The 56,013-nt window shown below is 68.2% G+C and carries 51 protein-coding genes and 1 tRNA gene; 25 read left to right on the forward strand and 27 right to left on the reverse strand.

Annotated features, from left to right (window positions below):
- Together rpoC and rpoB are read right to left on the reverse strand one after the other, a co-directional pair.
- Window positions 1-2,763: DNA-directed RNA polymerase subunit beta' (rpoC, locus tag B2U11_RS10390; RefSeq protein WP_292071565.1), on the reverse strand; the 2,763-nt coding region annotated here is incomplete at its 3' end.
- Between the two features lie 126 nt (window positions 2,764-2,889).
- Window positions 2,890-7,005, reverse strand: a complete 4,116-nt coding sequence (rpoB, locus tag B2U11_RS10395) for a DNA-directed RNA polymerase subunit beta (RefSeq protein ID WP_292071567.1) — start codon at window positions 7,003-7,005, stop codon at window positions 2,890-2,892.
- A 363-nt stretch (window positions 7,006-7,368) separates the two neighbouring features.
- Between rpoB and B2U11_RS10400 the strand changes: the two genes are divergently transcribed.
- Together B2U11_RS10400 and B2U11_RS10405 are read left to right on the forward strand one after the other, a co-directional pair.
- Window positions 7,369-8,346 (forward strand): NAD(P)H-quinone oxidoreductase, encoded by a 978-nt coding sequence (locus tag B2U11_RS10400; protein ID WP_292071568.1) that lies wholly within the window; start codon window positions 7,369-7,371, stop codon window positions 8,344-8,346.
- A 111-nt stretch (window positions 8,347-8,457) separates the two neighbouring features.
- The gene (locus B2U11_RS10405) at window positions 8,458-8,685 is read left to right on the forward strand and encodes a general stress protein (protein WP_292071643.1); all 228 of its coding nucleotides are present in this window, start codon (window positions 8,458-8,460) and stop codon (window positions 8,683-8,685) included.
- 69 nt (window positions 8,686-8,754) lie between these two features.
- Here B2U11_RS10405 and egtB read toward each other — a convergent pair whose 3' ends face one another.
- The 6 genes from egtB to B2U11_RS10435 form a co-directional block, all read right to left on the reverse strand.
- Entirely contained in the window at window positions 8,755-10,917 is a 2,163-nt protein-coding gene (gene egtB / locus B2U11_RS10410; protein ID WP_292071570.1) for an ergothioneine biosynthesis protein EgtB, read from the reverse strand.
- Window positions 10,918-11,015: 98 nt separating this feature from the next.
- Complete coding sequence (locus tag B2U11_RS10415) at window positions 11,016-12,227, reverse strand: acyl-CoA dehydrogenase family protein (protein WP_292071572.1); 1,212 nt, start codon at window positions 12,225-12,227, stop codon at window positions 11,016-11,018.
- 105 nt (window positions 12,228-12,332) lie between these two features.
- The gene (locus B2U11_RS10420) at window positions 12,333-12,638 is read right to left on the reverse strand and encodes an SCP2 sterol-binding domain-containing protein (protein WP_154726859.1); all 306 of its coding nucleotides are present in this window, start codon (window positions 12,636-12,638) and stop codon (window positions 12,333-12,335) included.
- A gap of 260 nt (window positions 12,639-12,898) precedes the next feature.
- Window positions 12,899-13,192 carry a SemiSWEET family sugar transporter gene (locus B2U11_RS10425; protein WP_292071573.1) on the reverse strand — a complete coding sequence of 98 codons (294 nt, stop codon included), beginning with the start codon at window positions 13,190-13,192 and terminating at the stop codon, window positions 12,899-12,901.
- A gap of 69 nt (window positions 13,193-13,261) precedes the next feature.
- Complete coding sequence (locus B2U11_RS10430; protein WP_292071575.1) at window positions 13,262-14,752, reverse strand: amidase; 1,491 nt, start codon at window positions 14,750-14,752, stop codon at window positions 13,262-13,264.
- Complete coding sequence (locus B2U11_RS10435) at window positions 14,686-16,950, reverse strand: S9 family peptidase (RefSeq protein ID WP_292071577.1); 2,265 nt, start codon at window positions 16,948-16,950, stop codon at window positions 14,686-14,688. The genes B2U11_RS10430 and B2U11_RS10435 overlap by 67 nt, the downstream gene beginning before the upstream one ends.
- A gap of 106 nt (window positions 16,951-17,056) precedes the next feature.
- Between B2U11_RS10435 and B2U11_RS10440 the strand changes: the two genes are divergently transcribed.
- On the forward strand, window positions 17,057-17,872 hold the full coding sequence (locus B2U11_RS10440; RefSeq protein ID WP_292071579.1) for a ferredoxin--NADP reductase: 816 nt from the start codon (window positions 17,057-17,059) through the stop codon (window positions 17,870-17,872).
- 38 nt (window positions 17,873-17,910) lie between these two features.
- Entirely contained in the window at window positions 17,911-18,243 is a 333-nt protein-coding gene (locus B2U11_RS10445; RefSeq protein WP_292071581.1) for a chorismate mutase, read from the forward strand.
- On the opposite strand, the gene B2U11_RS10450 is transcribed toward B2U11_RS10445, so the two are convergent.
- Window positions 18,240-18,593 carry an Hpt domain-containing protein gene (locus B2U11_RS10450; protein ID WP_292071582.1) on the reverse strand — a complete coding sequence of 118 codons (354 nt, stop codon included), beginning with the start codon at window positions 18,591-18,593 and terminating at the stop codon, window positions 18,240-18,242. The genes B2U11_RS10445 and B2U11_RS10450 overlap by 4 nt on opposite strands.
- 182 nt (window positions 18,594-18,775) lie before the next feature.
- Here B2U11_RS10450 and B2U11_RS10455 point away from each other — a divergent pair.
- Window positions 18,776-18,851: transfer RNA gene (locus tag B2U11_RS10455), tRNA-Lys, on the forward strand.
- Between the two features lie 36 nt (window positions 18,852-18,887).
- On the opposite strand, the gene B2U11_RS10460 is transcribed toward B2U11_RS10455, so the two are convergent.
- The 5 genes from B2U11_RS10460 to B2U11_RS10480 all read right to left on the reverse strand — a co-directional run bounded on the left by B2U11_RS10460 (window position 18,888) and on the right by B2U11_RS10480 (window position 24,181).
- Window positions 18,888-19,847 carry an aldo/keto reductase gene (locus B2U11_RS10460; RefSeq protein ID WP_349680722.1) on the reverse strand — a complete coding sequence of 320 codons (960 nt, stop codon included), beginning with the start codon at window positions 19,845-19,847 and terminating at the stop codon, window positions 18,888-18,890.
- Between the two features lie 69 nt (window positions 19,848-19,916).
- Window positions 19,917-20,324, reverse strand: a complete 408-nt coding sequence (locus tag B2U11_RS10465) for a response regulator (RefSeq protein WP_292071584.1) — start codon at window positions 20,322-20,324, stop codon at window positions 19,917-19,919.
- Window positions 20,325-20,392: 68 nt separating this feature from the next.
- Window positions 20,393-22,333: a PAS domain-containing protein gene (locus tag B2U11_RS10470; RefSeq protein ID WP_292071585.1), complete on the reverse strand. Its 1,941-nt coding sequence runs from the start codon at window positions 22,331-22,333 to the stop codon at window positions 20,393-20,395.
- Window positions 22,334-22,403: 70 nt separating this feature from the next.
- Window positions 22,404-23,609 (reverse strand): cell wall hydrolase, encoded by a 1,206-nt coding sequence (locus tag B2U11_RS10475; protein ID WP_292071587.1) that lies wholly within the window; start codon window positions 23,607-23,609, stop codon window positions 22,404-22,406.
- Between the two features lie 92 nt (window positions 23,610-23,701).
- Window positions 23,702-24,181, reverse strand: a complete 480-nt coding sequence (locus tag B2U11_RS10480; RefSeq protein ID WP_292071589.1) for a Dps family protein — start codon at window positions 24,179-24,181, stop codon at window positions 23,702-23,704.
- 129 nt (window positions 24,182-24,310) lie between these two features.
- On the opposite strand from B2U11_RS10480, the gene B2U11_RS10485 reads away from it, so the two are divergent.
- Window positions 24,311-27,994, forward strand: a complete 3,684-nt coding sequence (locus tag B2U11_RS10485; protein WP_292071591.1) for a PAS domain S-box protein — start codon at window positions 24,311-24,313, stop codon at window positions 27,992-27,994.
- A gap of 79 nt (window positions 27,995-28,073) precedes the next feature.
- Here the strand turns inward: B2U11_RS10485 and B2U11_RS10490 are convergent, their stop codons facing one another.
- Together B2U11_RS10490 and B2U11_RS10495 are read right to left on the reverse strand one after the other, a co-directional pair.
- Window positions 28,074-28,430: a DUF6481 family protein gene (locus tag B2U11_RS10490; protein ID WP_292071593.1), complete on the reverse strand. Its 357-nt coding sequence runs from the start codon at window positions 28,428-28,430 to the stop codon at window positions 28,074-28,076.
- Window positions 28,431-28,658: 228 nt separating this feature from the next.
- On the reverse strand, window positions 28,659-28,847 hold the full coding sequence (locus B2U11_RS10495) for a hypothetical protein (protein ID WP_292071594.1): 189 nt from the start codon (window positions 28,845-28,847) through the stop codon (window positions 28,659-28,661).
- A gap of 448 nt (window positions 28,848-29,295) precedes the next feature.
- On the opposite strand from B2U11_RS10495, the gene B2U11_RS10500 reads away from it, so the two are divergent.
- Window positions 29,296-30,459: a cell wall hydrolase gene (locus B2U11_RS10500; RefSeq protein ID WP_292071596.1), complete on the forward strand. Its 1,164-nt coding sequence runs from the start codon at window positions 29,296-29,298 to the stop codon at window positions 30,457-30,459.
- A 62-nt stretch (window positions 30,460-30,521) separates the two neighbouring features.
- Here B2U11_RS10500 and B2U11_RS10505 read toward each other — a convergent pair whose 3' ends face one another.
- Complete coding sequence (locus B2U11_RS10505; RefSeq protein WP_292071598.1) at window positions 30,522-31,271, reverse strand: DUF1365 domain-containing protein; 750 nt, start codon at window positions 31,269-31,271, stop codon at window positions 30,522-30,524.
- Window positions 31,268-32,608 carry an NAD(P)/FAD-dependent oxidoreductase gene (locus tag B2U11_RS10510; RefSeq protein WP_292071600.1) on the reverse strand — a complete coding sequence of 447 codons (1,341 nt, stop codon included), beginning with the start codon at window positions 32,606-32,608 and terminating at the stop codon, window positions 31,268-31,270. Before B2U11_RS10510 ends, B2U11_RS10505 begins: the two co-directional genes overlap by 4 nt.
- Before the next feature lie 130 nt (window positions 32,609-32,738).
- Here B2U11_RS10510 and B2U11_RS10515 point away from each other — a divergent pair, with 130 nt between their 5' ends.
- Genes B2U11_RS10515 through B2U11_RS10535 form a run of 5 tightly spaced genes read left to right on the forward strand, consistent with a single transcriptional unit; the run spans window position 32,739 to window position 36,231 of the window.
- Window positions 32,739-33,308 (forward strand): sigma-70 family RNA polymerase sigma factor, encoded by a 570-nt coding sequence (locus tag B2U11_RS10515; protein WP_292071601.1) that lies wholly within the window; start codon window positions 32,739-32,741, stop codon window positions 33,306-33,308.
- Window positions 33,305-33,946, forward strand: a complete 642-nt coding sequence (locus tag B2U11_RS10520; protein WP_292071603.1) for a ChrR family anti-sigma-E factor — start codon at window positions 33,305-33,307, stop codon at window positions 33,944-33,946. Before B2U11_RS10515 ends, B2U11_RS10520 begins: the two co-directional genes overlap by 4 nt.
- Before the next feature lie 55 nt (window positions 33,947-34,001).
- Entirely contained in the window at window positions 34,002-34,787 is a 786-nt protein-coding gene (locus B2U11_RS10525) for a DUF1295 domain-containing protein (protein ID WP_292071605.1), read from the forward strand.
- An 11-nt stretch (window positions 34,788-34,798) separates the two neighbouring features.
- Window positions 34,799-35,818, forward strand: a complete 1,020-nt coding sequence (locus tag B2U11_RS10530; protein ID WP_292071607.1) for an SAM-dependent methyltransferase — start codon at window positions 34,799-34,801, stop codon at window positions 35,816-35,818.
- 11 nt (window positions 35,819-35,829) lie between these two features.
- A complete protein-coding gene (locus tag B2U11_RS10535) occupies window positions 35,830-36,231 on the forward strand; it encodes a DUF2177 family protein (RefSeq protein WP_349680723.1) in 402 nt (133 codons plus the stop codon).
- Window positions 36,232-36,256: 25 nt separating this feature from the next.
- On the opposite strand, the gene B2U11_RS10540 is transcribed toward B2U11_RS10535, so the two are convergent.
- The 3 genes from B2U11_RS10540 to B2U11_RS10550 form a co-directional block, all read right to left on the reverse strand.
- Complete coding sequence (locus B2U11_RS10540) at window positions 36,257-37,951, reverse strand: cisplatin damage response ATP-dependent DNA ligase (protein ID WP_292071609.1); 1,695 nt, start codon at window positions 37,949-37,951, stop codon at window positions 36,257-36,259.
- Window positions 37,952-38,049: 98 nt separating this feature from the next.
- Window positions 38,050-39,834 (reverse strand): ATP-binding protein, encoded by a 1,785-nt coding sequence (locus B2U11_RS10545; RefSeq protein ID WP_292071612.1) that lies wholly within the window; start codon window positions 39,832-39,834, stop codon window positions 38,050-38,052.
- Window positions 39,835-39,947: 113 nt separating this feature from the next.
- Window positions 39,948-40,253: a BolA family protein gene (locus B2U11_RS10550; protein ID WP_292071614.1), complete on the reverse strand. Its 306-nt coding sequence runs from the start codon at window positions 40,251-40,253 to the stop codon at window positions 39,948-39,950.
- Window positions 40,254-40,298: 45 nt separating this feature from the next.
- Here B2U11_RS10550 and B2U11_RS10555 point away from each other — a divergent pair, with 45 nt between their 5' ends.
- The 3 genes from B2U11_RS10555 to B2U11_RS10565 all read left to right on the forward strand — a co-directional run bounded on the left by B2U11_RS10555 (window position 40,299) and on the right by B2U11_RS10565 (window position 41,632).
- The gene (locus tag B2U11_RS10555) at window positions 40,299-40,967 is read left to right on the forward strand and encodes a J domain-containing protein (RefSeq protein WP_292071616.1); all 669 of its coding nucleotides are present in this window, start codon (window positions 40,299-40,301) and stop codon (window positions 40,965-40,967) included.
- A gap of 132 nt (window positions 40,968-41,099) precedes the next feature.
- Window positions 41,100-41,339: a DUF4170 domain-containing protein gene (locus tag B2U11_RS10560; RefSeq protein ID WP_292071617.1), complete on the forward strand. Its 240-nt coding sequence runs from the start codon at window positions 41,100-41,102 to the stop codon at window positions 41,337-41,339.
- A gap of 92 nt (window positions 41,340-41,431) precedes the next feature.
- Window positions 41,432-41,632: a hypothetical protein gene (locus B2U11_RS10565; protein ID WP_292071619.1), complete on the forward strand. Its 201-nt coding sequence runs from the start codon at window positions 41,432-41,434 to the stop codon at window positions 41,630-41,632.
- Between the two features lie 4 nt (window positions 41,633-41,636).
- Here B2U11_RS10565 and B2U11_RS10570 read toward each other — a convergent pair whose 3' ends face one another.
- Window positions 41,637-42,302, reverse strand: a complete 666-nt coding sequence (locus tag B2U11_RS10570) for a fused DSP-PTPase phosphatase/NAD kinase-like protein (protein ID WP_292071620.1) — start codon at window positions 42,300-42,302, stop codon at window positions 41,637-41,639.
- A gap of 81 nt (window positions 42,303-42,383) precedes the next feature.
- On the opposite strand from B2U11_RS10570, the gene B2U11_RS10575 reads away from it, so the two are divergent.
- Genes B2U11_RS10575 through lpxK form a run of 4 tightly spaced genes read left to right on the forward strand, consistent with a single transcriptional unit; the run spans window position 42,384 to window position 47,221 of the window.
- Window positions 42,384-44,222, forward strand: a complete 1,839-nt coding sequence (locus B2U11_RS10575; protein ID WP_292071622.1) for an ABC transporter ATP-binding protein — start codon at window positions 42,384-42,386, stop codon at window positions 44,220-44,222.
- Complete coding sequence (locus B2U11_RS10580) at window positions 44,219-44,902, forward strand: lysophospholipid acyltransferase family protein (RefSeq protein ID WP_292071623.1); 684 nt, start codon at window positions 44,219-44,221, stop codon at window positions 44,900-44,902. The genes B2U11_RS10575 and B2U11_RS10580 overlap by 4 nt, the downstream gene beginning before the upstream one ends.
- 10 nt (window positions 44,903-44,912) lie before the next feature.
- A complete protein-coding gene (locus tag B2U11_RS10585) occupies window positions 44,913-46,208 on the forward strand; it encodes a 3-deoxy-D-manno-octulosonic acid transferase (RefSeq protein ID WP_292071624.1) in 1,296 nt (431 codons plus the stop codon).
- Window positions 46,205-47,221 carry a tetraacyldisaccharide 4'-kinase gene (gene lpxK / locus B2U11_RS10590; protein ID WP_292071625.1) on the forward strand — a complete coding sequence of 339 codons (1,017 nt, stop codon included), beginning with the start codon at window positions 46,205-46,207 and terminating at the stop codon, window positions 47,219-47,221. Before B2U11_RS10585 ends, lpxK begins: the two co-directional genes overlap by 4 nt.
- Here lpxK and B2U11_RS10595 read toward each other — a convergent pair.
- Entirely contained in the window at window positions 47,206-48,531 is a 1,326-nt protein-coding gene (locus tag B2U11_RS10595) for a metal-dependent hydrolase family protein (RefSeq protein WP_292071627.1), read from the reverse strand. The two genes, lpxK and B2U11_RS10595, sit on opposite strands and share 16 nt — an antisense overlap.
- 206 nt (window positions 48,532-48,737) lie before the next feature.
- On the opposite strand from B2U11_RS10595, the gene B2U11_RS10600 reads away from it, so the two are divergent.
- Window positions 48,738-49,355, forward strand: a complete 618-nt coding sequence (locus tag B2U11_RS10600; RefSeq protein WP_292071629.1) for a murein L,D-transpeptidase catalytic domain family protein — start codon at window positions 48,738-48,740, stop codon at window positions 49,353-49,355.
- On the opposite strand, the gene B2U11_RS10605 is transcribed toward B2U11_RS10600, so the two are convergent.
- The 4 genes from B2U11_RS10605 to B2U11_RS10620 are packed head-to-tail and all read right to left on the reverse strand — an operon-like array spanning window position 49,325 to window position 52,276.
- Window positions 49,325-50,311, reverse strand: a complete 987-nt coding sequence (locus B2U11_RS10605; protein WP_292071631.1) for a rhodanese-related sulfurtransferase — start codon at window positions 50,309-50,311, stop codon at window positions 49,325-49,327. The genes B2U11_RS10600 and B2U11_RS10605 overlap by 31 nt on opposite strands.
- 1 nt (window position 50,312) lies before the next feature.
- Window positions 50,313-51,587 carry a phosphoribosylamine--glycine ligase gene (gene purD / locus B2U11_RS10610; RefSeq protein WP_292071633.1) on the reverse strand — a complete coding sequence of 425 codons (1,275 nt, stop codon included), beginning with the start codon at window positions 51,585-51,587 and terminating at the stop codon, window positions 50,313-50,315.
- A 48-nt stretch (window positions 51,588-51,635) separates the two neighbouring features.
- A complete protein-coding gene (locus B2U11_RS10615; protein ID WP_292071635.1) occupies window positions 51,636-52,094 on the reverse strand; it encodes a PRC-barrel domain-containing protein in 459 nt (152 codons plus the stop codon).
- A 20-nt stretch (window positions 52,095-52,114) separates the two neighbouring features.
- Window positions 52,115-52,276, reverse strand: a complete 162-nt coding sequence (locus B2U11_RS10620) for a hypothetical protein (protein ID WP_292071637.1) — start codon at window positions 52,274-52,276, stop codon at window positions 52,115-52,117.
- Between the two features lie 64 nt (window positions 52,277-52,340).
- Here B2U11_RS10620 and xseA point away from each other — a divergent pair, with 64 nt between their 5' ends.
- The 5 genes from xseA to B2U11_RS10645 form a co-directional block, all read left to right on the forward strand.
- Window positions 52,341-53,822: an exodeoxyribonuclease VII large subunit gene (gene xseA, locus B2U11_RS10625; RefSeq protein WP_292071638.1), complete on the forward strand. Its 1,482-nt coding sequence runs from the start codon at window positions 52,341-52,343 to the stop codon at window positions 53,820-53,822.
- A gap of 79 nt (window positions 53,823-53,901) precedes the next feature.
- On the forward strand, window positions 53,902-54,408 hold the full coding sequence (gene lspA, locus B2U11_RS10630) for a signal peptidase II (protein ID WP_292071639.1): 507 nt from the start codon (window positions 53,902-53,904) through the stop codon (window positions 54,406-54,408).
- A gap of 69 nt (window positions 54,409-54,477) precedes the next feature.
- Entirely contained in the window at window positions 54,478-55,041 is a 564-nt protein-coding gene (locus B2U11_RS10635) for a DUF3035 domain-containing protein (RefSeq protein WP_292071640.1), read from the forward strand.
- Between the two features lie 133 nt (window positions 55,042-55,174).
- The gene (locus B2U11_RS10640; RefSeq protein WP_292071641.1) at window positions 55,175-55,834 is read left to right on the forward strand and encodes a Tat pathway signal sequence domain protein; all 660 of its coding nucleotides are present in this window, start codon (window positions 55,175-55,177) and stop codon (window positions 55,832-55,834) included.
- A gap of 1 nt (window position 55,835) precedes the next feature.
- On the forward strand, window positions 55,836-56,013 hold a 178-nt coding region (locus B2U11_RS10645), incomplete at its 3' end, for a hypothetical protein (protein ID WP_292071649.1).

Here is a 56,013-nt window from a genome sequence, read left to right on the forward strand (position 1 = left end):
CTCACCGATCGACTGGGCGGCGATGACGCCCACGGCTTCACCGATGTTGACGTTGGTGCCGCGCGCCAGGTCACGGCCGTAGCAGTGGCCGCAGATGCCGGCTTCGGCCTCGCAGGTCAGGGCCGAACGCACCTTCACCGACTGAACGCCGGCGGCCTCGATCGCTTCCACGACCTCTTCCACCAGATAGGTGTCGGCGGGGAACAGCACGGTCTCCGTGCCCGGCTCCTTGATGTCCTCGGCCGCGTAACGACCCAGGATGCGGGCGCCCAGGGACACCAGCACGTCGCCGCCTTCCATGACGGCGCGCAGGGTGATGCCGCGCGTCGAGCCGCAGTCGTCCTCGGTGACGATGGAGTCCTGCGCCACGTCCACCAGACGACGGGTCAGGTAACCCGAGTTGGCGGTCTTCAGCGCGGTGTCGGCCAGACCCTTCCGGGCGCCGTGGGTCGAGTTGAAGTACTCGAGGACGGTCAGGCCTTCCTTGAAGTTCGAGGTGATCGGCGTCTCGATGATCTCGCCCGACGGCTTGGCCATCAGGCCGCGCATCCCGCCCAGCTGCTTCATCTGCGCCTGCGAACCGCGGGCGCCCGAGTTGGCCATCATGAAGACCGAGTTGATGTCGGGGTTCTCGCCCTCGATCAGCACGCGCGGCTGCGCGATCTCGCCCATCATGGCGTCGGCGATCCGGTCCGTGGCCTTGGCCCAGGCGTCGACGACCTTGTTGTACTTCTCGCCGCGCGTGATCAGGCCGTCGGCGTACTGTTGCTCGTACTCCTCGACCTGGGCGCGGGTCTCGTTGACCAATTCGACCTTCTTGGCCGGGATGACGATGTCGTCCTTGCCGAACGAGATGCCGGCCTTGGCGGCTTCGCGGAAGCCCAGGCCCATCATCTGGTCGGCGAAGATGACCGTCGCCTTCTGACCGCAGTGGCGATAGACCACGTCGATCAGGTTGCCGATTTCCTTCTTGGTCAGGTTCTTCTCGAGCAGGCGATAGCCGACGTTCGGGTTCTGCGGCAGCAGGGCGGCCAGCTTCATCCGACCCGGGGTCGTGTCGATCACCTTGGTGACCAGTTCGCCCTCGGCGTTCATCTCGGTCCAGCGGGCCTTGATGCGGGTGTGCAGGGTGACGACCTTGGCGTCCAGCGCCGCGTCGATCTCGCCGATGTTGGCGAACAGCTTGCCCTCGCCCGGCTCGCCATCCTTGACCAACGAGAGATAATACAGACCCAGGACGATGTCCTGCGACGGCACGATGATCGGCTTGCCGTTGGCGGGTGACAGGATGTTGTTCGTCGACATCATCAGGACGCGCGCCTCCAGCTGGGCCTCGAGGCTCAGCGGGACGTGAACGGCCATCTGGTCGCCGTCGAAGTCGGCGTTGAAGGCGGTGCAGACCAGCGGGTGCAGGCGGATGGCCTTGCCCTCGATCAGCTTGGGCTCGAACGCCTGGATGCCCAGGCGGTGGAGCGTCGGCGCGCGGTTCAGCAGAACCGGGTGCTCGCGGATCACCTCGTCCAGGATGTCCCAGACGGCCGGCTGCTCGCGCTCCACCATGCGCTTGGACTGCTTGACGGTGCCCGACAGGCCCTTGGCGTCCAGACGCGCGTAGATGAACGGCTTGAACAGCTCCAGCGCCATCTTCTTGGGCAGGCCGCACTCGTGCAGCTTCAGTTCCGGACCCACGGTGATGACCGAGCGGCCCGAATAGTCGACGCGCTTGCCCAGCAGGTTCTGGCGGAAGCGGCCCTGCTTGCCCTTCAGCATGTCGGCCAGCGACTTCAGCGGACGCTTGTTGGCGCCCGTGATGACGCGACCGCGACGGCCGTTGTCGAACAGCGCATCGACGGACTCCTGCAACATCCGCTTTTCGTTGCGGATGATGATGTCCGGCGCCCGCAGCTCCATCAGGCGCTTCAGGCGGTTGTTGCGGTTGATGACGCGGCGATACAGGTCGTTCAGGTCCGACGTCGCGAAGCGGCCGCCGTCCAGCGGCACCAGCGGGCGCAGCTCCGGCGGGATGACCGGCACGATGGTCAGGATCATCCACTCGGGCTTGTTGCCCGATTCCAGGAAGGCCTCGATCAGCTTCAGGCGCTTGGACGCCTTCTTGGCCTTCATTTCCGACGGATTGTCGGCCAGTTCAGCGCGGTGCTTCTCGGCCTCGGCGTGCAGGTCGATGCCCATCAGCAGGTTGCGCACGGCCTCGGCGCCGATCTCGGCGGTGAAGCCGTCGTCGCCGAACTCTTCCTGATAGCGATAGAACTCGTCTTCCGTCAGCAGCTGGTTCTGCTTCAGCGGCGTCAGGCCCGGCTCGGTGACGATGTAGTTCTCGAAGTACAGGACGCGCTCGACGTCCTTCAGCGCCATGTCCAGCATCAGGGCGATGCGGCTGGGCAGCGACTTCAGGAACCAGATGTGGGCGACCGGCGCGGCCAGTTCGATGTGGCCCATCCGCTCGCGACGGACGCGGGCCAGGGTGACCTCCACGCCGCACTTCTCGCAGATAATGCCCTTGTACTTCATGCGCTTGTATTTGCCGCACAGGCATTCGTAATCCTTGGTCGGGCCAAAGATACGGGCGCAGAACAGGCCGTCACGCTCGGGCTTGAACGTGCGGTAGTTGATGGTTTCCGGCTTCTTGATCTCGCCGAACGACCACGACCGGATCTTCTCCGGCGAGGCCAGGGCGATCTTGATCTGGTCGAAGGTCGGGGTGACCGGGACCGGGTTGAAGATGTTCAGGACTTCCTGGTTCATCTTGAGTTCCTTGCTGCGGTCAGGGACCGCGAAAAATCTTCGTCGATGGAGAGCGGGGTCGTGATTCGTGAGCCGTGAATCGTGACGGGCGCGCCCACTCACGATTCACGGGTCACCATTCACGTCTCAGCTGTTCTCCAGCTCCACGTTCAGACCCAGCGAACGCATTTCCTTGATGAGCACGTTGAAGCTCTCGGGAATGCCGGCCTCGAAGCTGTCGTCGCCGCGGACGATGGCCTCGTAGACCTTGGTCCGGCCGGCCACGTCGTCGGACTTCACCGTCAGCATCTCCTGCAGGGTGTAGGCGGCGCCGTAAGCTTCCAGAGCCCAGACCTCCATTTCCCCGAAGCGCTGACCGCCGAACTGCGCCTTGCCGCCCAGCGGCTGCTGGGTGACCAGCGAGTACGGGCCGATGGAGCGGGCGTGGATCTTGTCGTCGACCAGGTGGTGCAGCTTCAGCATGTAGATGTAGCCGACCGTAACCGGGCGCTTGAACTGCTCGCCGGTCTGACCGTCGTACAGGATCGACTGGGCCGACTTGTTCAGCCCCGCCTCTTCCAGCAGACGCTCGATGTCGCCGATGTGCGCGCCGTCGAAGACCGGGGTCGCAAAGGGCACGCCCTTGGACAGGTTCTTCGCCAGTTCGACCAGCTCTTCCTCATCATCCGGCAGCGGAGTGTCCTTGCCGTAGATTTCGGTCAGCCGCTCGACCAGGGCCTGCTTCTGACCGCCGTGCTGCCAGGCTTCCAGCAGACCGGAGATCTGCTTGCCCAGGCCCGCGGCGGCCCATCCCAGGTGGGTCTCGAAGATCTGACCGATGTTCATGCGCGACGGCACGCCCAGCGGGTTCAGAACGATGTCGACGTGCGTGCCGTCTTCCAGGTGCGGCATGTCCTCGATCGGCAGGATCTTGGAGATGACGCCCTTGTTGCCGTGACGGCCGGCCATCTTGTCGCCCGGCTGCAGCTTGCGCTTCACCGCCACGAAGACCTTGACCATCTTCATCACGCCCGGGGGCAGTTCGTCGCCGCGCTGCAGCTTCTCGACCTTGTCCTCGAAGCGACGGTCCAGCTGCTTGCGGGCGTCTTCGAACTGGCGCTTCATCGCCTCCAGCTCGCCCATCGCCTTTTCGTCGTCGAGCGCGATCTGCCACCACAGGCCACGGCTGACCTCGGCCAGCTTCTCGTCGGTCAGTTCGCCACGGCCGATGCCCTTGGGGCCCGACACGGCGTTCTTGCCGACCAGCAGCGGCTTGAGACGGCCATAGACGTTGCGCTCCAGGATCTTGAGCTCGTCGTCGCGGTCCTTGCCCAGGCGTTCGATCTCGGCGCGCTCGATGGCCAGGGCGCGTTCGTCCTTGTCCACGCCGTGGCGATTGAACACGCGCACGTCGACGATGGTGCCGGCGACGCCGGGCGGCAGGCGCAGCGAGGTGTCGCGCACGTCCGAGGCCTTTTCGCCGAAGATGGCGCGCAGCAGCTTCTCTTCCGGGGTCATCGGGCTCTCGCCCTTCGGCGTCACCTTGCCGACCAGGATGTCGCCGGGCTGAACCTCGGCGCCGATGGCCACGATGCCCGCTTCGTCGAGGTTGCGCAGGGCTTCCTCGCCGACGTTGGGGATGTCACGGGTGATTTCTTCCGGCCCCAGCTTGGTGTCGCGGGCCGCCACTTCGAACTCTTCCAGGTGGATCGAGGTGAAGACGTCGTCGCGCACGATGCGCTCGGAGATCAGGATCGAGTCCTCGAAGTTGTAGCCGTTCCAGGGCATGAAGGCGACCAGGGCGTTGCGGCCCAGGGCCAGTTCGCCCAGGTCCGTCGACGGGCCGTCGGCGATGACGTCGCCGGCCTTCACCGCATCGCCCACGCGCACGATCGGGCGCTGGTTGATGCAGGTCGACTGGTTGGATCGCTGGAACTTCGACAGGCGGTAGATGTCGACGCCCGAGCGGGCGGCGTCCACGTCGCCGGTGGCGCGCACGACGATCCGGGTGCCGTCGATCTGTTCGACGACGCCGTCACGACGGGCGACCACGACAGCGCCGGAGTCCACGGCCACGACCGCTTCCATGCCGGTGCCGACCAGCGGCGCGTCCGACTGCACCAGCGGCACGGCCTGACGTTGCATGTTGGCGCCCATCAGCGCGCGGTTGGCGTCGTCGTTTTCCAGGAACGGGATCAGGGCGGCGGCGACCGAAACGACCTGCTTCGGCGACACGTCCATCATGTCCACGGCGTCCTTGTTCAGGAGCTGGGATTCACCGTTGATCCGGCCGGGGACCAGGTCCTCGACGATCTGGCCGTCCTTCAGTTCGATGTTGGCCTGGGCGATCGTGTACTTCGACTCTTCCATGGCCGAGATGTAGACCACCTCGCCCTGGGCCTGGCCGTCCTTCACGCGACGGTACGGGCTCTCGATGAAGCCATACTTGTTCACGCGGGCATGGGTGGCCAGCGAGTTGATCAGGCCGATGTTCGGGCCTTCCGGCGTTTCGATCGGGCAGATCCGGCCGTAGTGGGTCGGGTGCACGTCGCGGACTTCGAAGCCGGCGCGCTCGCGCGTCAGACCGCCCGGGCCAAGCGCCGACAGACGACGCTTGTGGGTGATTTCCGACAGCGGGTTCGTCTGGTCCATGAACTGCGACAGCTGCGACGAACCGAAGAACTCGCGAACCGCGGCGGCGGCCGGCTTGGCGTTGATCAGGTCGTGCGGCATGACCGTGTCGATATCGACCGAGGACATGCGCTCCTTGATGGCGCGCTCCATCCGCAGCAGGCCGACGCGGTACTGGTTTTCCAGCAGTTCGCCGACCGAACGGACGCGGCGGTTGCCCAGGTTGTCGATGTCGTCGATCTCGCCGCGGCCGTCCTTCAGGCCGACCAGGATCTGCAGCACCTTCAGTACGTCTTCCTTGCGCAGGACGCGGATCTCGTCGGAGACCTCCGGGCTTTCCAGACGCATGTTCATCTTGACCCGGCCGACGGCCGACAGGTCGTACCGCTCGCTATCGAAGAACAGCGAGTTGAACATGGCTTCGGCGGCTTCCGGCGTCGGCGGCTCGCCCGGACGCATCACGCGATAGACGTCGAACAGCGCGTCCTCGCGGTTGTCGTTCTTGTCGACGCGCAGGGTGTTGCGCATGTAGGCGCCGACCGTGACGTGGTCGATGTCCAGCACTTCAATGGTGGTGAAGCCGTTTTGCTCCAGCACCTCGATCGTCGGGGCGTCCAGTTCGTCGCCCGCCTCGGCGAAGATCTCGCCAGTCTCCATGTTGACCGCGTCATTGGCCAGATACTTGGTGACCAGGGCGTCGGCGGCCAGCGACAGCGACTTGACCGTATCGCCCAGCTTCTTGGCGGCGCGCGCGCTGATCTTCTGGCCGGCCTGGGCGACCACCTCGCCGGTGTCGGCGTCGATCAGGTCGAACTCGGGCTTCACCCCGCGCCAGCGCTCCGGCTTGTAGGGCGTGACCCAGCCTTCGCCGCGCTTCTCGTAGGGGACGGTCTCGTAGAAGGTCTTGAGGATTTCCTCGCCGTCCATGCCCAGACCCATCAGGAAGGTCGAGGCCGGCAGCTTGCGGCGACGGTCGATGCGGACATAGACGATGTCCTTGGCGTCGAACTCGAAGTCCAGCCAGGAACCGCGATACGGGATCACCCGTGCGGCGAACAGCAGCTTGCCCGACGAGTGCGTCTTGCCCTTGTCGTGGTCGAAGAAGACGCCCGGCGAACGGTGCATCTGGGACACGATCACCCGCTCGGTCCCGTTGACGATGAAGGTGCCCTTGTCCGTCATGAGCGGGATGTCGCCCATGTAGACGTCCTGCTCCTTGATGTCCTTGACCGAACGCGCCTGCGTTTCCTCGTCGGTCTCGAACACGATCAGGCGCAGCTTGACCTTCAGCGGCGCGGCATAGGTCATGTCGCGCTGGATGCATTCCTCGACGTCGTATTTGGGCTCCTCGAACTCGTAGGAGACGTACTCCAGGATCGCGCGCTCGTTGAAGTCCTTGATCGGGAAGACCGACTTGAAGACCGCCTCGATGCCCTGCTCCTTGCGCTCGCCCGGACGGACCTCGCGCTGCAGGAACTGTTCGTAGGACGCGCGCTGGACCTCGATCAGGTTCGGCATCTGGATCGCTTCGGGGATACGCCCGAAGGACTTGCGGATGCGCTTCTTGCCGGTGAACGAAGTGGCGGTGGCGACCTGACCGTTGATGGCGAGATCGTGGGCGACGTCAGTCATTCAGTTTTTCCCAATCCGCGCGGTCCGGGGAAAACCACGCGTCAAATGCGGCAGCCACGGCCCGCCTTTCGGCGTCCGCGACCAGTGTTTTCGGCGTCTGCCCTCGGCCCGCGAACGGGCCGGACGCCTGAAATCATGGGGCTCCCTTGGGAAGGAGCCGCGCCTTCGCTCCGGTCGGAGGGCGACGGACCGGGCCTCGGCGCTTTACGCGCAGACTCATGCGGAGTGTTGCGGAACGCGGACATATACGCGCTTCCGCGGCGAAATAAAGACCCCCCGCGCCGCGTTAAGCGTCTTTTGCGAATTTGTCCCGGCGCGGTCCAGCGGGCAGAACCGTTCGCGACCGTCTCAAGGAGCCCGATCATGGACCAGACCCGCATGAACGCCATCGTCGTCGACGGCGGCAAGGGACCGCCCGAGACGCTGCGATGGGTCGAGACGGACCGTCCCGTTCCCGCCGACGGCCAGTTGCTGGTCCGGGTCCGCGCGGCGGGGGTCAACCGCCCCGACCTGCTTCAGCGGCGCGGCTTTTATCCGCCGCCGCCCGGCGCGCCCGACACCCTGGGCCTGGAGATCGCGGGCGAGGCGGTCAACGACGCCGGGCGCTGGCGCGCGGGCGACCGGGTCACGGCCCTGCTGGGCGGCGGCGGCTACGCCCAGTACGCCGTGGTCGATCCGCGCCACGCCCTGCCCCTTCCCGCCGGCCTGTCGTTCGAAGCCGCCGCCGCCCTGCCCGAGACGGTCTTCACGGTCTTCGCCAACCTATTCGAGCACGGTCGGCTGGTCGCCGGCGAGACGCTGCTGGTTCACGGCGCCAACTCCGGCATCGGCGTCACGGCGATCCAGATGGGCAAGGCGGCCGGCGCCCGCGTGATCGGCACCTGCCGAGGCGCGGCGCGGGCCCAGGCCCTGACGGCGCTCGGCGCGGATCGCATCGTGGACGTCCAGGCCGAGGACTTCGGGGCGGTCGTCGAGGACATGGGCGGCGCCGACGTGATCCTGGACATGATCGGCGGGGCCTATCTGGAGCGGAACCTTCGCGCGCTGAAACTGGACGGTCGCATCGTCTATATCGCCGCCCTCGACGGCGGGACGCTGGAAGTCCCGGTCATGGCCCTGATGCGCAAGCGGGCGACCCTGACCGGTTCGACCCTCAGGAACCGCCCCGCCGACGAGAAGGCGCGGTTGGCCCAACGCATCGAGGCGACCGTCTGGCCCTGGATAGAGACGGGCCGCTTCCGCCCCGTCATCGACGTCGTCCTGCCCCTGTCCCAGGCGGCCGAGGCGCACCGGCGTCTAGAAGCCGGCGCCCACCTGGGCAAGATCATCCTGAAAGACTGAACAACCTTCACTCAGACGACGGAAGTAAAAACCTGGGTTCCATTCGGAACCGGCCGGGATTCCCAACGGTTGATCCTCCACAAGCGCAACAGCAGCGGGAAAGGACAACCGATGGAAGGTCAACCGACGCGAGGCTCGGGCGTTTCGAAGCGAGGCTTCGCTTCGATGGACCCGGAACGTCAGCGTGAGATAGCGCGAAAGGGCGGCGCAAGCGTCCCCAGCGAGAAACGCAGCTTCTCTCAGGATCGCAGCCTGGCGGCGCAGGCGGGACGCAAGGGCGGTGAAGCCTCCCACGGCTCGCGCAAGGAACCGGCGACGCCGCAGCGTCCTCAAGAATAGGCGGCTGCAAGCCGGTAAAAGAAAGGGCGGCGCTTCCGGCGCCGCCCTTTTTGCTGCCGATGCGGCGGCTCAGTTCGACAGCAACGCCAGGGCGACGCTGGGCTCGGCGGAGGCGTCGAAACGCACCAGGCGCCAACCCGCCTTCGCGGCCATGTCTTCGACCGCCTCGCGCGTGAACTTGCGCGAGCTCTCGGTGTGGATGGTCTCGCCTTGCTGGAAACGGAACGCGCGGCCTTCGACGGTCGCCCTGGTCGACGCCTGGGCCTCAAGGTGCATCTCGATCCGCGACTGTTCCGCGTTCCACACCGCAAGGTGGGCGAAGGCGTCCAGGTCGAAATCGGCGCCCAGCTCGGCGTTGGCTCGGACCAGGACGTTGCGGTTGAAAGCTGCGGTCACGCCCTGGCTGTCGTCATAGGCCCGCACCAGCGTGGCCGGATCCTTCACCAGGTCGACGCCGAGGACGAACAGCGCCCCCTCCCCCAGCATCCGACGCGCCGCGCCCAGAAAGCGCACCGCCTCGTCGGACGAAAGATTGCCGATCGTGGAGCCCGGGAAGAAGCCGATGCGGCGCCCGCGCGGCAGATCGTCCGGCAGGGGCGCCAGGTTCTCGAAATCCCCCAGCAGCGGCCGCACCTCCAGAGCAGGATAGGCCTGGCGCAGGCGTTCGGACGCCTCGAACAGGGCGCTCTCGCTGATGTCCAGCGGCACATAGGCGCCCAGGTCCGGGGCGGCGTCCAGCAGGATGCGGGTCTTCTCGCTGGCGCCAGAGCCGAACTCGACCAGCACCGCGCCCGGGCCGAACGCCGTCGCCAGATCGCCGGCACGCTCGCGCAGCAGGGCCGTCTCCTGCCTGGTCGGATAGTATTCGGGCAGATCGGTGATGGCCTCGAACAGGCGCGAGCCCTCGGCGTCGTAGAACCACTTGGGCGGCAAGGCCTTCTGCGGGCGCGACAATCCCTCGATCAGGTCGTCGCGGAACGCCCGCGTCGTCTCGTCCTCGACATCGGTCTTGCGCCCTGCGGGCGCGTCCTCGGCCAGTCTCACGCCCATGAAGGCCCACCTCTGAAAAGGATAGAAGAAGTTGCGATAGGTCGGCCTGTCGTGACCCTCGGGCGTGGCGAAGGCGCCGCCCCGCAGCACCATCTGGTTGGCCATGAACTTGCCGTTGTACTCAGCGGCCGTCCCCTCCGTTGGCGCGAAGCCGGGATATGGCCCATAGGCGCTGGCCGTCCATTGCCAGACCTCGCCCGAGAGGTTCGAAAATACGTCCGGCGCGCTGGTCGCGGCGTGCTCCCATTCGAACTCGCTGGGCAATCGCTTGCCGGCCCAGCGGGCGTAGGCGTCGGCTTCGTAGAAGCTGACATGACGGACCGGCGCGGAAGGGTCGACAGGCCGACGACCGGTCAGGCTCATGACGGTCCAGCCGTCGTCGTCTCGTCGCCAGTACAGCGGCGCGGTCCAGTTTTCGGACGTGACGGTCGCCCAGCCGTCTGACAGCCACAGTTCGGACCGGCGATACCCGCCGTCTTCGATGAAGGCGATCCAGTCGCCGTTCGTGACCAGGTCGTGCGCCAGGATAAAGGGCTCTAGCCAGACGCGATGCGCCGGCCCCTCGTTGTCGAAGGCGAACCCCCGACCGTCGTGGCCTGCCTGGATCAGACCGCCTTCAAAACGGGTTGCGCCGCCCCGCGCCGGCTCGATTGGCCAGCGACGCGGCTCCTGCGCGTAAGCCGCCGGGTCCAGCGGCGAGCGCGACATCAGGTTCAGCAGGTCCATCAGGAACAGCTCCTGATGCTGCTGGTCGTGATGCAGCCCCAACTCCAGCAGATAGCGTTCGCGCCCGCCGGTCGGCGCCTCCGCAATCCAGCCGGCCATCCGCCGGTCGATCTCGCGGCGATAGGCCAGAACCTCGTCCAGCGACGGGCGTGTCATCAGGCCGCGTTCGGGCCGCGCCACCCGCTCGCCCAGCGCCTCGTAATAGCTGTTGAACAGCTGTTGGAAGCGATCGTCGACCGGTTCGTAATCCGGGTCGGCGGGGGCCAGGATCATGGCCTCGAAAAACCAGCTGGTATGCGCCAGGTGCCACTTGCCGGGACTGCAATCGGCCATCGACTGCGCCGACAAGTCCTCCGCCGACAGCCGTTCAGCCAAGGCCGGCATGGCGGCGCGGACCGCTCGGAACCGCGCCAGGTCCGCTGTCGCCCGCGCGTCGGGCTGAAAGCGTGCGTTCATGGTGCGGGGTTCCCTGCGGCGTCGCGTCCAAAAGGCGAACGCCAGGCCAAGGCTCAGGTTCCCCTCCCGACTTGAGGTGGGAATGCGGACGCTTGTCGTCAACGCACGGATTTGCCTCCATGTTTGGCGTACTCCAACCGGGCGATGGTGCGGTTATGCACCTCGTCGGGACCATCGGCGATCCGCAGCGTGCGAACCCCGGCGTACAGTTCGGCCAGCGGCGTGTCGCCCGACACGCCCGCCCCGCCGAACGCCTGAATGGCGTCGTCGATGACCTGCAGCGCCATCCTCGGCGCCGCGACCTTGATCTGGGCGATCTCTGAGCGGGCGTTCTTGGCGCCGGCGACGTCCATCATCCAGGCCGCCTTCAGCACAAGCAGGCGGCACATCTCGATATTGGTGCGGGCGTCGGCGACGCGCTGCTCCCACACCGAATGTTCCGAAAGGGTCTTGCGGAAGGCCGTGCGGCTCAGCAACCGCTCGACCATCAGGTCCAGCGCCCGTTCCGCCGCCCCGATCACGCGCATGCAGTGATGGATGCGGCCGGGTCCCAGGCGCCCTTGCGCGATCTCGAATCCCCTGCCCTCGCCCGCGATCAGATTCTCGGCCGGCACGCGGACGTTCTCCAGCACCACCTCGGCATGACCGATCGGCTTTTCGTCATAGCCAAACACCGACAGCATCCGCTCGACGCGGAAGCCGGGCGTGTCGACGGGCACGATGATCTGCGACTGCTGGGCGTGGGTCGCGGCGTCCGGGTCGGTCTTGCCCATGACGATCGTCATGGCGACGTTCGGATGGCCCATGTTGGTCGACCACCATTTGCGGCCGTTGATGACAAAGTGGTCGCCGTCGCGCTCGATCCGGGTCTGGATGTTGGTGGCGTCGGACGAGGCGACCTCCGGCTCGGTCATCAGGAAGGCGGAGCGGATTTCGCCGGCCATCAGCGGCTTCAGCCAGCGCGCCTGCTGCTCGGCGTTCCCGTAGAGGTGCAACACCTCCATGTTGCCTGTGTCGGGGGCGTTGCAGTTGAACACCTCGGCCGACCACAGATGCCGGCCCATCAGTTCGGCCAGCGGAGCGTATTCCAGATTGGTCAGCCCGGCCCCGTGGTCGCCCGGCAGGAACATGTTCCACAGGCCCGCCTCGCGCGCCTTGGCCTTCATTTCCTCCATGACCGGGGGTTGGCGTTCCGCGTCCTCGCGCACCTGGGCGAAATAGTCGGCTTCGCGAGGAATGACCTGTTCGTCCAGAAAGCGGCGGACGCGGTCCTGCCATTCGCGGGCGCGGTCAGAAGGTTGGAAATCCATGGTCGTATCCTCTTTTCCCGTTTGCGCCTCTGTCGGACGCTGAAACGACAACGGCGCGATCCCGTCAGGGACCGCGCCGTCAAGATCGTGACGTTCAGCGCGTCATCAGCGCTTCAGCAGCGGAGCCAGCTTCTGGGCGATCATCATGTCGCCGGCGATCTTCAGCTTGCCCTGCATGAAGGCCATCATCGGGTCCAGCTTGCCTTCCGACAGAGCCATGAAGTCATCCCACTTCATCGACACCGTGGCGTCGGCGGGCTTGTCCTCGTTGGTGACGGTGTTCGGCACGGACGCGCCGTCGATGAAGATCTTGCCCTCGTCGCCGAGGTCGAGCTTCACGGTCTTGCCGAGGCCGGAGTTGTCGCCGACGGCGCCGCGGATGTGTTCAGTGACTTGAGCGAGATCAGGCATGGGGGGCGTCTCCCTTGAGAACGGTTGAGGAGACGGCGTAACCCGCATCGGCCGGGGCGCCAAGATCACGTCGGGTAAAGCTGGCGTCACTTGGGCCGGGCGTTGGACCAGGCCGCGCCACCGCCCAGAGCGCACATGAACACGGCGAAGGCGGCGACGACCAGAATGACGACGGGAATGGCGGATGCGGGCATGGGGTCTCTCCTTTGACCGTATGCTGGACCCCGCGCGAATCCGCCGCCTTGATCCGCATCAAATCGTCACGCCCCGTTTTCCCTCGCGTCCGGATCGCCGTCGCGGAAGCGCCACTTCATCGCCAGCACCCAGGCCGCCATCACCAGGGCGCAGCTGTTCGCCGCCGTCACCGGCCACGCCTGGGTCATCACGCCGTAGACCACCCACAGGGCGAAACAGGTCACGGTCAGCGAATAGGTCTTCAGGCTGACCGAGGAGGCGTCGCGCTCCTTCCAGATCTTGATCGCCTGGGGCGCGAAACTGGTCACCGAACAGACGGCGGCCGCCGAACCGAAGATGTTGGCGATGACGTCGCTCATGGAGCCTCCGTGCGGCGGCGCCCCGGCGGCCCGCCCGCACCTCAAGTCTGCGCCGGCCCTGCCGGTTCCTCAGTGCGAAACCGCACCCGGCGGGCGGCGTGCGTGGGTCGCCTGCTCGAAGGCGTAGCCCAGCGACAGGATGCGCGCGTCCTCCCATTTTCCGCCGATGAAGCTCAGGCCCACGGGCATGCCCCGGTCGAAACCCATCGGCACGGTCAGATGCGGATAACCGGCGACCGCCGCCAACTGACTGGCCGAGCCCTGCATGTCGTCCTGGTCCTCGCGATCGTTGGTCCAAGCGCGCGAGGTCGTGGGCGCGATCAGGGCGACCAGATCGTGCCCACGCATCAGCCGGTCGATCCCGTCCGCCCCCGCCAGCCGCAGCGAAACGGCGCGCGCCTCGACATAGGCCGGGTCGTCCAGCCCGGACGTCGCCTGCGCGCGCTCGAACAGGTCCTGGCCGAACAGCACGGTCTCGCGCGGCTCGGCGGCGTTGAAGGCGATGACGTCGGCCAGGGTCCGGGTCTTCACCTGCGCCGGGTCGGTCGAAGCCAGATAGACGTTCAGATCGTGCTTCAGCTCGTAGAGCAGCACCTTGATTTCGGCCGCGCCCAGGGCCCGCCCGTCGGGCCCCTCGGGCAGGTCGACCAGGATTGCGCCCGCGTCGCGCAGGGCCTGCAGGTTTCGCTCGAACACGGCCTGGGTCTCGGCGGAATAGCCCGTCAGGAAACGCATCACCCCGATGCGCGCGCCGCGCAGCGACCCGACGTCCAGCGCGGCGGCGTAATCGACCTTGCGCGCATCGGCTTCGGCCGTCGCCGGATCGGCCGGGTCGGCCCCCGCGATCGCCGTCAGCACCCGTGCGGCGTCACGCACGGTCGTGGCCATGGGGCCGGCGGTGTCCTGCGAATGGCTGATGGGCACGATGTGGGTTCGCGACACCAGTCCTACGGTCGGCTTGAAGCCGACCACGCCGTTGACCGAGGCCGGGCAGGTGATCGAGCCGTCGGTCTCCGTCCCGATGGCGACCGGGACGAGGCCCAGCGCCACCGCCGCCCCGCTGCCGGAGGATGAGCCGCACGGCGTCCGCGCCGGGTCGTACGGGTTCAGCGTCTGCCCGCCCACCGCGCTCCAGCCGCTGATGGAACGCGACGAACGGATATTGGCCCATTCGGACAGATTGGTCTTGCCGACGATGGCCGCGCCGGCGGCTCGCAGACGGGCGACCAGCGGCGCGTCACGACCCGGCGCGTTGTTCGCCAGCGCCAGGGAGCCAGCAGTGGTCGGCATGTCCGCCGTCTCGATATTGTCCTTCAGCAGGATCGGCATGCCCGCCAGCGGGCCGCGCACCGGCGCCGAGACCGCGTCATTCCAGCGGAGGACGGCGTGCGCGGTGTCGGCCGCGCGTCCGGCCTCGACCACCGTCGCCGGCGCCGGATAGCCGCCCTGCCCGACCGCGCAGCCCGACAGGGCCAGCGCGGCCGCAAGCGCGATCAGTCGGTTTCGGAAACCGAGCGCGGCCCGATCGTGCGGTCGAGGAAGTCCAGATAGGTTCGCCATTGCTGCAATTGCCGAGGATCGCCGCGGACGCCGTGCCGCTGGCCGGGATAGAGCATCATCTCGAACGGGACGCTCTTGGCCTGCAGGGCGTCGATGACGCGGGTGGCGTTGGCGAAGATGACGTTGTCGTCGGCCATCCCGTGCAGGATCAGCAGCCGCCCGGTCAGGTCATCCAGGCGCGGCAGGATGTCCGTCTCGGCATAGCCTTCGGGGTTGTCCTGCGGCGTGGACATGTACCGCTCGGTATAGTGGGTGTCGTACAGGCTCCACTCGGTCGGCGCCGCGCCGGCCAGGGCGGCGGCCAGGCCCGCCTCGGGCTGGGTCAGGGTCAGCAGGCTCAGGAAACCGCCGAAGCTCCAGCCCATGACCGCGATCCGGTCCGGGTCGACATAGGGTTGCTGCTTCAGCCATTGGGCCGCCAGGGTCTGGTCCTCGACCGCCGCCAGACCCAGCTGGCGATAGATGCTGGTCTCGAACCGCTGCGACCGGTCGCCCTCGCCCCGGTTGTCCAGCCGGAAGACGACATAGCCCGCGTCGGCCAGCAGCTGGTTCGTCAGCGGCTGCCAGCTCTTCTGCACACCGGCCCCAGTGCCCGGCCCGCCATAGACCTGCATCACGACGGGGTACTTCTTCGACGGATCGAACCCCGGCGGCGTGGTCATGCGCCACACCAGCGTCTCGCCGTGGCTCTGCAGCGTGCCGTATTCCGGCGTCGGCAGGTGCGAGACGTAAGGGTGGAAGGGATGCCCCTCGTCCAGCCGGTTCTCCTCGATCCAGCGGATGCGCTGGCCGTCGATGCTGTACAGGGCCGACTGCGGGGGCGTCTTCGGATCGGAATAGTTGCCGACATAGGCGGTCGCCGGCCCGTTGACCGAGACGTTCCACCAGCCGCCGGCCGGCGTCACCGCCACCGGCTCTATGGTGCGGTTCAGGCTGGCGCAGAACATCTGCTGCTCGATCGGCATCTCCTCGTCGTCGCGCATGGAGGCGGTGAAGAAGACGTCGCCCGTGGTCTCGTCCACGCCGTCCAGATGCTTGACCGGATAGTCGCCGCGCGTGATCGGCCGGACCATCCGACCGTTGCGGTCGTACAGATAAAGGTGCCGCCAGCCCGAGTCCTCGTTCGACCACAGGAAGCGGCCGTCCTTCAGCACCCGGAAATCATTGTTCAGATCGACCCAGGCGTCCGCCTTCTGGCTCAGGATCACGCGTGAGGCGCCGGTAGCCGGATCCACGCTCAGCAGGTCCAGCGTCTTCTGATCGCGCGAATGGCGCTGAACATATACCGTCTTCCCATCGCCGGCCCAGTCGACCCGCGCCAGGTAGATGTCGGTGTTCGCGCCCAGGTCGACCTTCACTCGACGGCCGCTCTGACGATCCTGGACGTACAGTTCGACCAGGGCGTTCGGCCGACCGGCGCGGGGATAGCGCTGCTGCACCACCGTCGCGCCGTCGCCGCTGATCTCGAAGCGCGGCACCACGTCGACGGGGCTTTCGTCCACCCGCGTCAGGGCGATGTAGCGTTCGTCCGGGCTCCACCAATAGCCGGTGTCCCGGTCCATCTCCTCCTGGGCGATGAACTCGGCCGTCGCCCAGGTGACCAGGCCGTCGCCGTCTGTCGTCACCGGCGTCTGCTGGCCGTCGGCCAGATCATAGACGACCAGATCCTGGTCACGGACGTAGGAGACGAAGTTGCCCAGCGGCGAGACCTTGGCGTCGATCTCGTCCGCCTCCGTCTCGGTCAGGCGCCGCACGGAGCCGTCGGCCCGCGTGGCCAGGAAGATATCGCCCTCCAGCGGCGCCAGGATGTAGCGGCCCTGCTTGTCCCAGGAATATTCCACGACGCCGCGCGCGCTGATCCGCATCCGCTCCCGCCGGGCCTTCTCGGCCTCCGACAGCTCCCCGGCGTCGGGGACCAGGGCGCGGGAATCGATCAGCTTGTAGGGCTCGCCCGGCCCGACCGGCGCGGCCCACAGGTCCTGAACGTCGTTGTCGTCCTCGCGTGGACGCAGGAAGGCGACCAGTTGCCCGTCCGGCGACAGGCTGACGCCGCGCGCCACCGGACCGTTCAGCCCGGGGCTGGAAAAGACGCGCTCGGGCGTCAGGATCGAGGGATCGGCGCTTCCTCCCTCCTGGCCCTGGGCATGGGCCGAACCGGCCGACAGGAGGATGGTCGAGGCGAGCAGGAGATTGCGCATGACCGGCAAGCTAGCGGCCGGGCTTACAGCCGTCACGAGGAAATCTCGTCATGCCCGACCCGGCTTTTCCTTCCCTGCGAAGTGTTCTCACACTAGATACCGCGCGATGACCGACGCCGCCCTCTCCCCCGCCCCCGTCAAGGCCAGCCCCTTCCATGACCTGGAGGTGCTGTGGGTTCGCCACTGGACCGACAGCCTGTTCAGCTTCGGCATCCGCAGGCCCGAGGATTTCCGCTTCCGCTCGGGCGAGTTCGTGATGATCGGCCTGCCGGGCGAAGACGGAGGCAAGCCGGTCCTGCGCGCCTATTCCATCGCCAGCCCCTGCTGGGCCGAGGAGCTGGAGTTCTTCTCCATCAAGGTCCAGGACGGCCCCCTGACGTCCCGCCTGCAGAAGATCCAGCCCAGCGACACGGTCCTGATGGGCAAGAAGCCGACCGGCACCCTGGTGCTGGACGCCCTGACCGGCGGCGAGCGGCTGTTCCTTATCGGCACCGGCACCGGCCTGGCGCCCTGGCTCAGCGTGGCGCGCGACCCGGAGACCTATTCCCGCTTCGGCCATGTCTATGTCATCCACACCGTTCGCAACGTGGCCGACCTGGCCTATCGCGACTTCTTCGGCGGCGAGATCCACGACGACCCGCTGGTCGGCGACGAGGCGCGGGCCCAGCTGACCTACTACCCCACCGTCACGCGCGAGGATTTCCAGACCCCCGGCCGGATCACCGACCGGATCAAGTCCGGCGACTTCTTCCGCGACCTGGGTCTGCCGGAAGGGTTCGATCCCGCAAAGGACCGCGCCATGCTGTGCGGCTCCATGGCCATGATCAAGGAAGCCGGCGAACTGCTGGAGACCTACGGCCTGAAGGAAGGCTCCAACGCCGAACCCGCCGACTACGTCCTGGAGCGCGCCTTCGTCGGCTAAGGGTTGAAAAATCCGCTCATCCCGGCGAAAGCCGGGCCATGCACCACCCTGCCCTTGTCGCCGTCGATCCCCGTGTCGATCCCGCCGAATGCCAGTCGATGGCCGAGGTCCGCCAGGGCGTCGACGCCCTGGACCGCGCGCTTGTCGCCCTGATCGCCGAACGCCAGCGCTACATGGACGCCGCCGCCCGCATCAAGCCGGATCGCGACGCCGTCTTCGACCAGGCCCGCATCGACGACGTGGTGGCCAAGGTGCTGGTCTCCGCCCAGGCCCACGACCTGTCGCCCGACATCGCCGAGCCGGTCTGGCGCCTGCTGATCGACCGCTGCATCGCCCACGAATTCGCGACCTACGACCGCACGCGGTCCTAGCGCCTCAGTCCCGCCAGCATCAGTTCGTGCCGATAGGCCGCCACGTCGGCCAGCGCGGCGTCCAGGGCCGTCCTGACGCGATCCAGCGCGGGCGCGGCCAGCGCGGGGTCGGCGGCTTCCGCCTCGGCGCAGACCCGCGCCAGTTCGCCCGCGCCGACGCCCGCCGCCGCACCGCGGATCGTGTGCACCGCGTCGCGCCAGCCCTCGCCCCTTGGGTCCAGCATGGCGGACCACAGGCCGGCCTGTTCCACAAACAGGCCCAACACCTCCTCGGACACCGCCGCATCGCCGCCCGTCATCATTTCCAGCACGGCGAAATCGACCGCGCCGGACAGGTCCCGACGCGCCATCAGCCCGCCCCCGCTCTTTGGTGAATCATCCCCTGCGCCTTACGTCGCGTCGCGTCTCGGGCGCGACCATAGACCGGCGAAGAAAGTTTGCGAAAGCGCTTGCCAAGGTCGAACGGGCTGGGTAGTAGGAGCGCCCTTCGCCAAGGGCGCTCGCGCCCCTGACGAAGCCAAGACGACCGGTCGGGTGATTAGCTCAGTTGGTAGAGCAGCTGACTCTTAATCAGCGGGTCCACAGTTCGAACCTGTGATCACCCACCATCGTCTTTCCTTCTCTTCCTCGCGAATATTGACGCCTCAGTAGGCTGAGGCGTCCGTCAAATCGTCCAGGTCCTCCTTCGACAGCTGCAGCGTCGCCGCCTTCAGGGTGTCGTCCAGTTGCGATGTGGAGGTGGCGCTGACGATGGGCGCCGTCACGCCGGGCTGCGCCAGAAGCCAGGCCAGGGCGACCTGGGCAGGGGTCGCCTCGTTCTTCTGGGCCACCGCATCCAGCACCGCCAGGATCCGCACGCCCCGCTCGTCGAACTTGCCCTTCAGCATGCCCTCTCGCGCGGTTCCCGCGATCTGGTCTGCGTTCTTGTACTTGCCGGTCAGGAAGCCGCTTTCAAGGCTGAAGTAGGTGACGACGCCCAGCCCGCGTTCCACCGCCAGATCCTGCAGCGCGCCTTCGAACGTGTCGCGGCTGTAGAGGTTGTAGTGCGGCTGGATCGACGCATAGGCCGCCAGCCCCTCTCGAGCAGAGATGTCCAGCGCCTCGCGCACCTGCGCGGCGTCGTGGTTGGACACGCCGATGGCGCGCACCTTGCCCGCCTGCACCAGCCGATCCAGCGCGCGCAGCGTCTCTTCCTGCGGGGTCTCGGGGTCGGGCCAATGGGTCTGGTAGAGGTCGATATAGTCGGTCTGCAGCCGTCGCAGCGACGCCTCGACCGCCGTCTCGATCCAGGCGGGAGACAAGTCCTTGCGCCCCTGCCCCATGTCCGAGCCCACTTTGGTGAAGATCCTGACGTCGTCGCGCCGGCCGCGCGCCTTCAGCCACTCGCCGATCACCGTCTCGCTCTCACCGCCCTCATGGCCTTCGACCCAGCGTGAGTAGGCGTCCGCGGTGTCGATCGCGTCGAAGCCGGCCTCGACGAAGGCGTCGAGCAAGGCGAACGAGGTCGGCTGGTCGGCCGTCCATCCGAACACATTGCCGCCGAACACCAGAGGCGAGATTTCAAGGCCGCTGTCGCCCAGGGGGCGTTTGGTCAGGTCCTTCATGACAGGCTCCATTTCGGGGAGCCCTCGACATAGGCGCGTCCGGCGCCGCCGCAACCGCGCGGCGGACGATCAGCCGAACAGCTGGAGCCCCGGCGGCGCGTAGTCCACAGGCTCGCCCTGACGCCGACGCAGGGCGTAGTCCACGGCCGTCTGCACCGCGCGCTCGTCGGTGGGCTTGGACAGCACGCCGATGGTGCCGGCCACGCCCTCTCTCACCATGCCGGGATTTGCGGTCATGAACAGGACGCTGACGCCCATCTCCTGACCCAGGCGCCGACCCAGCTCGATACCGGTCGCGCCGTCAGACAGGTGAATATCCACCAGGGCTAGGTCGATTTCCGTTTCGCGAACCGTATTCAGCGCGGACTTGGCCGTCGCGCAGATGTCGACCACCTCGTACCCCAAATCCTCGAGCACGAAACGAAGCTCCATGGCGACCAGGGCTTCATCTTCAACGATCAGGATGCGCGGGCTCATGCAGGGGGCTTATGTTCGGGAACGCACACAACGCGAGGCGCCGCATTGGGTTTCAACCGCGCCACGAATTACCGCGACTTTTCGGCCGCGCGGCGTCGCGATAGCGCGGTTGCGGGCAAATTTGCAACAATCTTCAGCCCCTCGGAACGCCATTCCCGCGTCAGCCGCCCCCCAAGCTGGCCCTCCACCGACAACGTCGCCAGGGAGGAGCCGAACCCCGACCGCGTCGGCTCGCCCGTGATCTCGGGCCCCCCTCGCTCGGTCCAGGTCAGGAGGAAGCGGTCGCCGTCCTGATGCGTGGTCAGATCGATCGTCCCGTTATCTTGCGAAAGCGCGCCATACTTGGCGGCGTTCGTCGCCAACTCGTGGAACAGCAGGGCCACCGATGTCGCGGCCTGATCGTCGAACACAGCGTCGTCGCCGGAGACGATGACGCGGGGCGCGCCCTTTTCGTCCGCATAGGCGGTGAACAGGTCGTTGAGGAACGAATGCAGCGTCGTCGCTCCGACCGTGATGCGAGAGGTCTCGGTATGCGGCCTGACGAATTCATGCGCCCGCGCCAGGGCGTTGATCCGCGTCCGCAGCGAGGCGGCGAAGGCGCGCGCCTCGGGGTATTGCCGCGCCGACAGGGCGACTAGGGCGCTCACCACGGCAAAGATGTTCTTGATCCGGTGGCTCAGTTCCTGACTGACCAGCTCGCGACCCTGCTCCAGCTTCTTAAGCTCATCGATATCGGTGCAGGTCCCGAACCACCGCAAGATTCGACCATTCTCGTCGAAGATCGGCATGGCCCGGCCCAGGGTCCAGCGATAGACGCCCGAATGGTGCTTGAGGCGGTATTCGATTTCGTACGGATCGCCCGTGGCCAGCGAATGCCGCCAGCGCGACCAGGCGCGCTCCTGGTCTTCGGGGTGGAACATGTCGTTCCAGCCTTCCCCGTCGGTGGAGCCGAACGGCGCCCCGGTGAACTCGTACCAACGGGCGTTGTAGTAGTCATGCAGACCGTCGGGCTTGGTCGACCAGACCATCTGCGGCATGGCGTCGGCCAGGGCGCGGAACTGCGCCTCGCTTTCGCTGAGCCGGGCGGCGATGGCCGCCAGATCGTCGTCCTTCTGACGCCGCGCCGTGATGTCGACCGCCACCCCGGGGAACCTTACCGGCGCGCCATCCCGATCGAAATAGACCTGGCCTCTGGCCAGCATCCACCGCATCAGACCGTCAGAGCCGACGATCCGGTATTCGCTGGCGAAGTCGCCATCTCCCTCCATCGCGGCCGTGAGTTCGGCGTGGACGCGTCCGGCGTCGTCGGCGTGGATGTGGCGCATGAACTCCGCGATCGGCGCGCCTTCCGCCGCCGCGACGGGGTCCACGCCGTACATCGCCGCGAAGCGCTCGTCGGCGGTCACCCGGTCGGCGACGATGTCCCAGTCCCAGGCGCCGATGTAGTTGGAGGCGGCCAACGCGCGCCTAGCGGTGTCCTCGCTCTGGTCGCGCTGCTGCAGGGCCCGGCGCAATTCCAGCTGGCTCATGACCTGGCCCGCCAGCGTGTCCAGCGTCAGGGCCTGGAGTTCGCTCAGGCCTTCTTCGCGGGGCTGCGTGTCCAGCACGGCCAACGCCCCCAGCGGCAGCCCGTCCGGCGTCGTCAGCCGCCGTCCGGCATAGAATCGGATGTGCGGCTCGCCCGTCACCAACGGATTGCAGTCGAATCGGGGATCCCGTTGGGCGTCCGGCACGACCAGACCGTCGTTTTCCGCCATGGCGAGAGCGCAGAACGACGTGCTTAGCGGCGTTTCGGAAACGCCCAGCCCGATCCGAGCCTTGAACCATTGCCGCCTGCCGTCGACCAGACTGATGACGGCCATGGGCGCCTCGCACACCCGCGCCGCCAGCGCGACCAGCTCGTCGAAGGGCTTTTCCGGCTCTGTATCAAGGATGCCGTACGATCGCAGGGCGGCGATGCGGTCGGACTCGTCCCAGGCGGGAGAAACAACGTCTGGGGCGGTCGTCAAGCCGGGGTCTCCAGGATGGGCGTCGCCCACGATAAGGCGGTCAACGCGCCAGACCGATCAAGCGTCGCAACTAGGAGCCGGATCCGTTTGTCGGCTTGCCCACCTCTTCCACGGCCATGGCGGCGGCGCCGGGCACGGGAGCGCTGGCCGCAGCTGCCGATGCCGTGGACTTGGGCTGCTCGAACGCCTGCAGGCGGGCGTTGATCGCGGCGACTTCCTCGTGAGTGGGCAGACGACGCCCGCCCAGGCTGGCCACGCCCACAACCCGCTGCTGGCCGTCGATCTCGACCGTGCGCATGGGCGCCGATCCGCCCTGGGCCTTGTCCGGGTCCGGACCGCCCGTGGCCTCGCCGGCCGAGGCGGCGACGATCCTCGGACGGGCGAAGCGCGCCTCGTCGATCGTCGGCTCATGGCCGTTGTAAACGGCGCGGAAGGCTGCGGGCTCTCCGTAGACGCCCTTCCAGCGATAAAAGATGTGCGCGCCGATCTGGTTGACCTTGGCCACAGTCGGCGCCCACCAGGGGTGGACGTAGTCGGCGTGATAGTGGGTTGCGGTGCCGACGCTCTGCGCCACCTCGCCCGCCAGCGCCTTCTCCGCAACCTTGCGCGCGCGCTCCCACGCCCAGGCCACGGGCGCCTGCGACAGGGAGCCGTCGCAGGTGAAGCTGAACTGACAACCCGTGACGCGCTCGGCGCCTTCGAAAACCACGCCGCAGACGGTGTTTGCGTAGTTGGGATCGCGCACCCGGTTCAGCACCACCTGAGCGACCGCCGCCTGACCGGCGTCGGGTTCCAGGGCGGCCTCGTAATAGACGGCCTGAGTCAGGCAGCGCAGCGCGCGGCGGCGATCGTCGGCGTCGCCCTTGAAAACGAAGGGCCGGGCGGGCCGCAGCGCGCCCGACGCCACGGGAAGCGCCGCATTCATCTGCTGCGCCTCCAATCCCGTCGCGCCTTGCTCCAGACCAGGCTTGCCCGCCAAAGTCAGGGTCTCCCAACCCGGCGTCAGGCCGTAAAGAGCGGGTCCGACGCGCGTCGGGTCGTGTCGCTGGGCCTCAGCCAGTTGCGACGGCGTCAGCCGCGCCATCAGCGCCGCCAGCCCCTTGGCGGTCATGTCCCCGCCGGTGATGCGCGCAACCGCCTCGGCGGTCCGATCCGCATTGGGACGTGGCGCCGACCCCGCGGCCATGGCGACGCCCAGCACTGCGCCGGCGGCGGGCATCGCCGCCGCCGAGCGCCGCAGCGCCGTCCAGATCGCCTTCCAGTCCGGTTTCAGCATGGGTCCTCGCGTCGGCCCTCAGATGAGGACTGCGTCGTGCCATGGCAATGCCCGGACTTATGGGCGGTTTTCGGGCGTTCCGTAAATCGGCGTTATCGACCGCCCAGCGTCGAACGCAGCATCCAGGCGAATTTCTCGTGGGCGCCCAGCCGCTGGGTCAGCAGATCGACCGTCACGTCGTCGCCGTCATCGTCCGCCACTTCCAGCGCCGCGCGCATCGTGGCGATCAGCGTCTCGTGATCGCGCATCAGTTCGCGCAGCATGTCCGGCGCGTCCTTTTCGGGATCGCCGTCGCGGATGCCGGTCAGGTTCGCGAAGGTGCCATAGCCCTGCGGCGCCAGTTCGCCCAGCGCGCGGATACGCTCGGCGATCTCGTCCAGCGCTTCCCACTGGTCGCGGTATTGCTGCTCCAGAAGGTTGTGAAGGGCGAAGAACTCCGGCCCGCGGACGTTCCAATGATAGCCGTGCGTCTTCAGATACACAGCGTAGGCGTCGGCCAGGACACGGGTCAGTTGCTCGGCGACATCGCCTCGGTCGTCCGCGGATAGGCCGGTGTCGATGGTGGCGGTCATGCTTGCTCCATGCGTGCGAATAGGCTTACGCCGGCTGTCCGGCGCTTCGGGGCCTTACGGAACGCGAGGCGGACCGAAGCGTTGCAACAGCGCGCAGGGCGTGTCGACGCGCTTGGGGGATGACAGGGAATGAGCAGAGCGGCTTTCGCCAAGGCCCTCTCCGGCGTCGACGCTCTCCTGATGCGGCTTCCTCGCCAACGACAGAAATCGGCCTTGGGGGCGGTCCTGATCGGTTTGGGTTGCGCCGTCGCCGCCCTGGTCGTGCGCGCTGCGGCGGCCCGCTACTACGCGGAAATCTCGGGTTTCATCATCCTTTTGCCCGCGGTGATCATCGCGGCGGCGGCGGCCGGCCGCGCCGGCGGCTGGACGGCGCTCGCGACCTGCCTCGCGGGCGGATGGGCGGTCGTCATCCTCACCACGCCCGAGGGGCGGGCCATGCCGCCGAACTTGGGCCGCGTGGCCACGACCAACTTCCTTGTCGTGGGGCTGTTCTGCACCGAGATGGGCGCCTGGCTGAGGCGCAGCCTGCACCGGCTGGAGGATTCCCTGGCGGAACTCACGCGCAGCCGCGCCGAACTGCAGGCCCTGGTCGACCAGTCAGCCGCCGGCATCGTCCGGCTGGACCGCGAGGGTCGCATCACCGCGATCAACGCCCGCTACGCCGAGCTTCTCGGGCTTTCGCCGCAAGAGGCGGTCGGGCGGGCCACATTGGACGTGTCGCACCCCGAGGACGCCGAGGACACCCTGGCCTCCCTCAAGGCCATCGCCGATGGCCGCACCGGCGATCAGTTCATCAAGCGTTACGTTCATCCCGACGGCCGGGTGATCTGGGCGCTGGTCAGCGTGCGCGCCTTGCTGGGGCCGGACGGCGCGCCGATGGGATATGTCGCCGGCGGCGTCGACATCACCGCGACGCGCGAGGCCGAGGCGGCGATGCGGGAGAGCGAGGGCCGCTTCCGCATGCTGGCCGACATCGCGCCCGCGCCCATCTGGCTGACCGATGCGCGAGGGGGGATTCAATTCGCCAACGCCGCCCTGGTCGATTTCTGTGGGCCGGACAGCCCCGCCCTGTCCGGCCAGGGCTGGCGCGCCCTCATCCACGCCGAGGACGCCGACCGCGTCCTGGCCGGGCAGATACAGGCCCGTGACGACCGCGCCCCCCATGCCTTCGAGGCCCGTTTCCGTCGCCAGGACGACGCCTGGCGCTGGATGCGCGTCGTGGTCAAGCCGCGCCTGGACGATGCGGGCGGCCTTCTGGGTTACGCCGGAATGGCCTTCGACATCACCGAAAGCCGGCAGGCCCTGGACGCCGCAGCCCGTCAGCAGCGACGCCAGGCCTTCCTTCTGGCCCTGGTCGACCGTCTGCGCGACATGACGGAGCCGCTGGCCATCATGACCGAGGTCGAACGCGCGCTGGGCGATCTTCTGGAGGTCCACCGCGTCGGCTACGGCGAGGTGGACGAAGGCGCCGGCGAGGTCTCCATGACGCGCGATTGGACCGACGGCGTGGTCAGCGCCCGCGGCCGTTTCAGCCTGCAGGACCTCGGCGCTCCGCTGATCGCCGACCTCGCCGCCGGCGAGACCGTCCGTGTCGAGGACGTGCGCGAAGATCCCCGAACGGCGCAGGCGGCGGCGGCTTTCGAGGCCCTGCAGACGCGCGCCCTGATGCGTGCGCCCCTGATCCGCAGCGGCCGGCTGCGCGCCTTCCTGTATGTCCATTCCGCCCAGCCCCGGCGTTGGACGGATGCCGAAGCCGCCCTGTTGGAAGAAGTCGCCGCGCGCACCTGGGCCCAGATCGAACGCGCCCGCGCCGAGGCCGAGACCCGAGAGAGCGAGGCGCGCTTCCGCGCCGTCGCCGACACGGCCCCCGTGCTGATCTGGGTCACAGCCAAGGATCGAAGCCGAACCTTCGTGAACCAGGCCTATGTCGACTTCTATGGCTCGACCTACGAGGCGGCCCGAACCGCCGACTGGCGCGCCAGCCTGCATCCCGACGACCAGCAGCGCATCCTCGAGGAATCCTTGGCTGGAGAAGCGACCGGAGAGCCGTTCTCGATGGAGGCGCGCTATCGCCGCCATGACGGGACCTGGCGCTGGCTCAAGTCCTTCTCCCGCCCCCGGACGAGCGGATCGGAGGTCGTGGGCTTCGTGGGCGTGGCCTTCGACGTCACCGACATGCGCGACGCCCAGGCGCGATTGGAGGAATCCGAAAGCCGGTTCCGCACCGTCGCCGACAGCGCGCCGGTCCTGGTCTGGATGACCGACGACGCCGCCCAGATCGTCTTCGCCAACCGCCTCTATCGCACCTTCTTCGGCGTGCGGTCGGAACGGCAGTTGCGCGACAGCTGGCGGCGCCTGATCCATCCCGACGACGAGACCGTCTTCACCGGCGCCTTCATGCGCGCCTTCGAGGCCCGCGACCGTTTCGAAGCGCTCAGTCGGGTCAACCATCCGACGCTGGGCCAGCGCTGGCTGCGCACGGAGGGCGTGCCGCGCTTCGACGCCGAGGGCGTCTTTCAGGGCTATGTCGGCGCCAGTCTGGACGTCACCGAAGCCAAGCGCGCCGAGGACGATCTCAAGCGCATCAACGAGCTTCTGGAGGACCGCGTCGGCGAAGCCTTGGCCGAAAAGGCGCAAGCCGAGGCGCAACTGCTCCACGCCCAGCGCTTGGAGGCGGTCGGCCGCCTGACCGGCGGCGTCGCCCACGACTTCAACAATCTGCTCACAGTGGTGATCGGCGCTCTCGACATCATCCTGCGCAGCGACGACCCGGCCAAACGCAGAAAGCTGGGCGAAGCGGCCCTGTCGGCCGCGCGGCGCGGCGAAAGCCTGACCCATCAGTTGCTGGCCTTCTCGCGACGCCAGCCCCTTCGACCCGAGGCCGTCGACCTGAACGCCCTCATCCGGGAAGGCGAGCCCCTGATGCGTCGCGCCGTCGGGGAAGCAGTCGACTTCCAGGTCCGGCTGAAGCGTGGCGGCGCGCGGGTCAACGTGGACCCGGCCCAGTTCGAGGCCGCCCTGTTGAACCTGATAGTCAACGCCCGCGACGCCCTGGGCGATGTCACGGGAGATCACGACGACGATGCGCCGCGACGTCCCGCGCGCGTTTCCATCCGCACCCAGTCGTGCGAGATCGGCGCCGACGAAACGCCCGACCTTCCGGCCGGCCGATATGTCTGCGTGATCGTTTCAGACACCGGCGCCGGCATGACGCCCGAGGTCATCGACCGGGTGTTCGAGCCCTTCTTCACCACCAAGGCGGTCGGCAAGGGCACCGGCCTGGGACTGAGCCAGGTTTATGGATTCGCCCGTCAATCGGGGGGCGGCGTCCGGGTCTCCTCGACGGTCGGCCGCGGCACGGAAATCCGCCTCTATCTTCCTCCGCTCGCGAAAGCCGAGGCCCCGGCGCAAGGACTGAAGCGCTCGACGCCCATGTCCGAACCCGCCTTCGCTGGGGGGCGCCGCCTCCTGCTTGTCGAGGACGACGCCAATGTGGCGGCCGTCGCCGTCGATCTGCTCGAGGGCTTCGGGTTCAAGGTGCGTCTGGCCGAAACCGGAGAGGCCGCCCTGGCCGCCCTGGCCGAGACCCCTTTCGATCTCATGCTGACCGACGTGGTCATGCCGGGCGGGATGAGCGGCGTGGATCTGGCGCGACGGGCCGCGCGCGAATGGCCGGACATGCGTATCGCCCTGACCAGCGGTTATGTCGGCGACGACGTGGAGGGCGTTTTGGCCAACGCGCCGTGGCCCTTCCTGCGCAAGCCGTATTCCGCCGACCAGCTCCGCCGCCTGGTCGAAGGCCCCCCGGTCTAGCCATCACGATGGCGGACACGAAAAAGCGCGCCGCGGTAAACCGGGCGCGCCTTTCCTTCGGATATTGCGACGGCTGGCCTTAGCGGCGCGCCTTGCGGGCCGCGTAACGCGCATCGCGCCGGGCCTTCTGCTCTTCCTTGGTCAGTTGCTTGCGGGCCTTGCGGTCGGCCCGCTTCTCGGCGTCGATCGCTTCCTGAGCCTCGCGCTCAGCCGCCATGCGCGCGGCTTCCTTCTCGGCCTTTTCGCGGCGCACCTCGGCCTTGGCCAGTTCATGCTGCTGGCGCAGCGCCTCCTTTTCGGCGGCGCGCTTCTCGGCCAACCGCTCGAATTCGGGATCGGGTGCGGCGGGCTTGGGCTTGAACTTGGCGAGCAGGGCCTTCTTGGCTTCCTGCTGGGCGGTCAGGCGGTCGGTGAATCCGGTCTTGATGTCTCTCATGCGAGCGAGCGCTGTTTCCTTGTGAGCGGCCGCGTCGGCGGCCATCGAGGGTCAGGCGGCGAAAGGCGCACGGCCCGAAGCGGCCGCACAAAGCCTAAACCGGCGGCGAAATCAAGGTCCGAAGCGGTCGATGGCAGGCGTTCGGCGCGGGCCGCCTGAACAAGCCGCGCCATGTGTCGCAGATAGGTCGCGCCTCTCGGGATGCAAGGCGCGACCTTGTAACCAGCGTCAGTTCGGCTTCTGAACGTGGGCGGCGGCTGTGCCGGCGGCGCCGCCGACCGCGGCGCCGACGGGCCCGGCGACGACGGCGCCGGCCACGGCGCCGGTGGCCGCCTTCTGTTCTACGGTGGTCCCGCAGGCCGCGAGAGCGAGAGCGAGGGCGGCGGCGGTCAGGGTCAGGATGGCGGTGCGGGTCATGATGTCCTCCAATGGCTCCGCTTCAAACACCCGTGCGCCGCTCCAGTTCCCGAATCCGCGCGACAAAGCATCACAACATCAGTTTAGGCCGCCCCCTGCGCACAGGCCTCGCTCAACGTAAGCTTATGCCTCCCACCGCTGTCCAGTCGATGAAAGTATTCGAACTTTAACCCAAAGCATATTGCTTCCCATCTCATACCTATTCATCGATCAGCCGCCCAAGATCTCGCCTTATCGGCGCCTCAAACATGAAACTTCAGCGCCTAAACCGTCAGCTTGCGAATCGACCACATTAGGGTCACAAACAGCGCTATATAGGCCCGTCCTCGACGTCCGGGCCCGTGAGCCGAACGTCGTCTGCAGGCTGGAACGCGACCGTCAGAGTCGCCCGGCCGGCGAGACTACCCCCGGGGGCGGCGTTTCCAGCCCTGCTGACTAGGATACTACGTTGTCGCATTCCTCGCAGACGCGCGCCGTTTCGGCTGCCGATCGTGTGGCGAAGATCAAGCCTGTCCACGCGGCCGCCGCTTTCGGCGGTCTGGTGGGACTGGCGATCGGCGCCGCCTATCTGGGCGGCGTTGCGGCGCAGGCGACGACCGTGCGCGCTCAGGCCGAACGTATCCAGGGCGCCACCGCCGCCGGCTTCACCGAGGAAGCCCTTTCCGCCGCCGCCGGCGGCCTGGACGCCAGTGCGCTTGCGATCGCCCGACGTCATGATCCCTACACCAGCGCGGGCTCGGCCCAGCGCGACCGCCAGGCCGAACTCCTGGCCGCCCGCCTGGAGCAGCTCCGGGCCAACCCCGGCGATCCGAACCTTCGTCGCGCCAGCCTGTCCGCTCCCACGCCGGCCCAGCCCTTCCGCATGGATCACGCGCTGGACGCCAGCCGCGACCTCGATTGCCTGACCCAGGCCGTCTATTACGAAGCGCGCGGCGAGGGCCGCGACGGCATGAGCGCGGTGGCCCAGGTGGTCCTGAACCGCGTTCGCCACCCCGCCTTCCCCAAGAGCGTATGCGGCGTGGTCTATCAGGGCGCCGCGCGCCGCACCGGCTGCCAATTCTCCTTCACCTGCTCGGGCGTGATGCGCGGACGCGTCAATCAGGCCGCCTGGAACCGCGCCCGCGACGTCGCCTCGAAGGCGCTTTCGGGCGGCGTGTACGCCGCGGTCGGAAACGCCACTCACTTCCACACCACCGGCGTGTCGCCGGCGTGGCGCGGATCGCTGGTGCGGGTCAGCCAGGTCGGCAGTCATCTGTTCTATCGTTTCGGCGGTCGGTCGGGCTCGCGCGGCGCCTTCACCTACGCCCCCCGCCCCTCGACGGATGCTGATCAACCGCGCCTGATCCAAGCTGCGATCAACCCCGTGGAAGCCGCGCGTCAGGCCGGCGAGGCTGTCGCCTATTCTCTCGTCCTCGCCCAGGAAGGCCGGACCCTGCCCGAGACCGCGCCCACCGCGAACATGAATGCCGCCAAGCCCGCCCCGCAGCGCGGCGCCCAGACGCCCGCTTCGTCTTCGCCGCCCGCCTCCGCACCGCGCGCTCAGTCGACGGCGACCGCGCGCCCGGCCGGCCCCGCTGAATCCGACGCTGCCGCTTCCGCCAACGCCGTCTGATCTCGCGTTCATCGTTGCGCGACTACCGCTTGTCGGGTCGTCGAAATCCGGCTGTTGATCCCTCAAGCCCCATCCGGCGATGGAGCAGGATGCAGGGGGACGCGCTTGAGCCACAGCTTCAGCGCCTCCCAGTGGATCGCCGCCAAGACCTTGAGCGTCAGCAGGGGCATGGCCAAGGCGGCGCGCAGGATCGCGCCGTCCGTCAGGGCGTGGCGACGGCCTGTCATTGAGGCGGCGATCAGGAGACCGTCCTTGTCCGAGCCGTTGATTTTTAGCGCCATGTGGTCGTCCGGCGCACGGCCCTGAAACGCATAACGCATCTCCATGCCCATGAAGGGCGAGACGTGCAGCGCCTTTGTCGCCTGCTGGCGAAACATCCCCTTCCCCGTCACGCCGTCCACGGGCAGGACATAGGCGTGTCTCTCGCCGAATGTGCTTGAAACCTCATAGATCACGGCCGCCAGCCGCCCGTCGGCGGCGTGGCAGTAGTACAGGCTGATCGGATTGAAGACGTAGCCCAGGACGCGCGGCATGGTCAGCAGCCGCACGACGCCACCCTGGACGTCGACGCCTGCCCGTCTCAAGTGAAGCTGCACCTGGTCAAGGAGGGGCGTCGTCGATCCGTCGCCGTGATCCTGATCGTGAAATCCCAGCAGGTTGAAGCGATTGCGCGACAAAAGCCGCAACTTCGCATCGATTTCGTCCAGTTCAGCTAGATCCAGCAACAACCAAAAGACCCGATAGCGAAGCCTGTGCTCGCGGGGACGAAGACGCCTGTGCGTCACCTCGCCGCGATAAAGGGCGGATTTCACGCCACACGCTCCAGCCCCGCAGGGCTGGGGATGATGTTGATGCGTCCGCTCTCGTTGTCGACCGACCATGGACGGCGCACGCTGCCGAGCTGTTCGGCCACCGCCAGACCGGACTGAAGGCCATCCTCATGGAACCCTGCGCCGAAGTGGGCGCCGCAATACCAGACACCGCCCTGCCCCTGCAGCGTCCACAGCGCCTTCTGCGCGCGGATCGCGGCCGGGTCAAAGATCGGGTGCTCGTAGATTTCCGTCCTCAGCAGCGTCTCCGAGCGCGGCGGGCGCGGAGGATTCAGCGTGACGAAAAGGTCGGGGCCAGGCAGCCCCTGCAGCCGGTTCATCCAATAGCTGACGCACAGACCGCCCTCGACGCCGATGTAATTCCATGCGGCCCAAGCGCGTCGACGACGCGGCATCAGGCTGGCGTCCGAGTGCAGGACCGTCAGATTGCGGCTGTAGCGGAAGGCGCCGAGCAGCGCGCGCTCAGCGTCGGTCGGCTGGGCCAACATCGCCAGCGCCTGGTCGGCGTGGGCGCCGATCACGACGTGGTCGAAACGATCCGTGCGCCCTTGACTGTCCAGCACCTCGACCTGGCCATCGACACGCCGGACCTCGATCGCGCCGTTAGCCAACCGGACGCCCTCGCCCAGGTCTTGCACAAGACGGGACACATAGGCGCGGCTGCCGCCCTGGACTGTGCGCCAGACCGGGCGTCCGGTCAGCTTCAGCAGGCCATGATTGCCGCAAAAGCGGATGAAGGATTCGGCCGGATAGTCCATCAGGGTGTGCGCCGGAGACGACCAGATGGCCGCGGCCATGGGCAACAGATGGTCGTCCCGGAAGGCTTCGCTGAAGCCTTCGCGCTTGAGATAGTCGCCGAGCGTCAGATTGGGGTCCGACAGCGTCGCCAACTGCGCCGGAGCGTCCCGATAGAACCGCAGGATTTCCCGCAGCATGGTCCAGAAGCGAGGGCGGAAGGCGTTTCGCCTCTGCGCGAACAGGGCCGGCGCGGCGTATTCGAAGCGACCTTCGTCCAGCGACACCGCGAACGACATGTCGGTCGCACGGCTGGCGACGCCCAAGTGCTCGAACAGAGCCACCAGGTTTGGATAGGTGGCGTCATTGAAGACGATGAAGCCGGTGTCCACGGGCGTGGTCCCGGCCGGCCCCTGGACGTCGACCGTATTGGTGTGACCGCCCAGCCGGTCGGCCTGCTCATAGACCACCACCTTGTGACGACGGGCCAGCAGCCAGGCGCAGGACAGGGCCGATATGCCCGACCCCACGACCGCGATCCGCAACGGCCGGGTCGTGGTTTCGGAACGGTTGGCGATCGGCATGAAGACTCCGGCGTGACTTTAGGCTTCGATACGTCGCGTCGGCGCGTTCGGATGTTGTCATCCGCCGACGTCCACAGCGCGTATAAGGACCATGCATGATACGGTCGCCCTATCGCCGGTACGTCGCCCCATGAGCTCGAATTACGGTGCTCGGGACGAAAACGGCCAACTGATCCAGGCGGTCGCGATCCGCCGCGACCGAGAAGCCTTCGCCCGTCTGTTCGAATACTTCGCCCCCAGGCTGAAGGCCTACCTGATGCACGCCGGCGCCCCGGCCGGCGCAGCCGAGGATTTCGCCCAGGACGCGATGCTGACGGTCTGGAGAAAGGCGGATCTCTTCGATCCCACCCGCGCCAGCGCGGCGACGTGGATCTTCACCATCGCTCGCAATCGTCGACTGGACGTTCTGCGCAAGGAATCCCGCCCCTTGCCCGTCGCCGATCTCAGCCTTCTGCCGGACGAACCGGATCGCCCGGACGACCTGCTGTCGGGCGCCGAAGAGGCCGCCCGCCTGACCGAGGCCATGCGAAGCCTGTCGCCCGACCATGTCGAGGTGCTGCGCCTGGCCTTCTTCCAAGGCGCCGCCCATTCGGAAATCGCCCGTCATCTCGACCTTCCCCTGGGGACCGTGAAATCCCGCATCCGCAAGGCCATGATAAAGCTTCGTATCGCGCTTGAACCGCTGAGGGGGATAGAATGACCCCGATGCGCCATTCCGTTTCCGACGACCGCCTCCTGGCCTATGCGGCCGGAGCGCTGAGCTCGCCAGAGGCCCTGGTGGTCGCCACGCACCTGTGGATGCGTCCGCAGGCCGGCGCCTTCGCGCGCCGGCTCGAGGCCGTGGGCGGGCGCCTGCTGGAAGACATCCCGCCTGAACCCCTCCCCGCCGACGCCCTGGCCCGCGTCATGGCCCGAGCCGAGACCGATGCAGGGGCGGCGGTGCCCGCTTTGCCGCTGAACGACATGCCGCAACTGCCCGAGCCGCTTCGCCGCCATGCGCTCGGTCCCTGGCGATGGATGGGGCCGGGTGTGCGTGTGCGTGACGTGCTGGGCCCGCGCGCCGGCGACTGCCGTGTCATTCTGCTGGACATCCAGCCCGGCCGGGTGATGCCCCGCCATACGCACGGCGGCGTGGAGCTGACTTGCGTGTTGTCCGGCGCTTACGCCACCGACGACGAACGGTTCGACAAGGGCGACCTGGAAGAAGCGGATCAAGAGACCCTGCACCAGCCCCGGGTCGTTTCCGACGAGCCTTGCCTGTGCGTGGCCGCGTTGGACGGACAGATTCTGCTCGACGGCTGGCTGGGCCGCCTGATCCAACCGTTCATCCGCCTCTAGGGGCGCATCCGGGCGACGGCTTCGCTCGTAGAGTTCGTGAACGCTAGGAGGGATCATGCTGGTCATCGTCGTTTGCGCCGCCCTGGCCGTCATCGCCCTGTCGCTCGCTTGGGTGATCGTGCGCTTCGCTGGCGACGGCGGCTGGACCGATGTGGTGTGGACCCTGTCGATCGGCGCGATTGGCGCCTTGGCCGCGCTGTGGCCGGCGGAGGACGCCGTCGTCGCGCGTCAGCTTCTTGTGGCGGTGTTGATCGGGCTGTGGGCGCTACGTCTGGGCGGCTATATCGCGCTGCGCACCGCGCGCTCCGACACGCCGGATCCGCGGTATGAGCGCTTCAAAAAGGAATGGGGGGGCTGGGGCTTCAAGGCCTGGGCTTTCCTGATGATACAGGCCGCGACCGTCGCGGTGCTGACTGTTTCGCTTAGAGCCGCCGCCATCCGTCCCGAAGCTGATCTCGGGTGGCGCGACGCCCTGGCGGGTCTGATCGTTCTGGTCGCGGTTGGAGGGGAGACGCTTGCCGACCGACAGATGGCCGTCTTCCGCCGCGATCCGTCGAACAAGGGCAAGGTGGCCGACACGGGTCTTTGGGCCTGGTCCCGGCACCCGAACTATTTCTTCGAATGGACCGTCTGGCTGGCGTGGCTGGTGATGGCGCTGAGCGTGGACCATCCCTTCGGCTGGCTGTCTCTGATTGCTCCGGCGATGATGTGGTGGCTGCTCAACCACGTCAGCGGCGTGCCGATGCTGGAGGCGCAAATGCTGAAGTCCAGACCCCAGGCCTATCGCGCTTACCAGGACCGCGTATCCCGCTTCTTTCCCCTTCCACCCAAGGCCCGCTGACCGGAGGCGTCATGCCCTTATCCGCCCTGCTGCGCTCCGCCCAGGACGCGCCCGCGCCGGACTTCATCGTCCGCCCAGCCATCGCCGCCATGGTGGCGGGTGCGCGCAAGACGCTTCACGACGCGCCCGGCGCTGACGCCCGCTTCGCCCGGGAGATGGCCGAGCGCGTGATCGCCGAGCATGTGGAGGCCGCCAACGCTCAGCACTATGAGCTGCCGGCCGAGTTCTTCCGCATCTGCCTGGGTCCACGACTGAAATATTCCTGCTGCCTCTACCCCACCGGAACCGAAAGCCTGGCTCAGGCCGAGGAGGCGGCGCTGGCGGAGACCGCGATGCACGCCGGCCTCGCTGACGGCCAGACCGTTCTCGAACTGGGCTGCGGCTGGGGCTCGCTGTCGCTGTGGATGGCCGAGCGCTATCCCGCGTCGACCATCACCGCCGTGTCGAACTCGGCCGGTCAGCGCGCATTCATAGAGGCCCAAGCCCGCGAGCGCGGCCTGTCGAACCTGACCGTTCTCACGCGCGACATGAACGTCTTTGACACCGACCGGCGCTTTGACCGCATCGTCTCGGTCGAAATGTTCGAGCACATGGCGAACTGGCGCGCTTTGTTGACCCGCGCGCGGCGGTGGCTGGCGCCCGAGGGCCGAATGTTCATCCACGTCTTTTCACACCGGACGACCCCGTATCGCTTCGACTCATCGGACCGATCCGACTTCATCGCCCAGCACTTCTTCACCGGCGGCGTAATGCCCAGCCACGGCCTGATGCGGCAATACGCGGACCTGTTCGAGATCGAGCAGGACTGGCGCTGGAGCGGCGTCCATTACCAGCGGACGGCGCTGGATTGGCTCGCCAACATGGACGGCCAGCCCGAGGCTGTGGGGCGCATCATGCGCGACGTCTATGGCGATCAGGCGCAGCTGTGGACACGGCGCTGGCGGCGCTTCTACTTGGCCACCGCCGGCCTGTTCGGCGATAGCGACGGTCGCGAATGGGGCGTCAGCCATTATCGTCTTCGCGCTGTCTGAAGGGGGCTATCATGCGGTATCTGCTGGCTTATCTAGGAAGCGGACTGACCATGGGCGTATTGGACGCCATATGGCTTACGCTGATGGCCCCGCGTCTGTATCAGCCCGCGATCGGCGAACTGATGGCGGCCCGTCCCAACATGCGCGCCGCCATCGCCTTCTATCTGATCTATGTTTTCGGCGTGGTCTTCCTGGCGGTTATGCCGGCGCTGCGCGAGGGGTCCGCCCTACGCGCGGCGATCATGGGCGGTGTTCTGGGCCTTGTCGCCTACGCCACCTACGATCTGACCAACCAGGCCACCCTGCGGATCTGGCCGACCCACATCACCCTGATCGACCTCGCCTGGGGCGTCTTCCTGACGACGACGGCCGCGCTGGGCGGTTACTGGCTGGCGAATCGCTTTTCGTCCTGACGACGCGGATATCCCGCGCGTCGGATCAGTCGCCGGCGACGGCGATGCGCCCGCCGCCGCTTTCGATGGCGTCCAGCAGGTCCATTACGTCATCCAGCGTATTGGCCTCGCGCGCGGGCTTGTCCCAGCGGATTCGACTGATGCGGGGAAACCGCATGGCCACCCCGGACTTGTGCCGGCTGGAGCGTTGCAGGCCTTCGAAAGCGATCTCCAGCACCAGGCCGAAATCGCGCTCGGCCCGAACCGACCGCACAGGTCCAAAGCGATCGACGGTGTGATCGCGCACGAACTTGTCCAACTGCTTCAGTTCCTCGTCCGTGAAGCCGAAATAGGCCTTGCCCACGGGCGTCAGCGCCCCCTCTTCGGTCCAGACCCCGAAGGTGTAGTCGGAATAGAAACTAGACCGCTTGCCGTGGCCGCGCTGGGCGTACATCAGCACGGCGTCGATGACGTGCGGGTCGCGCTTCCACTTGAACCAAGGCCCCTTGGGCCGCCCGGCAAGATAGGGGCTGTCCCAACGCTTCAGCATCAGGCCCTCTGCGGCCGCGCCGACCGGAGGATCGGCCCTCAGACGACCCAGGGCGTCCCAGCTGGCGTAGTCGACCAGCGGCGACAGCCGAAGACGGTCGCCGGGATGGGTCTCCACCAGGGCTTCCAGCCTGACGCGTCGTTCCGTCAGCGGAAGCGCCCGAAGGTCCTCGCCATTCCAGGCCAGCAGATCGTAGGCCAGAACGCCGGCCGGATGAGCGGCCATCAGCTTGGCGTCCACGGTCTTGCGATTGAGCCGCTGCTGCAGATCGCCGAACGGCGCGGGCCGGCCGTCGCGCAGCACCAGAAGCTCGCCGTCGATGGCGCCGTCGAAGTCGAGGCTTTCCATTACATCGGGAAAGGCGCCGGAAATCTCGTCGCCAGTGCGGGAATAGAGCCGCGCGACGCCGCCTTCCCGCACAGCCTGGACCCGGATCCCGTCCCACTTCCATTCGGCGGCGTAGTCTGCGGGTGAAAGCTTCGGAAAATCGACCGCCTCATCGATAGCGACCGCCAGCATCACGGGCCGAAAACGTCCCGGTGCGTCGGGACTGGGGCGCTCGGCACGCCCCTCCAGCCAGGCGAACAGGTCGGCGTAGGGTGGATCGACGGCGTGCCAGACCTCCTCGATGTCCGAAACGTCCACCGCCGTCAGGGCCGTCTGCGCCTCGTCGCCATCGGGGTTGGGCGGTTGCGTGATCGCGGTCGGCCGGATCATGGCCGCCGCCGTCTTGGCCAGCCGCGCAGACAGACCGATGCGGAGCCCGCCGGTGACCAGTTTCAGAAGGGCCCAGCGCCCCTTGGGCTGCAACGCGTCCAGCCAGGCCTCGATCAGCGGCTGGACCTCGCCGCGCTTTGCGCGCATCAGCGCATCGACCACCTCGGCCAGTTCCGGCTCGCGATTGGGGCGATAGTCCGCCGGCGACGGCCAGAGCAGGGCCACCGTCTCGGCCAGGTCGCCGACATAGTCGTAGGACCAGCCGAACAGGACCGGATCGACCCGCCCCTCCACCGCCTTGCGGATCAGGGCCGGCTTGGCCGCCTTGAAACTGAGGTCCCCGGTCAGCGCCGCCAGCGCCCAGCCCCGATCCGGATCCGGGGTGGCCTTCAGATAGTCGCGCACGAGCACCAGCTTGGCGTTGCGCGACGCCGTCAGGGACAGGCGATCCAGAAGCTCGGCGAAAGCGCGCATGGTTATCCGTCAGGGGCGCCGAAAGCGTCGCCGAAGGGACAACGGAAAACGCCGCGCAGGTTTCCCCAGCAGCGCTCTTATTCGCCGGCGCCGCCGTCTCAGGCCGCGACCGACTGCGCCGCCGCCGAAGACAGGCCCGCCACGGCGTCTCGGCCGCCAGGGACGCGGCCGATCAGTTCGGCCAGGGCGGCGAAGTCGATCGGCTTGTTCAGATAGGCGTCGGCGCCGGCCTGAAGGCCCGCTTCGTGATCCTCGGTGCGAGCCGAGGCGGACAGGACCACGACCGGCGTATCGGCGTTGAGGCCGCCGCCCCGGATCATCCGCGTCGCCGTCAGCCCGTCCATCACCGGCATGTTCACATCCATGACGATCAGGTCGAACGGCTGTTCCGCAGCCGCCTTGACAGCCAGTTCGCCGTTTTCAGCCGTCACGGTGACGTGCGCGGCGGAACTCATCCACGCTTCCAGGATCATGCGGTTCACGGGATGGTCCTCGACAACCAGCACCCGCAGCGAGGCGACGCCTTCGATCTCCGCATGGATTTCCTCGGCCGGCGCGGGGCGCGCCCATTCGACCACCTCGGCCTCCACGGCGAAGGTGAAGGCCGAGCCCTGCCCCAGCTTTGAGGTCACGTTGATGTCGCCGCCCATGATGTTGGCCATGCGGCGCGAAATGGTCAGGCCCAGGCCTGTGCCGCCGAAGCGCCGCGTCGAGGAAGCGTCCACCTGGGTGAAAGGCTGGAACAATCGCTCCAGATCGGACGGCGCGATGCCGGCGCCGCTGTCGGTCACGCGAAACTCGAACCGGACCCGCTGGTCGGAAATGCGCTCGCCGTGCACGACATAGCGGATTTCGCCCGCATCGGTGAACTTGACGGCGTTGGACAGCAGGTTCTGCACCACCTGGCAGACGCGCAAGGGATCGCCGCGCACCACCGTCGGCACTTCGCCCTCGAAGGTCGATACGAAGCTCAGCCCCTTGGCCTTGGCCTGGGCCTCGAAGGGGCCGGTGATGCGCTTATGCAGTTCCTCGATGACGACATCGACGACCTCGAACGTCATCTTGCCGGCCTCGATCTTGGTCATGTCGAGGATGTCGTTGAGCAGGCTCAGCAGGTTGTCGCCCGAATTGCGGATGATCGACAGATATTCGCGCTGGGTCGTCTCCAGTCGCGTCGCGCTGAGCAGCTGGGCGGCGCCCAACACGCCGTTCATCGGCGTGCGCAGTTCGTGGGAGATGACGCCCAGGAAGTTGGACTTGGCGTCATTGGCGGCGTTGGCCTTGTCACGGGCGCTTTCCAGCTCCTCGATCAGATGGGCCTGGTGCGCCTGGAAGGCGCGGATGCGCTCCTCGCGCAACATCGTCATGGTGACCAGCACGAACAGGCCCGCGGCCGTGAAGGGCAGGACCAGCAGCAACGACCAGAACTCCGGCTGGCCGACCAGGCTCAGCAGCATGATGGTCGAGGCCGCGCCATAGGGCGAAGAGATGATCACGGCCTGGCGCGGCGAGCTGCGAAGTTGGGTGAAGACCAGCACATAGCCGGAAATCACCAGCGCCACGGCCAGGGGCTGGCCGAACGGCGCCCCGGAGAACCACGCCAGCAAGGGCGCGACGGCCCAGGCGCCGGTGGTGACGGTGGCCACGGTCGGGAAGACGAAGCCCCAGCCGCCGGTGACCCGATCGGCCATGCGTCGCTCGAACGCGCCGCGAACGGCGCCGGCGCCGACGGTGGCGCCAAACCACAGCATGGCCTGCCACCAAGGCACGACGCCCAGCAGGCCCAGCGCCCAGCTGGCGATGATCAGGTAGCGCAGATATTGCGTCTGCAGAATCGCCGTCAGGGCCTGGGCTGCATCGCCCGCGCGTTGATCGGAGGCCATCGGTTTCGCGACGCCGTCGGATTCCACCATGCAGCCGTCCCCCACGTTCTGTTTGGTGACGTGACGCTAAAACGAAGGTTCTAAGACGAAGTGAACGCTGGTCTTTTGCGCAATCACGCGCTGTGCGGCGCTTCCGAGGGCGTCAGGGCCTTGATCGACAAGGCGTGAACGGGTCCGGCCATCTCGTCCTTCAGCAGAGCGTTGACCATCCGCTGGCGCTCCACGCGCGATCGCCCCTCGAAATCCGCCGACACGATCACCAGATTGAAGTGGCTCTCGCCGCCCGGCCTGGCGTCCATGCCGCCTTCATGATGGTGGCCGGCGTGCCGCCAGCTGTCGTCCTCCAGCTCCAGCCGCTGCGGCGACAGGGCCGCCTGCAGCTTTTCCCGGATTTTCGCGGCGACGGGGCCGTCCGACATGATCGTTTCCTTGATGGCGTCCAATTCAGGACTAAACTTCGGGTGATGTCCGCTTCCTTTCAATACAAGCCGCGCTTCACCGACATCCGCGTGAAGCCGCCCAAGCCCGAGGAAGAGGCTGCCCAGGCCGACGTCCTGCACCTGAAGCCGGGGGAAAAACCGTGCCAATGGCCCGACTGCCGCAAGGCCGCGACCGCCAGGGCCCCCAAGTCGCGCGAGCGGTTGAACGACTTCTACGAATTCTGCCAGACCCACGCGGGTGAATACAACAAGGGCTGGAACTTCTACGCCGGGATGAGCGAGGGCGAGATTCGCGCCGCCCAGGAGAACGAGGCCATGACCGGCGGCCGTCCGACCTGGGAGATGAAGGCGGGCAAGTTCAGCCGCGAGGCCGCCGCCTTCGCCGCCAAGATGGGGACCGGCAACACCGCCGGCGCCGGGTCATGGCGCGACAGCTTCGGCCTGTTCGGACGTCGCGGCGAACAGGCGACGGCCGCCCCGGTCGAGGATCGGCGCATCGGCAAGCTGGAGCGGACAGCCCTGGCGGACCTGGACCTGGAGCCCGGCGCCGACAAGGCGGCGGTCAAGGCGCGCTACCACGAGATGCTGAAGCGGTTTCACCCCGACACCAACGGCGGCGATCGTGGCGCGGAGGCCAAGCTGCAGCGGGTCATCAAGGCCTGGAAGACGTTGAAGAAGGCCGGTCTGGGGTGATGCGCAACAAAAAGGCCAGCTTCCACCAACGTCGATGGCGTTCGTTGCGTCGCTCGTCCCATCCTCGGTTGATCCTTTCCGCCTTAACGCCTATGCCGCCGCGCAAACGCTCTCCCCATCAAGGATTTCGTCATGGCTGAAGCCAAAGAGACGCCGCAACTGCTCCACCTCGTCATCGGCGGCGAAATGCGCCATCTGCACGAGCCGGTGTTCCGCGATCTGTCGCAGGTCGAGTTCGTCGGCGCCTACGGCAGCTACGACGAGGCCAAGAAGGCCTGGAAGGCGCGCGCCCAGGCGACGGTCGACAACGCCCACATGCGCTACTTCATCCTGCACGCCCACAAGCTGATCGACCCGCGCGGCGAGGGCTGATGGTCGCGGGGCGGAACGCCCGACCCGCCCTGCGCGCTTCTTCCCTTGCATCCAGCGCTGGCCGACCGCCGGCGGCGATAAGGGCGTTGCACATGAACCTCGACGGCCAACAGATCTTCCAGCTGGTCAGCCTGCTGTGCGTCCTGGCGCTGTTCATGATCAATCTGCGGGGCCAGATCCGCTACCGGCGCTGGTTCAAGCGCTGGGAAGCCGATCGCAAGGCCCGGCGCGACGCCGAGCAGGCGCGCGCCGGCGGAACCGACAACCCGCCGTCATCGGGCCCATGGGGCTGACGCCCTATTCGCGGCGCAGCAGCCGTTCCGTCAGCAGTGTGCCCCACCATCCGGCCTTGAACTCGGCCCGGATCGCCTTCGGATCATAGGCGTCGCTGTCCACCCAATCGATGAAGGACACCCCCTGGGGCTCCACCTCGCGGACGTATTTCTCCAGCGTGAAGTCCAGCACGCCGGTCAGCCCCTCTCGGTGGTGCAGGTATTTCTTCGACAGTTCCCGCATGGCCAGCGAGATCGGCTCTCCCAGATGGAAGTGCCGATACAACACCGCCATCATCCCCGCCCGGTCCGCGCCGGACTTGCAGTGGATAAGCGCCGGGTACTCGATCGTGCGAAACAGCTCGCGCGCGCGGTGAATGCGGTCGCGGCCCGGCGCGTCACGCGAATCCAGCGGCGCGTCGATCAGGGTCAGACCCAGCCGTTCGCAGGCCTCCCGCTCCAGCCAATAATAGCCTTCATCGCGCCGGCCCCGCAGGTTGATGACCGTGCGGACGCCCTTCTTCTTCCAGTGGGCCAACTGGCGGGGCGAAGGCTGGTTCGTGCGCACCAGATCCGGCCCCAGCCAATGCGCGTTGGAGAAGGCGACGCGCAGGAAGGCGTGGTCGGCCCAGAAATAATGCCACCGCGCCTGAAAACGCCCCATGGTGGTGGAAAGATCGAAACGCCCCATATCCGCGCCCATAGCGAACCCCAGCGCCCGCGTCATCACCCGCGGGTTGACTTGGACCGCCAGCCGTCCGACCGAGAGCCGATGACCGTCCCCGCCGCCCCCCAGTCCCTGCCGCTGCGCGCCCTGCTGGGTCGCATCTGGCGCGACTATCTGTCCCGAAACAAGCTGGCGCTCGTCACGGCCATGATCTGCGCGGGCGTGGCCGGCGCCCTTTCGGCGGTGCTGCTGGGTCTGCTGGAGCCGGCGGTCAACGGCCTGTTCGTGCCCGGCGGAGGGCCCGTACGGCTGTTGAACATGGTCAGTCTGAACGACGCTCAGGCGCTGTTATGGATTCCGATCACCATCGTCGCGGTGGCCATGGTTCGGACCTTCGCCTCGGCCGGGCAGTCGGCCCTGATCAACCGACTGGGCCACGGCATCGTCGGCGACATCCAGGTTCGGTTGTTCGCGGCCATGATCCGGGCGGACCTGGCGCGTCTGCGCGCCCAGCATTCGGGCGCCTTCGTCTCGACGGTTCTCTACGACGCCAATCTGGTGCGCGAGGCCTTCACCTCGGGCGTGGTCAACTACACCCAGCACGGCCTGACGCTGATCGCGGTCATCCTCTACATGTTCTGGATCGACTGGAAGCTGGCGATGGTGGTGATGCTGGGCATCCCGGCCGTCGCCCTGATCCTGCGTCGCTTCGGCCGAAAGACGCGCAAGGCCGCCAAGGGAGCGATGGCCGAAAGCGAGGCCCTGTCCACCGCCCTGATGGAGAACCTGGACGGCGTCCGCCTGATCAAGATCGAAAACCGCGAGGCCGCCGAGGAGGCGCGCGTGGCCGAGGTCGTCGCTCGCCGCCAGCGCCACGTCATCAAAGGCGCCAACGCCCGCGCCTTCGCCGGCCCCGCCAGCGACCTGGTGGCCTATTCCGTGGTCGCCGCGGTGATGGCTTACGCCGGTTGGCAGGCCCAGCAGGGCGTGATGGACGTGGGCGAGTTCGCAGCCTTCATCGGCATGTTGCTGGCCGCCGGCCAGTCGCTGCGCCAGGTCACCAACCTGGCCACGGTGATGAGCGAGGGTCTGACGGCGGCGCGGCGGCTGTTCACCGCCTTGGACATCCAGCCCGAGATTCGGGAGGCCAGCCACGCCGCCGCCCTGCCCGCGGGGCCGGTCGAGGTGGTGCTGGACGACGTGTCTTTCGCCTATGCGCCGTCGCGCGAGGGCGTCGCCCCGACGCTGGACCATGTCGCCATCCACATCGCGCCGGGCGAGACCGTGGCGCTGGTCGGCCCGTCAGGCGGCGGCAAGAGCACCATCCTCAGCCTGCTGCCGCGCTTCTACGACGTCACCGGCGGCGCGGTCCGCCTGAACGGCGTGGACATCCGCGACTTGCAACTGCCCGACCTGCGCGACCACATCGCCCTGGTGACGCAGGAGCCCTTCCTGTTCGACGACACCGTCGCCGCCAACATCGCCTACGGCCGCGCGGACGCCTCCCGGGACCAGATCGAGACGGCGGCCCGCGCCGCCGCGGCCCACGACTTCATCATCGGCCTGCCCGACGGCTACGAGACCCGCGCGGGCGAGGCGGGGGTGCGCCTGTCGGGCGGCCAGCGCCAGCGCATCGCCATCGCCCGCGCCTTCCTGAAGGACGCCCCCGTCCTGTTGCTGGACGAGGCCACCAGCGCGCTGGACACCGAGAGCGAGGCCCTGGTGCAGGCGGCGCTGGAGCGGCTGATGCAGGGCCGCGCCACCCTGATGATCGCCCACCGCCTGTCGACGGTCAGAAACGCCGACCGCATCTATGTGCTGGACGCCGGCCGCGTGGTCGAACAGGGCGCCCATGACGACCTGGTGGCGCAGGGCGGGCTCTACGCCCGCCTCGCCCGGCAGCAATCGCTGGACGGCGCCCCGACGGTGGAGACCGTGGCGTGAGGCCTCTGCGCAATCCGGCGGTCCAGTCCGCCCTGGCGTGGATCCTGGCGCAGTGGATGCGGTTCTGTTTCGCCACCATCCGCTGGACGCACGAGAACCAGGCCGCCGCCGAGCAGGTCTGGGGCCAGGGCGGCGGGGTGCTGTGCGTCTTCTGGCATTCGCGCATCGGCCTGTCGCCGTCGTGCTGGCCGCTGGACCGGGCCCAGCCGGCCAAGGCGCTGATCTCGCTTTCCGCCGATGGAGAGTTCATCGCCAAGGCCGTGGCGCGCCAGGGTTTTCCGGCCGTGCGAGGATCGTCGGCCAACAAGGACAAGGCCGACCGCGCCAAGGGCGGGTCGCAGGCCCTGCGCGACGGGTTGAAGCAACTGAAGGTGGGCGCCTTGGCGATCACCCCCGACGGCCCGCGCGGCCCGGCCAATATCATGGCGGAGGGCACCACCCTGCTGGCCAAGCTGTCGGGCGCGCCCGTGCTGCTGATCGGCATGAGTTGCCATCCTGCCATACGCCTGGACAGTTGGGACCGCGCCGTCCTGCCCCTGCCGTTCGGCAAGGGCGCCATAGTCTGGGATCGGGTCGACTATCCGACCGACGCCGAGCCCGCGGCGGTCGTGGCCGACTGGACCGCGCGGCTCAATGCGGTGGAGGCCCGCGCCGACGCCCTGACCGGCTTGGGCGGGTGAGGCCGCCCCGGTGACGCCGCTTCCCCTGCTTTTCTATCGCCTGGCGACCCGGTTGCTGGAGCCGCTGGCCCCGCGCCTGCTGGACGCCCGCGCCGCCCGCGGCAAGGAAGATCCCGTCCGAGTCGATGAACGCCTGGGCGTCGCCGGCATGGCCCGCCCGAACGGCCCGCTGGCCTGGCTGCACGGGGTCAGCGTGGGCGAGACCCTGTCCCTGCTGCCTCTGGTGGCGCGGATTCGCGCGGCGCGCCCGGATGTGACCGTCCTGGTCACTTCGGGCACCGTGACCTCGGCGGGCATCCTGGCGGACCGTCTGCCGCCCGGCGTCATCCACCAGTACGCCCCGGTCGACGGTCCGGGCGTGGTCGCCGCCTTCCTGGATCACTGGCGGCCCGACCTGGCCGTCTTCGTCGAAAGCGAGCTGTGGCCCAACCTGCTGGTGGAGGCGCACCGGCGCGGCGTCGCCCTGGCGCTGGTCAGCGCGCGGCTGACCCAGGCGACCGCCGACCGATGGGCGCGCTTCCCCGCCTCGGCGCGGCGCGTAACCGCCGCCTTCGACCTGATCATGCCCCAGGATGCGGCCTCCGCCGCGCGGCTGGAGGCGATGGGCGCCCGCGTCGACGGCCTGGTCAATCTGAAGCTGGCGGGCGATCCCCTGCCTTTCGACAAGGCCGCCTTCAGCCGCCTCAGCGCCGCGGTGGGCGATCGCCCGGTGATCGTCGCGGCCAGCACCCACGAGGCCGAGGAGGCCGCCATCGTCCGCGCGCTGGACGCCCTGCCCGGCCGCAACTGCCTGATCCTGGCGCCCCGTCATCCCGAGCGCGGTCCCGCGATCGAGGCGGCCCTGCGGCGTGACGGCTATCGCCTGGCCGTCCGCTCGCGCGGAGAACAGCCGGACGGCGAGACCGACCTCTATCTGGCCGACACCCTGAACGAGATGGGCCTGTTCCTGCGCCTGGCCGATGTGGTGGTGATGGGCGGCTCCTTCGCCCCGGCCCTGGGCCTGCCCGCCGTCGGCGGTCACAATCCGCTGGAGCCGGCCCGCTTGGCCAAACCGGCCGTGACCGGGCCGGACGCCTCCAACTGGGCCAGCGTGACCGAGGCGCTGGTTCGCGCCGGCGGCCTGGCGGTCGTCGCCGCGCCCTCCAACCTGCCCGACGTGATCGGCCCGCTCCTGGCCTCGTCGGAGACGGCCAAGGCGATGGGCGAGCGCGCCCGCCGCGCCGCCGCCGAGGCCAACGGCGGGCTGGACCTGCTGTGGAGCCGCCTGTCCGCCCTGCTGCCGCCTGCCGAGGCCAGAGTGCGATGAAGCTGAACACGCCTCGCTGGTGGTATCGCCGCCAGCCCGACCACGCGCGCATCACCCGCAGCTTGCTGCGTCCGCTGGGCTGGATCTGGGCCAGCGTCACCGCCCGCCGGATCGCCCGCGCCGCGCCGGTCGATCCCGGATGCCCGGTGATCTCGGTCGGCAATCTGACGGTCGGCGGATCAGGCAAGACGCCGGTGGCGCGCGAGATCCTGCGCCTGCTGCGGAGCCAGGGCGTGGACGCCCAGGCTCTTTCGCGTGGCTATGGGGGATCGTTGGACGGCCCGGTTCGCGTCGACCCGGCCCTGCATCAGGCCGACCAGGTCGGTGACGAACCGCTGATGCTGGCGCAAGGCGCGCCGGCCTGGATCGCGCGCGACCGCGTCGCCGGCGCCCGCGCCGCCGTGGCGGCGGGCGCTCAGACGCTGGTGCTTGACGACGGGCACCAAAACCCGGCGCTGAAGAAGACAGTCAGCCTGATCGTCGTCGATGGCGAGACGCGCGACGACGAATGGCCCTTCGGCGACGGCGCCGTCTTCCCGGCTGGTCCGATGCGTGAGCCGCTGGGCGCCGGACTGGCTCGGGCCGACGCCGTGGTGATCATGCTGCCGACGGATGTCGACACGGCCGATCCCGAACTGCTTGCCTTGTTCGGCGGCCTGCCGGTCTTCACCGCGCGGCTGACGCCCCAGGGGCCGCCGCCGCCCGGTCCGCAGGTCGGCTTCGCGGGCATCGCCAAGCCGTGGAAGGTGGAACGTTCGCTGACCGCGGCAGGCTGCGACCTGGCCGACTTCGTCCCCTTCCCCGATCACGCCGCCTACCGGCCCGAGCAACTCCGTTTCCTGCAGGACCGCGCGGCGACGTTCAACGCGGGCATGGTGACCACCGAGAAGGACTGGGTCCGGCTGCCAGCCGACTGGCGCGCTAGGGTCGCGGCCTGGCCGGTCGTCGCCCGCTTCGACGACGCCCCGGCCTTCGCCGCCTTCCTGACCGGGCGGCTTCAATCGGCGCGGTAGATCACGCCGCCCTTCATCACGAAGCGCATCCGCTCCAGTTCGGTCACATCCGTCAGCGGATCCCCCGACACCGCCACGATGTCGGCGGGCATGCCGGGCGCGATCTTCCCCGCCTCGCCGGCGATGCGCAGATGCTCGGCGGCGCCGACGGTGGCGGCCTGGACGGCCTCCAGCGGGGTTAAGCCGGCGCGGACCAGGAGCGCGAACTCCTGGGCGTTGTCGCCGTGGGCCGAGACGCCGCTGTCGGTGCCGAAGGCGATCCTGACCCCGCCCTCATGCGCGCGCCGCGCCATGTCCAGCATCTTCGGCCCCGCCTCCAGCGCCTTGGCGGTCTGGGCCGGGGTGAAGAAGTTGTCCGGGCCCGATGCGATGCGGGCGACGAAATCTCCGGCCAGCAGCGTCGGTACAAGCCAGGCGTCATGTTGCTTGAACAGGCGGATCGACTGGTCGTCCAGATAGGTGCCGTGCTCGATGGAATCGCCGCCGGCGCGCAGGAAGGCGTTGATGCCGTCGACCCCGTGGGCGTGGGCCGTCACCTGGCGACCCATGCGGTGCGCGCTCTCGACGATGGCGGCCAGTTCCGGGTCGCTGAACTGCTGCGCCAGGCCAGCCGCGGTGTTGGACAGGACGCCGCCCGTGGCGGTGATCTTGATGATGTCGGCCCCGGCGCGCACCTGGGTGCGGACCGCGCGCATGCAGTCCTCCGGCCCCGAGCAGATGCTCTCGGACGACAGCAGGTGCATGACGTCCTCGCGATAGCCGTTGACGTCGCCGTGACCGCCGTGGATCGATACGGCCGAGCCGGCGGCGATGATGCGCGGTCCCGGCACATCGCCGCGCCGCACCGCCTCACGCAGGGCGAAGATGGCCTCATTGCTCGCGCCCATGTCCGCCACGGTGGTGAAGCCCGCCATAAGCGTGCGCCGGGCGTAGCGGGCGCCGATCATGGCCTGGTCGGCGTCCGACTGCGTCACGTTCTCCAACCGCGTATTCGGATTTTGCTGTCCGGTCAGGTGGACGTGGCTGTCGATCAGGCCGGGCAGGACGAAGGCCCCGCGCAGGTCGACCACACGGCCCTGCGCGGCGTCGCCGACGAAGCCGTCGCGTGTTTCGACGACTTGGTTCCCGCGGATCACGAGAGTTTTATCGCGCTGCACAACGCCGGTTTGCGGATCGGCCAAAAGCCGCCCTACTTGCAGGAACGTCGTCGTCTGATCGCCGGAAATCACTGGCTGCGCCGGGGTTTGGCGGGCAAAGGCGGGCGTCGCCGCCGCCACAATCATCGCCGCAAACAAGCCAAGCCGTTTCATGAATCCCCTCCGAATCAATAGCTTCACCGGGGCCCTGGCGATCTAACGTCCAAGGCTCAGGTTGCCTCCCAAGAAACCTTTTGAAACAAATGCGGCCCAAGAACAAACCGCAACGAGGGCGTCGCATGCGGCTATCGAGACGAGGGCTGATCCTTGGCGGATCGGCGATGCTGGCGGGATGCGCCAGCGCCAGAGCCACCCCGATCGTGACCGCGCAGGCCGCGGCCGTGGTCCCGACCGCAGCGCAGAGCGCAGCGCCGGCTCCGGCCATCCAGACCGCCAACCTGACCCCGCCCCCGCTCGATCCGCGCGGCCGCGTGCGCAAGGACCTGATGGAGCGCGCCATGGCCGCGCTGGACGTCCATCACCGTCGCCTGCCGCTGCGTGACCGCATGTATCTGGTCGACTTCCAGAAGTTCTCGGGCGACGAGCGGCTTTACGAGGTCGATCTGGAAGGCGGTCAGGTGACGGTTCTGCGCACCTGCCACGGCCGAGGCTCGGACCCATCGCACACCGGCTACGCCCAGCGCTTCTCGAACACGCCCGATTCCAACATGTCGTCGGTCGGCGCCTACGCCACCGCCGGCGCCAGCTGGGGATCGCAGCAGGGGCCGAACGTGCTGCTGGACGGGTTGGAGTACACCAACGACAAGGCCCGCGAGCGCGCCATCATCATCCACGGGGCCGACTACGCCGATCCCGACTTCCTGGCGCGCGAAGGCAAGCTGGGCCGCAGCTACGGTTGTTTCTCGGTCGCCCACGCCGATCTGCCGGACCTGCGCGAGCGCATGGGTCAGGGCCGCCTGCTGTTCGCCTGGGCCTGATCGGGTCGCATGGCGGGAGCGCCGAGATGCGTCCCGCCGCGTGACCGCGCGATCTCGACCTGGCGCTGCCGCTCGGCGTAGCCCTGCCTCTGTTCCTGGCCGCGCGTGTCGTGGCACCGGTCGCAGCAGACTCCTTCGACATAGTTCGCGGATGCGCGGCCCGCTGGACTGACCGGCATCCGGCAACCTCGGCACAGGCTGTGGTCTCCTTGCGCCAGGCCGTGCTTCACCGCCACCCGCTCGTCGAAGACGAAACACTCCCCACGCCAAAGGCTGTCGTCCTCGGCCGTCGTCTCCAGATAGCGCAGGATCCCGCCTTCCAGGTGATGCACCTGGTCGACCCCTTCGGCCTTGAGGAAGGCCGTCGCCTTTTCGCAGCGGATGCCGCCGGTGCAGTACATGGCCACCCGATGCGCGCCGCTCTGTTCCAGAAGCGCCCGCCCCTCGCCCCGGAACCAGTCGGGAAAATCGCGAAAGCTGCGCGTGTTGGGCTGGACCGCCCCCTCGAAGGCGCCGACGTCGCCTTCGTAGTCGTTGCGGGTGTCGATCACGAAGGTCGCTGGGTCGGCGATCAGGGCGTTCCAGTCCGCAGGCGAAACATAGGCTCCCGCCTCGCGCGCCGGGTCCAGATCGGGCTGGCCCATGGTCACGATCTCGCGCTTGATCCGGACCTTCAGCCGCAGGAAAGGCGCCGCGTCCGCCCAGGCGTATTTCACGTCCAGATCGGCGAAGCCCGGCAGGGCGCGGATGACGGACAGCACGGCCTCCACGCCCGACGCCGGGCCGGCGATGGTTCCATTCAGCCCCTCATGGGCGACCAGCAGCGTGCCTCTCACCTCTCCCGACTCGCAGGCGGCGAGCAGGCGACCGCGCACCGCCTCCCGGTCCTCGATCGCGGCGAATCGATAGAGGGCGGCGACGCGGAAACCGCCGTCCGGCGAACCGGCGCCCTGCAACTCAGCCCCGCTCCAGCGCGCGCCAGCCGATATCGGTGCGGTTGAAGCCGCCCGGCCAGTCGATCTGGCGGAGGGCGGCATAGGCCCGCTCGCGCGCCTGGGCGATGTCGTCGCCCTCGGCGCAGATGTTCAGCACCCGCCCGCCAGCGGCGCACAACTGGCCGTCGTCGCGCCGCTTCGTCCCGGCGTGGAAAACCTGGACATGCGGACCAAAGTCCTGCTCGGCGCCGCGAATGATCGAGCCCTCCAGCGGGCTGTCGGGATAGCCTTTCGCCGCCATGACGACGCAGATCACGGTCTGAGGCTTGAAGCTCGGCGCCGGCAGCCCCGAGACGTCGCCCCGCGCGCACGCCAGCAGATACGGTACGATGTCGCCGGCGAAGCGCATCATCAGCACCTGACATTCCGGATCGCCAAAGCGGGCGTTGAACTCCACCACCTTGGGTCCGTCCTCGGTCGCCATCAGCCCGGCGTACAGCACGCCCCGATAGGGCGCGCCCTCTTCGGCCATGCGGGCGACGGTCGGCTGGACGATGAGATCATTCGCCTGTCGCACCAGGTCAGGCGTGAAGACCGGAGCCGGCGAATAGGCCCCCATGCCGCCGGTGTTGGGGCCCAGATCGCCGTCGAAGGCGCGCTTGTGGTCCTGGGCGCCGCCGAACAGCACGGCCTGTCGACCGTCGCACAGGGCGAACAGCGAGCCTTCCTCGCCGTCCATGAACTCTTCGATCACAACCCGGGCGCCGGCCGCGCCGAACCGGCCGCCCAGCATCCGCTCGATCTCGGCCTCGGCGTCGGAGCGGTCGGGACTGATCGCCACCCCTTTGCCGGCCGCCAGGCCGTCCGCCTTGATGACATACGGCGGCTTGAAGACATCCAGCGCCGCCTTGGCGTCCTTCACCGTGTCATAGACGCCGTAACCGGCGGTCGGGATCTCGTGCCGTTCCAGGAACGCCTTGGAAAAGGCCTTGGAGGTCTCAAGCTGCGCCGCCTTGGCCGTGGGTCCGAAACAGGGGATGCCCAGCGCCGCCAGGCGGTCGGCCAGGCCGGCGGCCAGAGCGACCTCCGGCCCGACCACGACCAGTTCGGCCTTGATCTCGCGCGCCAGCGCGGCCAGCGCCTCGGCGTCGTCGGCCTTCACCGCGCGCAGCTCGCACAGCTTCTCCATGCCGGGATTGCCCGGGGCGGCGACGAGCCGCGTGGTCAGCGGCGACTGGGCGATCTTCCAGGCCAGGGCGTGTTCGCGCCCGCCCGATCCGACGAGGAGGATGTTCATGCCCCGGACATGACCGGCCCGGATGGGCCGGTCAAGCGTCGGAAACGCTTAACGTGCGGGGGCCTGGGCGGCGCCGGTGGGCGTCATCCCCGGCGTCCAGGCCGGCAGCGCTTGCAACTGGGCCAGCGTCAACTGCGTGGTCAGGTCCTTCTCGCCGTTCCGGTCGACGGAAGACAGGTCGCCGACGGGGACCAACACCTCCAGATCGCCCGGCCCTTCCAGATCGATCACGATGTGGGTCAACCGGCCCTGGGCGTTCAGCACCAGCGTCTCGACGTCACCCAGATCGGTGTTGTCCGCCGACAGCAGATCCGCATCCTCCAGCTGCTCACGCGTCATGCCGAACGCCAAGGCGGCGCTTGTCGTGGCGGCGTCCGCGCGCGTCTCCGAAACGGGTTCGGGCGCGGCGTTGGGAGCGGGCGCCTGCACCACGTCGTCGTCACGGTCGGAACAGGCCGCGGCGCCGACAAGGCACAGGACGGCGGCGAGGGAAATGAGGCGCTTCATGACAGGTTCTTTCTGTAGGTTCAGAGCACGGCCGAAACGACATAGACGACCACCCCCAACAGGATGACGCCGAAGATCAGCAGCCACGGGCTCATGGCTCCGCCCGCGCCGCTTCGGCGTTGAAGACCACGCTCGCGCGGCGAACGGTTCTCCGGGTCTGTGCCTTGCGGGTCGACGGGCATGAAGGGCGAACGGCGAGGCGGCCAAGCCGTTCCCGCGCGGATCGACGCAGGCTAGAGTGCGCGCATGAGCGATGACTCCTATGTGTTCGAAGGGCCGGCCGATTCGCCCGCCCCGCGCGACAACAATCCGCCCCTGTCGATCTCGGATTTGTCCTTCGCCCTCAAGCGCACGCTGGAGGAGCGCTTCGGCCACGTCCGCCTGCGCGGCGAGATATCCAAGGTCAATCGCCACGCCTCGGGCCACGTCTATCTGACGCTCAAGGACGACAAGGCGGCGATCGACGGCGTCGTGTGGAAGGGCGCCGTGCGCGGCCTGGGCGTTCAGCCCGAGACGGGCCTGGAGGTCATCGTCACCGGCAAGATCACCTCCTACCCGGCCCGATCATCCTACCAGATCGTGATCGAGAGCATGGAGGCCGCCGGGGCCGGCGCCCTGCTGGCCCAGCTGGAACGACTGAAGGTCCGGCTGCGCGAGGAAGGCCTGTTCGACCCGGCGCGCAAGAAGCCGCTTCCCGCCTTTCCCCGCACCATCGGCGTCATCACCAGCCCCACCGGCGCGGTCATCCGTGACATTCTGCACCGGATCGCCGAGCGCTGGCCCTGCCGGGTCATCGTCTGGCCCGTTGTGGTTCAGGGCGACGCCGCGTGCGGGCAGGTGTCCAACGCCATCCGCGGCTTCGACGCGATGCGGCCGGGCGGCCCCGTCCCCCGCCCCGATCTGCTGATCGTCGCGCGCGGCGGCGGCTCGGTCGAGGATCTGTGGTGCTTCAACGACGAGGGGCTGGCGCGCACCGTCGCGGCCGCCTCCATCCCCATCATCTCGGCGGTGGGGCACGAGACGGACACCACCCTGATCGACTTCGTGTCGGACCGGCGCGCGCCGACGCCGACGGGGGCGGCGGAACTGGCCACGCCCGTCTTGAACGATCTGCGCTACGCCGTGGCGGACCTGGACCGTCGTCTGGTCCAGACGGGCGGGCGGCTTATCGAGGATCGCCGCACCCGGCTGCGCGCCGTCGCGCGGGGCCTTCCCGCGCGGCCGGAAGACCTGCTGGCCCTGGCCCAGCAACGACTCGACCACGCCGGCAGCCGGCTGGAGTCCGCCCTGACCCACCATGCCGCCGAAAAACGTCACCGGCTGGTCGGCGTCGCCGCGCGCCTCGGGCCGGGACTGCTGGATCGCGTCATCGAGCGCCGGCGCGACCGGCTGATCGCGCTGGAGCCGCGTTTCCACCCCGCCGTCGATCGCCGCCTGGTTCGCGACCGCGACCGCCTGACCGCCCTGTCCCGCGCCCTGACGAGCCTGGACCCGGCCCGCCCCAAGCCCGGCTTCGCCCGTGTCGAGGATGGCGAAGGGCGCTGGGTGACGGCGGCCGCCCAGCTGTCGTCGGGCCAGGCCGTGTCCCTGGTGTTCGGCGACGGCGCCCGCGCGGCCGTGATCGAAGGCGAGCCACCCCCCGCGCTGTCTTCTCCGGCGCCCCGCCCTGCCCCGCCGCGCGCGCCCCGGCCACGCGCCGCACCGCCCGGACAGGGCGATCTGTTCTGATCGACGTCGATTTCGCCCCTCCCCCGTGCGGCCGCTTCCTGCTAAGCGCGCCTCTTCCGTCGCCTGTCGAAAGCGCAGAATGAAGATTTCCCGCCTCGCCCTGGCCGCCTACGGCTTCGCCCTTGCGGTCATCGTCCTGGACCAGCTGACCAAGGCCTGGATCATCAGCGGCGTCTCGCTGCACGAGGTCGGGCAGATCCCGGTCCTGCCGCCGATCCTGAACTTCAGCTGGGTGGAGAACACCGGCGTCAGCTTCGGCCTGTTCGGCGGCGGCGAGGCGCGCTGGGGGCTGACGATCTTCTCGCTCGTCGTCTCGGCCGGTCTGGCCTGGTGGGCGCTGAGGGCCGACCGTCGGCTGCAGGTCACGGCCATCGGCCTGGTCATGGGCGGCGCGCTGGGCAATGTCATCGACCGCGTGCGGTTCGGCTATGTCGTGGACTTCATCGACTTCTCCGGCACCGGCGTGTTTCCCTGGGTTTTCAACATCGCCGACAGCGCCATCACCATCGGCGTCGTGCTGCTGATCATCGACAGCCTGAAGTCCGAACGCGCGGCTCCGGTTGGCGCAGCCCCTGAAAAGTCGTAATCACCCCGTCTTCACTATTGCGAACCGCGCCCGCCGGGCGCCCGCGCAAGCCGAGTCGAGCCTGAATCCATGCGTCATCGCAGCGTCGCCGTCCTGACCCTCGCCGCCTCCGCCCTGGCCCTTTCGGCCTGCGGCAGCATTCGCCAGGGCGTCGGCCTGTCGAAGGTCGTGCCGGACGAGTTCGTCACCGTCTCCACCGCGCCCCTGACCGTGCCGCCCGAATACGGCCTGCGTCCGCCGGCTCCCGGCCAGCCGCGTCCGCAGGAGCTGGCGCCCGAAAGCGCCGCGCGCCAGATCCTGCTGGGTCAGCGTCAGGCCATCACCCGCACCCCCGGCGAACAGGTTCTGGTCGCTCAGGCGGGCGCCGACCAGGCCGACCCGCTGGCCCGCTACGTCATCGACGACGAGTTCGGCGACATCGCCCACAAGGACGAAAGCTGGGCCAATCGCGTGATGTTCTGGCGCAAGGACGACGCTTCGACCCAGGCCGCCACGGTCCGTCAGACCACCGACGGCCAGCAGACCATCGATCCGGCCAGCGAGGCCGCGCGCCTGCAGGCTCTGACCGGCGGTCGCGACGGCATCACCATCACGCCGCGCCGCGAAGGCGGTTTCAAACTGCCGGGTCTGTGATTCCACCCCGGCGGGGCCGTCGCCCCTCCGGTCGTTTGCCGCGCCTCGCTTTAGCCGCTATCAGCGGAGAGCGTTGCACGGTCGGGCGCCGATCGTCGCGCGCCGCCCTGTTCGCTGTCGGAAAAATAAGCTGATGCGTCGCGCCCTTACCGCCCTGGCCGCCTTGTCTGTCGCTGCCGCCGTCCTTCCCGTCGCCGCCCAGGCTCAGACCACCCCGCGCGACCGCCAGTCGGGACAGCAGGCGGAACCGGAGCAGCGTTCCCGGACGCCGCGCATCGCGCCTCTGCGCCGTCGCGCCAACGCCGGTCCGTGCCCCTATGTGAAGGTGCTTTACGACGCCGCCCGCTACGTCGAGCTGGCCGACGACCGGGCGACCATCGCCAATGTCGGCTACACCGGCGAGATCGAGGGCGTCAGCGCCGATTGCGAGTACCGCGAGGCCGACCCGATCCGTCTGGACATGCAGATCCTGTTCGACCTCGGCCGCGGCGCCCAGGCGACCGATGACCGAAAGACCTACCGCTACTGGGTCGCGGTCACCGAACGGAACAGCGCCATCCTGGCCAAGGAATATTTCGACCTCCCGGTCAATTTCGAAGGTCAGCGCGAAACGTCGGTGCGCGAAGAGCGCACCATCGTCATCCCCCGCGCCGACGTCTCCACCAGCGGATCGAACTTCGAGATCCTGGTCGGTTTCGACGTCACGCCTCAGATGGCCGAGTTCAACCGCTCGGGCAGCCGCTTCCGCGTGAACGCCGGCGCGGCCCAGACGCAGACGCCGCCGAGCCAGTAAGATGCCCGACCTGAAGACCGTCCTCGGCGAAGCGGTGGGCGCCGCCTTCGCCGCCGAAGGCGTGGACACGGCCCTGGCGCGCGTCACCCCGTCGGACCGCCCGGATCTGGCCGATTTCCAGTCGAACGGCGCGCTGGCCGCCGCGAAGGCGCTTAAAGCCAATCCGCGCGAACTGGCCG

The sequence above is a fragment of the Brevundimonas sp. UBA7534 genome (genome assembly GCF_002479325.1).
In the GTDB taxonomy this organism is placed as follows: Bacteria; Pseudomonadota; Alphaproteobacteria; order Caulobacterales; family Caulobacteraceae; genus Brevundimonas.

Excerpts from the sequence above, each read along its gene's own strand:
- B2U11_RS10520 (WP_292071603.1), top strand. The coding sequence starts at position 33,305 with ATGACCCCGATGCGCCATTCCGTTTCCGACGACCGCCTCCTGGCCTAT.
- B2U11_RS10430 (WP_292071575.1), bottom strand. The coding sequence starts at position 14,752 with ATGGCGAACCTATCTGGACTTCCTCGACCGCACGATCGGGCCGCGCTC.
- B2U11_RS10440 (WP_292071579.1), top strand. The coding sequence starts at position 17,057 with ATGACCGACGCCGCCCTCTCCCCCGCCCCCGTCAAGGCCAGCCCCTTC.
- B2U11_RS10485 (WP_292071591.1), top strand. The coding sequence starts at position 24,311 with ATGAGCAGAGCGGCTTTCGCCAAGGCCCTCTCCGGCGTCGACGCTCTC.
- B2U11_RS10530 (WP_292071607.1), top strand. The coding sequence starts at position 34,799 with ATGCCCTTATCCGCCCTGCTGCGCTCCGCCCAGGACGCGCCCGCGCCG.
- B2U11_RS10560 (WP_292071617.1), top strand. The coding sequence starts at position 41,100 with ATGGCTGAAGCCAAAGAGACGCCGCAACTGCTCCACCTCGTCATCGGC.
- B2U11_RS10415 (WP_292071572.1), bottom strand. The coding sequence starts at position 12,227 with ATGGATTTCCAACCTTCTGACCGCGCCCGCGAATGGCAGGACCGCGTC.
- B2U11_RS10405 (WP_292071643.1), top strand. The coding sequence starts at position 8,458 with ATGGAAGGTCAACCGACGCGAGGCTCGGGCGTTTCGAAGCGAGGCTTC.
- B2U11_RS10525 (WP_292071605.1), top strand. The coding sequence starts at position 34,002 with ATGCTGGTCATCGTCGTTTGCGCCGCCCTGGCCGTCATCGCCCTGTCG.
- B2U11_RS10555 (WP_292071616.1), top strand. The coding sequence starts at position 40,299 with ATGTCCGCTTCCTTTCAATACAAGCCGCGCTTCACCGACATCCGCGTG.
- B2U11_RS10400 (WP_292071568.1), top strand. The coding sequence starts at position 7,369 with ATGGACCAGACCCGCATGAACGCCATCGTCGTCGACGGCGGCAAGGGA.
- B2U11_RS10595 (WP_292071627.1), bottom strand. The coding sequence starts at position 48,531 with ATGAAACGGCTTGGCTTGTTTGCGGCGATGATTGTGGCGGCGGCGACG.
- B2U11_RS10450 (WP_292071582.1), bottom strand. The coding sequence starts at position 18,593 with ATGGCGCGTCGGGACCTGTCCGGCGCGGTCGATTTCGCCGTGCTGGAA.
- B2U11_RS10420 (WP_154726859.1), bottom strand. The coding sequence starts at position 12,638 with ATGCCTGATCTCGCTCAAGTCACTGAACACATCCGCGGCGCCGTCGGC.
- B2U11_RS10620 (WP_292071637.1), bottom strand. The coding sequence starts at position 52,276 with ATGCCCGTCGACCCGCAAGGCACAGACCCGGAGAACCGTTCGCCGCGC.
- lspA (WP_292071639.1), top strand. The coding sequence starts at position 53,902 with ATGAAGATTTCCCGCCTCGCCCTGGCCGCCTACGGCTTCGCCCTTGCG.
- rpoB (WP_292071567.1), bottom strand. The coding sequence starts at position 7,005 with ATGACTGACGTCGCCCACGATCTCGCCATCAACGGTCAGGTCGCCACC.
- B2U11_RS10435 (WP_292071577.1), bottom strand. The coding sequence starts at position 16,950 with ATGCGCAATCTCCTGCTCGCCTCGACCATCCTCCTGTCGGCCGGTTCG.
- B2U11_RS10480 (WP_292071589.1), bottom strand. The coding sequence starts at position 24,181 with ATGACCGCCACCATCGACACCGGCCTATCCGCGGACGACCGAGGCGAT.
- B2U11_RS10510 (WP_292071600.1), bottom strand. The coding sequence starts at position 32,608 with ATGCCGATCGCCAACCGTTCCGAAACCACGACCCGGCCGTTGCGGATC.
- B2U11_RS10490 (WP_292071593.1), bottom strand. The coding sequence starts at position 28,430 with ATGAGAGACATCAAGACCGGATTCACCGACCGCCTGACCGCCCAGCAG.
- B2U11_RS10615 (WP_292071635.1), bottom strand. The coding sequence starts at position 52,094 with ATGAAGCGCCTCATTTCCCTCGCCGCCGTCCTGTGCCTTGTCGGCGCC.
- xseA (WP_292071638.1), top strand. The coding sequence starts at position 52,341 with ATGAGCGATGACTCCTATGTGTTCGAAGGGCCGGCCGATTCGCCCGCC.
- B2U11_RS10570 (WP_292071620.1), bottom strand. The coding sequence starts at position 42,302 with ATGGGGCGTTTCGATCTTTCCACCACCATGGGGCGTTTTCAGGCGCGG.
- egtB (WP_292071570.1), bottom strand. The coding sequence starts at position 10,917 with ATGAACGCACGCTTTCAGCCCGACGCGCGGGCGACAGCGGACCTGGCG.
- B2U11_RS10545 (WP_292071612.1), bottom strand. The coding sequence starts at position 39,834 with ATGGCCTCCGATCAACGCGCGGGCGATGCAGCCCAGGCCCTGACGGCG.
- B2U11_RS10565 (WP_292071619.1), top strand. The coding sequence starts at position 41,432 with ATGAACCTCGACGGCCAACAGATCTTCCAGCTGGTCAGCCTGCTGTGC.
- B2U11_RS10540 (WP_292071609.1), bottom strand. The coding sequence starts at position 37,951 with ATGCGCGCTTTCGCCGAGCTTCTGGATCGCCTGTCCCTGACGGCGTCG.
- purD (WP_292071633.1), bottom strand. The coding sequence starts at position 51,587 with ATGAACATCCTCCTCGTCGGATCGGGCGGGCGCGAACACGCCCTGGCC.
- B2U11_RS10640 (WP_292071641.1), top strand. The coding sequence starts at position 55,175 with ATGCGTCGCGCCCTTACCGCCCTGGCCGCCTTGTCTGTCGCTGCCGCC.
- B2U11_RS10495 (WP_292071594.1), bottom strand. The coding sequence starts at position 28,847 with ATGACCCGCACCGCCATCCTGACCCTGACCGCCGCCGCCCTCGCTCTC.
- B2U11_RS10550 (WP_292071614.1), bottom strand. The coding sequence starts at position 40,253 with ATGTCGGACGGCCCCGTCGCCGCGAAAATCCGGGAAAAGCTGCAGGCG.
- B2U11_RS10535 (WP_349680723.1), top strand. The coding sequence starts at position 35,830 with ATGCGGTATCTGCTGGCTTATCTAGGAAGCGGACTGACCATGGGCGTA.
- B2U11_RS10445 (WP_292071581.1), top strand. The coding sequence starts at position 17,911 with ATGCACCACCCTGCCCTTGTCGCCGTCGATCCCCGTGTCGATCCCGCC.
- B2U11_RS10575 (WP_292071622.1), top strand. The coding sequence starts at position 42,384 with ATGACCGTCCCCGCCGCCCCCCAGTCCCTGCCGCTGCGCGCCCTGCTG.
- B2U11_RS10425 (WP_292071573.1), bottom strand. The coding sequence starts at position 13,192 with ATGAGCGACGTCATCGCCAACATCTTCGGTTCGGCGGCCGCCGTCTGT.
- B2U11_RS10465 (WP_292071584.1), bottom strand. The coding sequence starts at position 20,324 with ATGAGCCCGCGCATCCTGATCGTTGAAGATGAAGCCCTGGTCGCCATG.
- B2U11_RS10635 (WP_292071640.1), top strand. The coding sequence starts at position 54,478 with ATGCGTCATCGCAGCGTCGCCGTCCTGACCCTCGCCGCCTCCGCCCTG.
- B2U11_RS10475 (WP_292071587.1), bottom strand. The coding sequence starts at position 23,609 with ATGCTGAAACCGGACTGGAAGGCGATCTGGACGGCGCTGCGGCGCTCG.
- lpxK (WP_292071625.1), top strand. The coding sequence starts at position 46,205 with ATGAAGCTGAACACGCCTCGCTGGTGGTATCGCCGCCAGCCCGACCAC.
- B2U11_RS10515 (WP_292071601.1), top strand. The coding sequence starts at position 32,739 with ATGAGCTCGAATTACGGTGCTCGGGACGAAAACGGCCAACTGATCCAG.
- B2U11_RS10460 (WP_349680722.1), bottom strand. The coding sequence starts at position 19,847 with ATGAAGGACCTGACCAAACGCCCCCTGGGCGACAGCGGCCTTGAAATC.